At 48.7% G+C, this 57671-nt stretch carries 50 protein-coding genes (1 of these 50 cut by a window edge); 39 read left to right on the top strand and 11 right to left on the bottom strand.

All coding sequences use genetic code 11. The annotated features are described in order from the left end of the window. From H9X84_RS01110 to H9X84_RS01070, 9 genes are all read left to right on the top strand, one after another. Positions 1 to 192: the final stretch of a sugar-binding transcriptional regulator gene (locus H9X84_RS01110; RefSeq protein ID WP_205132475.1), read on the top strand. Its footprint begins 837 nt before the window's first position; only the last 192 of its 1029 coding nucleotides appear in the window; its start codon lies beyond the left edge, outside the window; it ends in the stop codon at positions 190 to 192. 67 nt (positions 193 to 259) lie between these two features. After that, positions 260 to 1453 carry a phosphoglycerate kinase gene (locus tag H9X84_RS01105; protein WP_205132474.1) on the top strand — a complete coding sequence of 398 codons (1194 nt, stop codon included), beginning with the start codon at positions 260 to 262 and terminating at the stop codon, positions 1451 to 1453. A gap of 24 nt (positions 1454 to 1477) precedes the next feature. Further along, entirely contained in the window at positions 1478 to 2434 is a 957-nt protein-coding gene (locus H9X84_RS01100) for a polysaccharide deacetylase family protein (RefSeq protein WP_205132473.1), read from the top strand. Positions 2435 to 2462: 28 nt separating this feature from the next. After that, positions 2463 to 3212, top strand: coding sequence for a triose-phosphate isomerase (gene tpiA, locus H9X84_RS01095; protein ID WP_205132472.1), 750 nt, complete (start codon positions 2463 to 2465; stop codon positions 3210 to 3212). Positions 3213 to 3228: 16 nt separating this feature from the next. Then, positions 3229 to 4776: a 2,3-bisphosphoglycerate-independent phosphoglycerate mutase gene (gene gpmI / locus H9X84_RS01090; protein ID WP_205132471.1), complete on the top strand. Its 1548-nt coding sequence runs from the start codon at positions 3229 to 3231 to the stop codon at positions 4774 to 4776. 71 nt (positions 4777 to 4847) lie between these two features. After that, positions 4848 to 6161, top strand: coding sequence for a phosphopyruvate hydratase (gene eno, locus H9X84_RS01085; protein WP_205132470.1), 1314 nt, complete (start codon positions 4848 to 4850; stop codon positions 6159 to 6161). 335 nt (positions 6162 to 6496) lie between these two features. Beyond that, positions 6497 to 7777, top strand: a complete 1281-nt coding sequence (spoIVB, locus tag H9X84_RS01080; RefSeq protein WP_205132469.1) for a SpoIVB peptidase — start codon at positions 6497 to 6499, stop codon at positions 7775 to 7777. 367 nt (positions 7778 to 8144) lie between these two features. After that, entirely contained in the window at positions 8145 to 8951 is an 807-nt protein-coding gene (locus H9X84_RS01075; RefSeq protein ID WP_205142726.1) for a sporulation initiation factor Spo0A C-terminal domain-containing protein, read from the top strand. A gap of 242 nt (positions 8952 to 9193) precedes the next feature. Further along, the gene (locus tag H9X84_RS01070; RefSeq protein ID WP_205132467.1) at positions 9194 to 9484 is read left to right on the top strand and encodes a DUF6514 family protein; all 291 of its coding nucleotides are present in this window, start codon (positions 9194 to 9196) and stop codon (positions 9482 to 9484) included. Between the two features lie 68 nt (positions 9485 to 9552). Here H9X84_RS01070 and H9X84_RS01065 read toward each other — a convergent pair whose 3' ends face one another. Then, positions 9553 to 9813 (bottom strand): hypothetical protein, encoded by a 261-nt coding sequence (locus H9X84_RS01065; RefSeq protein ID WP_205132466.1) that lies wholly within the window; start codon positions 9811 to 9813, stop codon positions 9553 to 9555. 194 nt (positions 9814 to 10007) lie between these two features. Between H9X84_RS01065 and H9X84_RS01060 the strand changes: the two genes are divergently transcribed. From H9X84_RS01060 to alr, 19 genes are all read left to right on the top strand, one after another. Then, the gene (locus H9X84_RS01060) at positions 10008 to 10229 is read left to right on the top strand and encodes a zinc ribbon domain-containing protein (protein WP_330612214.1); all 222 of its coding nucleotides are present in this window, start codon (positions 10008 to 10010) and stop codon (positions 10227 to 10229) included. A 253-nt stretch (positions 10230 to 10482) separates the two neighbouring features. Beyond that, positions 10483 to 12591 (top strand): glutamine synthetase III, encoded by a 2109-nt coding sequence (locus H9X84_RS01055; RefSeq protein ID WP_205132465.1) that lies wholly within the window; start codon positions 10483 to 10485, stop codon positions 12589 to 12591. A 477-nt stretch (positions 12592 to 13068) separates the two neighbouring features. Beyond that, a complete protein-coding gene (locus H9X84_RS01050; protein ID WP_205132464.1) occupies positions 13069 to 13749 on the top strand; it encodes an ATP-binding protein in 681 nt (226 codons plus the stop codon). Positions 13750 to 13778: 29 nt separating this feature from the next. Further along, positions 13779 to 13994 (top strand): 4Fe-4S dicluster domain-containing protein, encoded by a 216-nt coding sequence (locus tag H9X84_RS01045; RefSeq protein ID WP_205132463.1) that lies wholly within the window; start codon positions 13779 to 13781, stop codon positions 13992 to 13994. Between the two features lie 17 nt (positions 13995 to 14011). Further along, positions 14012 to 15070, top strand: coding sequence for a 3-methyl-2-oxobutanoate dehydrogenase subunit VorB (locus H9X84_RS01040; protein WP_205132462.1), 1059 nt, complete (start codon positions 14012 to 14014; stop codon positions 15068 to 15070). Further along, positions 15070 to 15822, top strand: a complete 753-nt coding sequence (locus H9X84_RS01035) for a thiamine pyrophosphate-dependent enzyme (protein ID WP_205132461.1) — start codon at positions 15070 to 15072, stop codon at positions 15820 to 15822. The genes H9X84_RS01040 and H9X84_RS01035 overlap by 1 nt, the downstream gene beginning before the upstream one ends. 1 nt (position 15823) lies before the next feature. Then, entirely contained in the window at positions 15824 to 16384 is a 561-nt protein-coding gene (locus H9X84_RS01030) for a 2-oxoacid:acceptor oxidoreductase family protein (protein WP_205132460.1), read from the top strand. Positions 16385 to 16588: 204 nt separating this feature from the next. Then, on the top strand, positions 16589 to 16987 hold the full coding sequence (locus tag H9X84_RS01025) for a cell division protein ZapA (protein WP_205132459.1): 399 nt from the start codon (positions 16589 to 16591) through the stop codon (positions 16985 to 16987). An 89-nt stretch (positions 16988 to 17076) separates the two neighbouring features. Continuing rightward, positions 17077 to 19500 carry a DUF3656 domain-containing U32 family peptidase gene (locus H9X84_RS01020; protein WP_205132458.1) on the top strand — a complete coding sequence of 808 codons (2424 nt, stop codon included), beginning with the start codon at positions 17077 to 17079 and terminating at the stop codon, positions 19498 to 19500. A gap of 4 nt (positions 19501 to 19504) precedes the next feature. Further along, positions 19505 to 20887, top strand: coding sequence for an FtsW/RodA/SpoVE family cell cycle protein (locus H9X84_RS01015; RefSeq protein WP_205132457.1), 1383 nt, complete (start codon positions 19505 to 19507; stop codon positions 20885 to 20887). Next, a complete protein-coding gene (locus H9X84_RS01010; protein ID WP_205132456.1) occupies positions 20880 to 22283 on the top strand; it encodes a peptidoglycan D,D-transpeptidase FtsI family protein in 1404 nt (467 codons plus the stop codon). The genes H9X84_RS01015 and H9X84_RS01010 overlap by 8 nt, the downstream gene beginning before the upstream one ends. 8 nt (positions 22284 to 22291) lie before the next feature. Beyond that, positions 22292 to 23395: a patatin-like phospholipase family protein gene (locus tag H9X84_RS01005; RefSeq protein ID WP_205132455.1), complete on the top strand. Its 1104-nt coding sequence runs from the start codon at positions 22292 to 22294 to the stop codon at positions 23393 to 23395. A gap of 636 nt (positions 23396 to 24031) precedes the next feature. Next, a complete protein-coding gene (locus H9X84_RS01000) occupies positions 24032 to 24811 on the top strand; it encodes an acyl-CoA dehydratase activase (protein WP_205132454.1) in 780 nt (259 codons plus the stop codon). A 15-nt stretch (positions 24812 to 24826) separates the two neighbouring features. After that, a complete protein-coding gene (locus H9X84_RS00995; RefSeq protein WP_205132453.1) occupies positions 24827 to 26092 on the top strand; it encodes a 2-hydroxyacyl-CoA dehydratase subunit D in 1266 nt (421 codons plus the stop codon). Positions 26093 to 26105: 13 nt separating this feature from the next. After that, the gene (locus H9X84_RS00990) at positions 26106 to 27230 is read left to right on the top strand and encodes a 2-hydroxyacyl-CoA dehydratase subunit D (protein WP_205132452.1); all 1125 of its coding nucleotides are present in this window, start codon (positions 26106 to 26108) and stop codon (positions 27228 to 27230) included. A 116-nt stretch (positions 27231 to 27346) separates the two neighbouring features. Continuing rightward, positions 27347 to 28927 (top strand): acyl CoA:acetate/3-ketoacid CoA transferase, encoded by a 1581-nt coding sequence (locus H9X84_RS00985; RefSeq protein WP_205132451.1) that lies wholly within the window; start codon positions 27347 to 27349, stop codon positions 28925 to 28927. A 689-nt stretch (positions 28928 to 29616) separates the two neighbouring features. Continuing rightward, a complete protein-coding gene (locus H9X84_RS00980) occupies positions 29617 to 31101 on the top strand; it encodes a carbon starvation protein A (protein WP_205132450.1) in 1485 nt (494 codons plus the stop codon). Between the two features lie 219 nt (positions 31102 to 31320). Continuing rightward, entirely contained in the window at positions 31321 to 33240 is a 1920-nt protein-coding gene (locus H9X84_RS00975) for an FAD-dependent oxidoreductase (RefSeq protein ID WP_205132449.1), read from the top strand. Positions 33241 to 33407: 167 nt separating this feature from the next. After that, on the top strand, positions 33408 to 34601 hold the full coding sequence (alr, locus tag H9X84_RS00970; RefSeq protein WP_205132448.1) for an alanine racemase: 1194 nt from the start codon (positions 33408 to 33410) through the stop codon (positions 34599 to 34601). 119 nt (positions 34602 to 34720) lie between these two features. Here the strand turns inward: alr and H9X84_RS00965 are convergent, their stop codons facing one another. Further along, the gene (locus H9X84_RS00965) at positions 34721 to 35635 is read right to left on the bottom strand and encodes a DMT family transporter (protein ID WP_205132447.1); all 915 of its coding nucleotides are present in this window, start codon (positions 35633 to 35635) and stop codon (positions 34721 to 34723) included. Between the two features lie 225 nt (positions 35636 to 35860). Here H9X84_RS00965 and H9X84_RS00960 point away from each other — a divergent pair, with 225 nt between their 5' ends. The 10 genes from H9X84_RS00960 (at position 35861) to H9X84_RS00915 (ending at position 45549) form a co-directional block, all read left to right on the top strand. Next, positions 35861 to 36745 (top strand): substrate-binding domain-containing protein, encoded by an 885-nt coding sequence (locus tag H9X84_RS00960; RefSeq protein WP_205132446.1) that lies wholly within the window; start codon positions 35861 to 35863, stop codon positions 36743 to 36745. A gap of 97 nt (positions 36746 to 36842) precedes the next feature. Next, positions 36843 to 37682 (top strand): phosphate ABC transporter permease subunit PstC, encoded by an 840-nt coding sequence (pstC, locus tag H9X84_RS00955; RefSeq protein ID WP_205132445.1) that lies wholly within the window; start codon positions 36843 to 36845, stop codon positions 37680 to 37682. Then, positions 37682 to 38551, top strand: coding sequence for a phosphate ABC transporter permease PstA (pstA, locus tag H9X84_RS00950; protein WP_205132444.1), 870 nt, complete (start codon positions 37682 to 37684; stop codon positions 38549 to 38551). Before pstC ends, pstA begins: the two co-directional genes overlap by 1 nt. Positions 38552 to 38553: 2 nt before the next feature. Then, the gene (gene pstB, locus H9X84_RS00945; protein WP_205132443.1) at positions 38554 to 39303 is read left to right on the top strand and encodes a phosphate ABC transporter ATP-binding protein PstB; all 750 of its coding nucleotides are present in this window, start codon (positions 38554 to 38556) and stop codon (positions 39301 to 39303) included. Between the two features lies 1 nt (position 39304). After that, positions 39305 to 39970, top strand: a complete 666-nt coding sequence (phoU, locus tag H9X84_RS00940; protein WP_205132442.1) for a phosphate signaling complex protein PhoU — start codon at positions 39305 to 39307, stop codon at positions 39968 to 39970. Further along, on the top strand, positions 39967 to 40626 hold the full coding sequence (locus tag H9X84_RS00935) for an HD domain-containing protein (RefSeq protein ID WP_205132441.1): 660 nt from the start codon (positions 39967 to 39969) through the stop codon (positions 40624 to 40626). Before phoU ends, H9X84_RS00935 begins: the two co-directional genes overlap by 4 nt. Before the next feature lie 14 nt (positions 40627 to 40640). After that, on the top strand, positions 40641 to 41324 hold the full coding sequence (locus tag H9X84_RS00930; protein WP_205132440.1) for a winged helix-turn-helix domain-containing protein: 684 nt from the start codon (positions 40641 to 40643) through the stop codon (positions 41322 to 41324). Continuing rightward, positions 41321 to 42982, top strand: coding sequence for a sensor histidine kinase (locus H9X84_RS00925; protein ID WP_205132439.1), 1662 nt, complete (start codon positions 41321 to 41323; stop codon positions 42980 to 42982). The genes H9X84_RS00930 and H9X84_RS00925 overlap by 4 nt, the downstream gene beginning before the upstream one ends. 715 nt (positions 42983 to 43697) lie before the next feature. Next, positions 43698 to 45146, top strand: a complete 1449-nt coding sequence (locus H9X84_RS00920) for an APC family permease (protein ID WP_205132438.1) — start codon at positions 43698 to 43700, stop codon at positions 45144 to 45146. A gap of 55 nt (positions 45147 to 45201) precedes the next feature. Beyond that, entirely contained in the window at positions 45202 to 45549 is a 348-nt protein-coding gene (locus H9X84_RS00915) for a hypothetical protein (RefSeq protein WP_205132437.1), read from the top strand. 96 nt (positions 45550 to 45645) lie between these two features. Here H9X84_RS00915 and H9X84_RS00910 read toward each other — a convergent pair whose 3' ends face one another. The 9 genes from H9X84_RS00910 to H9X84_RS00870 form a co-directional block, all read right to left on the bottom strand. Continuing rightward, entirely contained in the window at positions 45646 to 46506 is an 861-nt protein-coding gene (locus H9X84_RS00910) for a MerR family transcriptional regulator (protein WP_205132436.1), read from the bottom strand. Between the two features lie 98 nt (positions 46507 to 46604). Continuing rightward, positions 46605 to 47798 carry a CaiB/BaiF CoA transferase family protein gene (locus H9X84_RS00905; protein WP_205132435.1) on the bottom strand — a complete coding sequence of 398 codons (1194 nt, stop codon included), beginning with the start codon at positions 47796 to 47798 and terminating at the stop codon, positions 46605 to 46607. Between the two features lie 147 nt (positions 47799 to 47945). Continuing rightward, positions 47946 to 48395, bottom strand: a complete 450-nt coding sequence (locus H9X84_RS00900) for a hotdog fold domain-containing protein (RefSeq protein WP_205132434.1) — start codon at positions 48393 to 48395, stop codon at positions 47946 to 47948. 334 nt (positions 48396 to 48729) lie between these two features. Further along, positions 48730 to 49218 (bottom strand): acetolactate synthase small subunit, encoded by a 489-nt coding sequence (gene ilvN / locus H9X84_RS00895; RefSeq protein ID WP_205132433.1) that lies wholly within the window; start codon positions 49216 to 49218, stop codon positions 48730 to 48732. A gap of 14 nt (positions 49219 to 49232) precedes the next feature. Further along, positions 49233 to 50864, bottom strand: coding sequence for a biosynthetic-type acetolactate synthase large subunit (ilvB, locus tag H9X84_RS00890; RefSeq protein WP_205132432.1), 1632 nt, complete (start codon positions 50862 to 50864; stop codon positions 49233 to 49235). 91 nt (positions 50865 to 50955) lie between these two features. Further along, on the bottom strand, positions 50956 to 52026 hold the full coding sequence (gene leuB / locus H9X84_RS00885; protein WP_205132431.1) for a 3-isopropylmalate dehydrogenase: 1071 nt from the start codon (positions 52024 to 52026) through the stop codon (positions 50956 to 50958). A gap of 21 nt (positions 52027 to 52047) precedes the next feature. Further along, positions 52048 to 52527 carry a 3-isopropylmalate dehydratase small subunit gene (leuD, locus tag H9X84_RS00880; RefSeq protein ID WP_205132430.1) on the bottom strand — a complete coding sequence of 160 codons (480 nt, stop codon included), beginning with the start codon at positions 52525 to 52527 and terminating at the stop codon, positions 52048 to 52050. A 19-nt stretch (positions 52528 to 52546) separates the two neighbouring features. Next, positions 52547 to 53809 (bottom strand): 3-isopropylmalate dehydratase large subunit, encoded by a 1263-nt coding sequence (gene leuC, locus H9X84_RS00875; RefSeq protein ID WP_205132429.1) that lies wholly within the window; start codon positions 53807 to 53809, stop codon positions 52547 to 52549. Between the two features lie 103 nt (positions 53810 to 53912). Then, a complete protein-coding gene (locus H9X84_RS00870) occupies positions 53913 to 55649 on the bottom strand; it encodes a 2-isopropylmalate synthase (RefSeq protein WP_330612210.1) in 1737 nt (578 codons plus the stop codon). Between the two features lie 353 nt (positions 55650 to 56002). On the opposite strand from H9X84_RS00870, the gene ilvB (H9X84_RS00865) reads away from it, so the two are divergent. After that, entirely contained in the window at positions 56003 to 57664 is a 1662-nt protein-coding gene (gene ilvB / locus H9X84_RS00865; protein ID WP_205132428.1) for a biosynthetic-type acetolactate synthase large subunit, read from the top strand. Positions 57665 to 57671 lie beyond the last annotated feature (7 nt).

The following is a 57671-nucleotide window of genomic DNA, read 5'->3' as shown; positions in this document are numbered from 1 at the left end:
GATGTGGTCTATGAGACCAACTCCATTGGGATAGATTTTCAGGATGTACATCGCATGGAGGCGGTTCTGGTATCGGCAGGCGGCAGCAAAAAGGCCGAAAGCCTGCTGGCTTTGAGCAAATCCATGAGCAACGCCGTATTTGTTATGGACGAGGGCGCCGCCAGAGGTATGCTTCGTCTGGCGGGGAAATAATTTTTCCTGCGGCGGGGGATCATAATAAGAGATAAATGCGGCAAAGGCCGCGGAGAGGAGTATTTCCATGTTACAGAAAAAAACAGTGGACGATTTACAGGTAAAGGGCAAAAGAGTATTGGTAAGATGTGATTTTAACGTACCTTTGCAGGATGGCGTTATTACAGACGATAACAGAATCACAGCGGCGCTGCCTACCATCAAAAAACTTATGGGCGACGGGGCGAAAGTGATCCTTTGTTCCCATATGGGCAAGCCCAAGGGCGAACCGAAGCCGGAACTGTCTCTGGCACCTGTGGCAAAGAGACTGTCTGAGCTGTTGGGCAAGGAGGTCGTATTTGCCAAGGATGATACCGTAGTAGGCGAAAACGCGAAAGCCGCAGTGGCGAAGATGCAGGATGGCGATGTAGTTCTGCTGGAAAACACACGTTACCGCAAGGAAGAAACAAAGAATGAGGAAAACTTCAGCAAGGAACTGGCTTCTCTGGCGGATATTTATGTGGACGACGCTTTTGGCAGCAGCCATAGAGCGCACTGCTCTACCGTAGGCGTGACAGAATTTGTGGAGGAATCCGCTGTGGGTTACCTGATGGAAAAAGAAATCGCTTTTCTGGGGAATGCCGTAAACAATCCGGTACGTCCTTTCGTAGCGATCCTGGGCGGCTCCAAGGTTTCCGACAAGATCAATGTTATCAATAACCTGCTGGAAAAGGTAGATACCCTTATTATCGGCGGCGGTATGGCTTATACCTTCGCTGTGGCGCAGGGCGGCCAGGTAGGCGATTCTCTGCTGGAGGAAGACAAGGTCCCTTATGCTAAGGAAATGATTGAAAAGGCAAAAGCAAAAGGCGTAAACTTCCTGCTGCCTGTTGATACGGTCATTACAAAGGAATTTAAAAACGATACGGAATACAAGACCGTACCTACCGGTGAGATCCCTGAGGGCTGGATGGGTCTGGACATTGGCGAAAAGACCAGAGAGATTTTCGCGGATGCCATCAAAGGCGCCAAAACCGTCGTATGGAACGGACCTATGGGTGTATTTGAAATGGAAAACTTCGCCAAAGGCACAAAGGCAGTGGCGGAAGCCATGGCGGCTATCGACGCGACGACTATCATCGGCGGCGGGGATTCCGCAGCGGCTGTAAACCAGCTGGGATTTGGGGATAAAATGACACATATCTCCACCGGCGGCGGTGCTTCCCTGGAATTTTTGGAAGGCAAGGAACTGCCCGGTGTAGCAGCGGTAGACGATAAATAAAAGAAAAGACAAGAGAGAAGAAGAATGAAACGATGGTTGACATTTTGCTTGTCCATGCTGATGGTATTGTCGGCGGGACCAATGGTATTTGGCGCTGAGACGGCAGAGGATATTTCCGGGATCAATGCCGAGATCCCGGAGGAGGTAACAGCGGAAATGGAGGACAGCCTTTCTATGGAAGAGGAGATCCTTTCCGCGGAAGAAGAAGCATCTGCGGACGAGGGCCAGATACAGGAGATCCCGGCGACGGATTATATTCCGGTGCTGATGTACCACCACTTTGCCCAGCGGGATATGGGACGCGGGAACGGCGTGGTAGTGACACAGGCGGAGCTGGAGGAGCAGATTAAATATTTTAAAGAGCAGGGGTACCGCATTATTTCTTTGGAGGAGCTGGATCATCTTCTGACCCGAGCGGAAATGAACCCCAAGGAAGAAAGCGGTTTGGGACTGAGCGCAAAGTATCTTTGCATTACCATGGACGACGGATATTACAGCAATTATGATCTGGCATATCCGATTTTCCGGCAGGAGCGTGTGCCGGCGGCTATTTTTGCCATTACCGACAGCGTGACCAATCATGTGGGCCTGCGGAAATTTACGTGGAAAGAAGCGGGAGAAATGGTGAAAAACAGCCAGGTGCGGATCTATAACCATACCAGCAACCACATCGCGGCAGATGATACCGATGAGGATAGCTTTGTGGCGGCGGTGCTGGAGGGACAGGAGGCCTTGGAGAGCCATCTGGCCCAGCAGCGGGATACAGTGACGGCTTTGGCTTATCCCAATGGGGAGAATACACCTGAGATCCAGCAAAGACTGCTGGAGGCAGGTGTGAGACTGCAGTTTACGGTGACCCCCGGCGTTGTCAACAGAAATACCTCCAGAACGGCGATCCCCCGGATCATGGTGGTTTCCGGCATGACCGGAGCAGAGATCCTGGAGCGGGCGAGTCGGCTGGCGGCGGCGACAATGGAATAACAGCGGAAAGAGAAGGAAGGAAAACACCATGAGAAAGAAAATTATTGCGGGAAACTGGAAAATGAACAAAACACCTAAGGAAGCAAAAGAGCTTTGCGCCCTTTTGAAGGACAAGGTAAATACCACAGAGGCGGATGTCGTGTTCTGCGTGCCTTATGTGGATCTGTATCCTGTGCTGGAAGAGCTGGAAGGCACCAATATTGCCGTAGGCGCGGAAAATATGCACTTTGAGGAAAGCGGCGCTTACACCGGCGAAATTTCCGGGGCTATGCTGAAGGAAATGGGTGTGTCTTATGTTATCATTGGTCATTCAGAACGTCGGGAGTACTTCGCGGAAACAGACGAGACCGTCAATAAAAAAGTAAAGAAAGCGCTGGAATACGGCCTTCTGCCCATTATGTGCTGCGGCGAGACACTGGAACAGAGAGAAGCCGGCGTAACCATTGAATGGATTCGGATGCAGATCAAACGCGGCTTGGCAGGCATCGGTGCCGAAGATATGAAGAAAATTGTCATTGCTTATGAACCCATTTGGGCCATCGGCACCGGCAAGACCGCTACATCCGAGCAGGCACAGGAGGTTTGCGCATCCATCCGTCAGGTGCTGGCGGAGCTTTATGGCCCCGCTGTGGCGGAAGAAGTACGGATTCAGTACGGCGGCAGTGTCAATGGCAAGAACGCGGCGGAACTGTTCGCTATGGCGGATATTGACGGCGGTCTGGTCGGCGGCGCCAGCCTGAAGGAAGAGTTTGCCCAGATCGTAAATTATAAGAAATAAGCCGGAGGCGGAAACAATGGAGAAAAAGACAACGGTACTGATGATATTGGATGGATTCGGTATCAATGAAAGAAAAGAGGGAAATGCCATCAGCCAGGCCAATACTCCTGTGCTGGATCATATCCTGGCCACATATCCCCATGTGAAGGGCTATGCCAGTGGACGGGCCGTAGGTCTGCCCGATGGCCAGATGGGCAATTCCGAGGTAGGACATTTGAATATCGGTGCGGGCCGTATCGTATACCAGGAGCTGACCCGGATCACAAAGTCCATTGAGGACGGGGATTTCTTTGAGAACCCCGCTTTGCTGGACGCGGTGGCTCACTGCAAAAAGAACGGTTCTGCCCTGCATCTGTACGGCCTGCTGTCTGACGGCGGTGTACACAGCCACAATTCCCATCTGTACGCTTTATTGCAGCTGGCGAAACGGAATGAACTGGAAAAGGTTTATGTGCATCTGTTCCTGGACGGCAGAGATACGCCGCCTTCTTCCGGCGCGGCTTACGCGGCACAGCTGGAGGAAAAAATGCGGGAGATCGGCGTAGGCAAAGCGGCGACCGTTATGGGACGGTATTATGCCATGGACCGGGACAAACGGTGGGACCGTGTGGAAGAGGCATATAACGCTATGGTTCTGGGCAGAGGCGAGGACGGCACAGACGCTGTGGCCGCTATCCAGAAATCCTATGAAAACGGCAAAACAGACGAGTTTGTGGTGCCTACGGTGCTGCGGACAGAGGACGGTCAGCCGGTGGCGAAAATCGGCGACGGCGACGCGGTGATTTTCTATAATTTCCGGCCGGACCGGGCAAGAGAAATTGCCAGAGCCTTCTGCGACCCTGATTTTGACGGATTCCAGAGAGAAAAAGTCCCTCAGGATCTGAAATATATTTGTTTTACGGAGTATGACCCCACCATTCCTCATAAGGAGGTGGCTTTCCAGCCCCAGCACCTGAACAATACTCTGGGAGAATACATTTCTTCTCTGGGACTGAAACAGCTACGGACGGCGGAAACGGAGAAATACGCCCATGTTACCTTCTTCTTCAACGGCGGCGTGGAGGAACCCAATCCCAATGAGGATCGGTGGCTGGTGCCGTCTCCCAAAGTGGCTACTTATGACTTAAAGCCGGAAATGAGTGCGGTAGAGGTCACGGACGGACTGGTAAAAGCGCTACGTTCCGGGGAATATGACTTGATTATTGTCAATTACGCAAACTCCGATATGGTAGGTCATACGGGCGTAATGTCGGCGGCGGTGAAAGCAGTGGAGACTGTGGATGCCTGCATCGGCAGAGTCATGGAGGCGCTGCTGGAGGTAAAGGGTCAGATGTTCATCTGTGCCGACCATGGCAACAGCGACCAGATGGTGGATTATGAGACAGGAGAAGCCTTTACGGCACATACTACCAATCCCGTTCCCTTTATCCTGGTGAACTACACCGATGGCGTAGGCCTGCGTGACGGCGGCAAGCTGGCGGATATCGCGCCGACGCTGCTGGAGATGATGGGTCTGCCCAAACCGGCGGAAATGACGGGAGAAAGCCTGCTGACAGGCAAATAAAAACAGGGGACAATGCCCAAGAGAAGCATTTCAATAAAAAGGAAAAACGAATTTTTAAGGAGGAGTTTCCAATGAAAGGTTATTATGAAATCACAGATGTATACGCAAGAGAGATTCTGGACTCCAGAGGGAATCCGACTGTTGAAGTGGAAGTAGTGGTAGATGACAGCGTGGTAGGACGTGCGGCTGTTCCCAGCGGCGCTTCCACAGGCGCTTTTGAAGCGGTAGAACTGCGTGACGGCGGCGACAGATACAACGGCACCGGCGTACAGGATGCCGTAGACAATGTAAACAACATCATCGCGGATGAAATCATCGGTATGAACGCGCTGGATCAGGTAGCCATCGACAACCTGATGCTGGAACTGGACGGCACACCCAACAAAGCAAAACTGGGCGCAAACGCCATTCTGGGCGTTTCCATGGCAGTGGCAAAGGCAGCGGCAGAAGCGCTGGATATGCCTCTGTATCAGTATCTGGGCGGCTTCAACGCAAAGACCATGCCCGTTCCCATGATGAACATTATGAACGGCGGCAAGCACGCGGACAACACCGTTGACGTACAGGAATTCATGATTATGCCTGTTGGCGCATCTTCCTTCAAGGAAGCGCTGCGTATGTGCGCTGAGATTTACCATATGCTGAAAAAGGTTCTGAAAAATAAAGGCCTGTCCACAGCAGTTGGCGACGAAGGCGGTTTCGCGCCTGACCTGCCCACAGCAGACGCTGTTATTGATCTGATTAAGGAAGCTGTTGAAGCGGCTGGCTACAAATGGGGCGAGGATATCAAGATCGCTCTGGACCCTGCTTCCACAGAGCTGTATGACGAAAAAGACGGCAAGTACCACTTCCCTGGCGAAAGCAAAATGGCTGGCAAGGAAATCGTTCGTACCTCCGAGGAAATGGTGGATTTCTGGAAAGCACTGGTGGAAAAATACCCCATCATCTCCATCGAAGACGGTCTGGCAGAAGAAGACTGGGAAGGCTGGCAGCTGCTGACAAAAGAACTGGGTGATAAGGTACAGCTGGTCGGCGATGACCTGTTTGTAACAAACACAGAAAGACTGCAGAAAGGCATTGACCTGAAGGCCGGCAACGCCATCCTGATTAAAGTAAACCAGATCGGTACACTGACAGAGACCTTCAACGCCATCCAGCTGGCAAACAGAAACAAAATGACAGCTGTTGTTTCCCATAGAAGCGGCGAAACAGAGGACGCAACCATCGCGGATATCGTTGTTGCTGTAAACGCTGGCCAGATCAAGACCGGCGCGCCCGCAAGAACAGACCGTGTGGCAAAATACAACCAGCTGCTGCGCATCGAGGAAGAACTGGATGAAACAGCTCAGTATCTGGGTCTGGACGCTTTCTTTAATCTGAAATAAGAAAACAGGAACCGGAAAAATCAATGTTTTCTTAAGGAGAACTGATTTTAGCGGAACAAAGAACACAGGCATAGGGATTTCCCATACAGGGACCCTGTGCCTGTATTTTTTTATTTCAAAATAAAAAATTCGTTTCGGCTTGTGACGATAATTTCCACCAAAGAAGGCAAAGCGGCATTTCACCGTTTGCTTTTTTCTGCATATTTTGGGCAGAATAACTGAGAAAGCATTGGTCAAATTAAAAAAGGAGCAAAAGGAAATGAAAAAATGGTGTAATCTGGAAAGGAGGTCGGTCTCTTTTTGCTCCGAAAAAACCATTGGGAGTGGAAAAAAATATGCAGGAAATGGAACAGGAAGGGAGAAAGCGGTGGCTGTGGCTGCTGGTGCCCATCTTTCTGGTCTGCGGATTGATCTGGTACCTGCTGCAGACCATTTTGCCGGAGGAACTGACTCTGGTAGAAGGACAGCGAATGGAATTTTCCATGGGATTGCCCATTTCCGCCAGATCAGAGGAAAGTGTGGAGGTGCTGGGGGTGACTACTACGCCGCTGGCCGATCAGACCCATTTGCAGTTAGGAACCTCTATTGCGGCAGAGCCTTTGGCACAGGGAGAGACAACGGTGACATTTTATCTTTTGAACGCCATCCCTGTGAAAACGGTGCCGGCACAGGTGGTGCCCCGGACAGAACTGATTCCCTGCGGAAAAACCGTTGGGGTGCAGATGGATACGGACGGGCTGCTGGTGCTGGATACAGGATATGTGGAAAATCGTGATGGAGAGAAAAAGACACCGACCAAAAACATTCTGCGGCCGGGAGATCTGATTTTACAGGCAAACGGAGAGGATCTGCCCAATAAGGAAACATTTCTGCGGGTGGTAGAGGAAAACGGGGAAAATCCCATGACGCTGGTGATCCGCAGAGAGGGAAAGGAGCAGACAGTAGAAGCGACGCCGGTATACAGTCCTGTGGACGGAGGATATAAGCTGGGGGTCTGGATTCGGGACAGTATTCAGGGTATCGGTACCGTTACCTTTTATGATGAGGAAACGGACAGTTTCGGCGCTTTGGGCCACGGGATTTATGATGTGGATACCGGCGGGCTTATGGAGCTGAAACAGGGGAAGATTACGGAATCGACGCTGACAGAGATCGTAAAAGGCCAAAAGGGCGATCCCGGAGAATTGAGCGGGCGGCTGGAAACGGATCAGGTGCTGGGGGAGATCAGGAAGAATACGGAGATCGGCATTTACGGCACCACGGATCAAACGGCGGTCTTTACGGGAAAGAGCTGTCCTGTGGCTTCTCAGACGGAGATTCATACCGGGGACGCAGTGATACTTTCCAATATCGAGGGCGATGAGGTCCGGGCCTATGATATTGAAATCGAAAAGATCAGCCGGTTCGGCAGTGACGCTTCCAAAGGACTGGTGGTGCATATTACGGATGAGGAGCTGCTGGAAAAAACCGGCGGCATTGTGCAGGGCATGAGCGGTTCGCCCATATTGCAGGAAGGGAAGCTGGTGGGGGCAGTAACCCATGTTTTTGTGCAGGACCCCACCAGAGGATATGGAATCTTTATCGAAAACATGCTGGAAGAGGAACGAGCGGCATAGAAGGGCGAAACCGGCATTTTCAGGGGCGCCTTCATAAGAAAACGCATAGCGTGAAAAGGCCTGAAGTGTATCGGAGTTCATGGGTTCTCTATGGAATAGATTCTTTATGAAGACAGCCGACGCAGCTCCCCTTAAAAAATACAATGAAGGGGAGCTTGCTTTGCCGATTTTTTTTTTGTTTTGCCGGTACGAGATGCCTTTTTTGGGCCATCAAAGGATAATGTGGCCGTTCTTCCGCCGTAACAGGTTAGGAAATCGGCATCCAAGTCAAATCCTCTGGAAGGACGAAAACTGTCATATTATAATTGATTTTGCACAACGGAGAAGGGAAGCTCCGTATCAAAAATAAGAAATGGGGGTCCTAATGATGGAACAAAGAAAATTAAGTGTGGTAATTGGAGACAGGGATCTGTTTTATTCCCAACGGCTCAAATATTCTCTGGAGCGGCGGGGAAGTCTCAGCGTGGTGGGGATGACGGATAATGGTCCGGAACTGCTGGAGATCATCAACAGATATCGTCCCGATGTGGTGCTGATGGATGTACTGCTGGGGGAGAGGGACGGTTTCTGGGTGCTGGAGCGCATGAAGGGCAGCGGCAGTCTGTGTATTATGGTTTCTGCCATAGACAATGATGTTCTGGTGCGCCGGGCCATTACTCTGGGAGCAGCTTATTATATGGCCAAGCCCATACAGGGAGATCTTTTGCTGGAACGGATGGAACAGCTGCTGGATCTGCGCTTAGAACGGCAAGAACTGTTAAAGAGCAGAAAACCGGCGGAGGCGCCGGTTCCCACTGTGAAACGAGATCCATGGGAGGGGCTGGAAGCGGAGGTATCTATCTGCCTTAGCCGCATGGGGATCTCTGCGGGACTGAAAGGATATCATTTTGTCAGACGAGCGGTTATCATGGCTGTGGAGGACCCGGAGGTTCTGACAGGCATTACCAAGGGGCTTTACCCGGATATCGCCAAAATGTATAAAACGACGGCCAGCAAGGTGGAACGGGCCATTCGCCATGCCATTACGGCGGCATGGAAGGGAAATGGACAGCAGGTATATTTTGAGATTTCCGGTTGTCTTATGGTAGAAAAGCCTACCAATGGCCAGTTTATTGCCATGATGGCGGAATATTTCCGCATGAAAAACAGAACGGCCATTTCTAAAATTGGATAAATATACATAAAAATGAATACGAAAGCGTCTGCTGCGAAAAAATGACGTGAAGAAAGCGGCAGACGCTATTTTTTTCTAAAAACTGGAAGAAAAAGGGAAAAGTCTGCACTTATGGAAAAAAAATACAATAAAGAAATCGTAAAAATAAAGAAAAACCCGTGTTCTTAACGGGAATTTTATAGCTTTTTTTCGTGAATAAATTTATAATATTTAATAAAGATACAAAGGGGAGGCGGAGAAGGATGGAACAGACAATGATTGAGCAAAAACAGATCGCGGATGAGAGGAACCGTTTTTGGACGGTGCGGTATTGGCTTTTGGCCTGTCCTGCGGAAGAAGACGGCCTGGTTTTCGGTGCGGCCATTGACCGCTGCAATGAGGAGCGGCTCGTAGAACGGGAGGAGGTTCCCGGTCTTTCCCGGCAAAAGGAGGATGTGCTGCTGTTTTTGGAACGGCTGAGCCGAGGCGACGCGCTGCCGGTGGAATTGATGGCACTGGCGGACGATTATATCTCCGAAAGAGAAGTTGGATAAGAAAAAAGAAAGTACGAAATTTTCCGCGGCAGGGAGTTTCGTACTTTTTTTACGCCGGTTTATGAAATTCAGAATTTTTTCAGGAGCCATTTCTGATCGTGGCTGTGGTAGGTCAGTTCATAGATCCGCTCCGTCCCGCGGATTACGCTGGAGCAGCGGAAGGAAAGCGTGGGACTGCCGCCGAACATGGTTTTGTCGGTTTGCAGGATTCGGCCAATCCGGACCACAACAGATTCTCCGCCTTCTTCCATGCGAAAGCGCACCGGCGTCAGAACGCCTTCTTTGGATGTCCATGAGATCATATCAATCTGCTGGTTTAAAAGTTTCATGACGTTCCCTCCTAAGTTGATCTATCTCTATTATATACGAACTTATGTTCTTATTCAAGAGGTATTTTTTGTGGGGTGAAGGAGAAAGAGGTCTTATGATTTTCTTACAATGAGGCGAGAAATATTGTCATTTGCTGGATCTTTTTGTATGATGGAAAAAAGGAATGATGACAAAACACAAGGGGGGCTTTACCATGGAAGCAATGGAAAAAAGAATGTTTGTTTGTCCGAAATGCGGCCATTATGGCTTTGTGCAGGATCAGTTCCAGGCCACAGGCGGCACATTGACGAAGATGTTTGATATTCAGAATAAAAAATTTATCACCATCAGCTGTGAGCGATGCGGATTTACGGAAATCTATCGTGAGGAAACCACAATGGGCTCCAATATCCTGGATTTTCTGATCGGCGGCTGAACACATTTGTACATCCTGTAAGGAAAAACACAGAGAAAGGGTCTCCTTTGCAAAGGAGACTCTTCTTTTTTCGTGAAATCAGTAGGACAGGTCTGCAAAATCACGAAAAAGAGGGCGCAGATGGGGGAAAAGGTGATGGAATCGCTGTTTTTTCTTTCCGACTGTGGAAAATCGTTGCAAAAGAGAAATGGGATTTGTATAATAAACATATCTGTTTTTTATAAAACTCAGCGGCGTTAGAAAGGACTGGCCTATGTACGAAAAAGTATCTATCCCCGAGATTTTCGGGATGAATGTATTTAACGATCATATGATGCGGGAGCATTTGCCAAAACCCGTATATCAGGAACTGAAAAAAACAATCGAGCGTGGGGAAATGCTGAATTCCTCCATCGCGGATATTATTGCCAATGCCATGAAGGATTGGGCCATTGAGCGTGGGGCGACCCATTATACCCATTGGTTCCAGCCCATGACAGGGATTACCGCGGAAAAGCACGACGCTTTTCTGGCGCCTCCCACCAATGGCAGAGCGATTATGGAATTTTCCGGCAAGGAACTGATTAAAGGGGAATCTGACGCTTCTTCCTTCCCCTCCGGCGGTTTGCGGGCTACCTTCGAGGCAAGGGGCTATACTGCCTGGGACTGCACCTCTCCCGCGTTTCTGCGTGAGGATGCCGGCGGCGTAACATTATATATCCCGACGGCCTTCTGTTCCTATACAGGGGAATCTTTGGACAAAAAGACTCCGCTGCTGCGTTCCATGGAGGCAGTCAGCAAGCAGGCAATGCGAATTCTGCGCCTGTTTGGGAATACAACCGCTAAAAAGATTACCGTTTACGCGGGGGCGGAACAGGAATATTTCCTCATCGACAGAGAACTGTATAAACAGAGAAAAGATCTGATCTTTGCCGGCAGAACCCTCTTCGGCGCGGCTCCTCCCAAAGGGCAGGAGCTGGACGATCATTATTTCGGCAATATTAAGGAAAGAGTTGCCTGCTTCATGCATGAGCTGAATGTGGAACTGTGGAAGCTGGGGGTTTCCGCGAAAACACAGCATAATGAAGTAGCGCCTGCCCAGCACGAGCTGGCGCCTATTTTCAGCGACTGCAATACAGCTACCGACCATAATCAGCTGATTATGGAGGCCATGAAACGAATCGCATCCCATCATGGCATGGCTTGTCTGCTCCACGAAAAACCCTTTGCCGGCGTAAACGGCAGCGGCAAGCACAACAACTGGTCTCTGGGGACGGACGATGGGCAGAATCTGCTGGACCCCGGCAAGACACCCCATGAAAACGCACAGTTCCTGGTGTTCCTGACAGCCATCATCAAAGGTGTGGATAAATACGCGGATATTCTTCGTCTGGCGGCGGCCAGCCCTGGCAACGATCATCGTCTGGGCTCTTCCGAGGCGCCTCCGGCAGTCATCTCCATTTTCCTGGGAGATCAGCTGGTGGATATTTTCGACCAGATCGAGCATGGCGAAGCCACCAGCAGTATTCAGGGCGGAAAAATGCGTGTTGGTGTAAATACTCTGCCGTATCTGAAACGGGACGCTACCGATCGAAACAGAACATCACCGTTTGCCTTTACGGGGAATAAGTTCGAGTTCCGTATGCCGCCGTCTTCCGGCTCCATTTCCGGCCCGAACTTTGTATTGAACACCATTGTGGCGGATGTTCTGGAGGAGTTTGCCGACCATTTGGAAAAGGCGGAGGACTTCAATCAGGCTGTTCATGATCTGATTCGTGATACATATATTGCCCATAAGCGGATCATCTTTGACGGGAACGGCTATTCCAAGGAGTGGCGGATGGAAGCGGAGCGCAGAGGTCTGCCTAATATCACCAATACGGTAGACGCTATCCCTGCTCTTGTTACGGATAAAGCTATTCAGCTGTTTGAGAAGCATCATGTACTGAATCGTCTGGAACTTCATTCCAGAGCGGAAATCAATTATGAAGCTTATATCAAACAGATCAATATTGAGGCAAAAACTATGATTGATATTGCCTCCAAGCAGATCAGACCCGCGGTCATCAAATATGCCGGCAGTGTGGCACAGTCCATGGCGGCGATGAAGGCGGTCGGCGGAGATACTTCTGTGGAAGAAGAACTGCTGCGCCAGATCAATGAAAATATGAAGCTCTTCCACGAAGGACTGAAATATCTGGAAGAAGTGGAAGGTCAGGCCCAGCTGCTCCAGGGCAGCAGCCGTTCTCAGGCGGTATTCTGCCGGGATTATGTGCTGGCGGCGATGGAAAAACTGCGCGAGCCTGCGGATAAGCTGGAGATGCTGGTGGATGAGGAGGTATGGCCCTTCCCCACCTACGCAGAGCTTCTCTACAACATCTGATATCTTGTAAGACAACAAAAAAATCAAGAGAAAAAGCATCGGAATTTTCATGGAAAAACATGGGAAATCCGGTGCTTTTTTATTGATTTTTCGCAATTCCGCAGCGCAAAACAGAAGGAAAAATTTGTCATACAAAGCGTAAAAAAGTATAAATCATTCATGAATTTTATTTAAAAAATATAGAAAATTTACAAATAGATCGCGTGATTTTAAAGCTTATAGGAGAAAAAGCGCCAGAGAAATCTTGTTTTTTTTTCAATACTTAGGAAAAATTATGTTAAATTTCTTGCAAAGTGCGCAGAAAGGGGTTATAATGTATACAGAAAGCAAAAAGGATGAACAAAAGGAATTTGAAAAAATGTTTTTTTATAGCAAAAATTTATATAAAAATATGCAAATATATGTTCGTTTGTTCAAATAGCATAATTTATAAAATGATATATTATGTTGCTTTATCGAATTTGGAGGTGAAACGGAATGGTTTCAGATGATAAAAGAATTCGTATTATTACTGGTCACTACGGCAGCGGCAAAACCGAATTTGCGGTCAATTACGTGACGGAGCTGAGAAAGCAGACGGATCGTAAAGTGGCGCTGGCCGATTTGGATATCGTAAATGTTTATTTCCGTTCCCGTGAAAAGAAGAAGGAGCTGGAGGAGCAGGGGATCTATGTGATCGCATCCTCTCTGGAAGGCGCCGGGCTGGATGTGCCTGCTGTATCGGCGGCGCTGACAACACCTGTACGGGACAAAGGCTGTGAATATGTCATTGACCTTGGCGGCAATGATGTGGGAACCATGGTGCTGGGACGCATCACTCCCATACTGGATCGCTCGGAAGTAGATTTCTTTATGGTAGTCAATACATATCGCCCTAATACCTCTACGCCGGAAGGCGTCATCGAACAGATGGAAAGTCTGGAGTATGCGTCGGGGCTGAAGGTGACAGGATTTATCAACAACACGAACCTGATTCGGGAGACAACGGCAGGGTGCCTGACCGACGGAGATGCTGTTTTGAGAGAGGTAACAAAACGCACAGGGGTTCCTGTGAAGTACGTTTCTTATGTCGAAGAGCTTTTGACTGAGGAGGTACCCGGGGGACTGGCCGGAGAATTGTTCCCGATGAAGTTCTATATGAGAAAGACCTGGATGTAAATTCAAATATTTATGGAGGTGTATTTTGAATGGCTAAAGGTAGAGTAACAATCAACGAAGTAATCTGCAAGGGTTGCGAACTGTGTGTTTCCGTTTGTCCCAAACACGTTCTGAAACTGTCTGAAACAAAGATCAACCCTTCAGGCTACAATCCCGCAGAACCCGTGAACGATGACTGCATCGCTTGTCTGAGCTGTGCAAAAATGTGTCCGGATTGCGCAATCACTGTTGAAAAGCTCGATTAAGGGAGGAGGAAACATCAATGGCAAAGGTTTTAATGAAAGGCAACGAGGCAGTTGGCAAAGCGGCGATTGAGGCGGGTTGCAGATATTTCTTTGGTTACCCCATCACTCCTCAGAGCGAAGTGCCCGAATATTTATCCGATGAACTGCCGAAAGTAGGCGGTACATTCGTACAGGCAGAATCCGAAGTAGCGGCCATCAATATGGTTTACGGCGCGGCAGCAGCAGGTGCTCGTGTTCTGACCAGCTCTTCCTCTCCTGGTATTGCACTGAAACAGGAAGGTATCGGCTATATCTCCAACGCAGGTCTGCCCGCAGTCATCATCAATATGATGCGTGGGGGCCCGGGTCTGGGTACCATTCAGCCCGGTCAGGCGGACTACAACATGGCAGTAAAAGGCGGTTCCAATGGTGACTACCACAACGTAGTTCTGGCGCCCGCATCTGTACAGGAAGCTGTTGACATGGTAATGGAAGCTTTCGATATCGCTGACATTTATGGCCTGCCCGTTATCGTTCTGGCAGACGGTCTGATTGGTCAGATGATGGAACCCGTTGAATTCAACTATGTTCCCAGACCTGGTATCCCTGAAAAGACATGGGCTTTGACAGGCAAAGGCAAAGGCGAAAGACATAACATCAAAAACCTGGTAATCGATCCCGACGACTGCGAAGCTTGGAACCATGAGCATTTTGAAGTATATGAAAAAGTAGAAGCAAACGAACAGGCTTGGGAAGAATACCTGCTGGATGACGCAGAATTCGCGTTTGTATCCTATGGTACTGCTTCCAGAGTTGTAAGAACAGCAATCGGCTACCTGAGAGCAGAAGGCTTCAAGGTTGGTATGCTCAGACCTAAGACTCTGTGGCCTTTCCCTCAGAAAGCATTCGATAAATGGAACGACAAGATCAAAAAATATCTGGATGTAGAAATGTCCATGGGCCAGATGGTACAGGATGTTGCTTACGCTTGTAACGATAAGAGCAAAGTAGTATTCCACGGCAGAACAGGCGGTAACGTACCTACTGTTGATGAAGTGGTTGCATTCGGTAGAGAAGTCATGGGAGGTGACAAATAATGGCAGTTGTATTCGAAAAAACAAAAGCATTAACTGATGTCAAATTGCATTATTGTCCTGGTTGTGCGCATGGTATCGTACATAGACTGGTAGCAGAAGTTCTGGAAGAACTGGGTGAAGTGGAAAACGCCATCGCATGCGTACCCGTAGGCTGTTCCGTATTCGCAAACAACTACTTTAACTTTGATGCCATTCAGTGCGCACATGGCCGTGCTCCCGCAACAGCAACCGGTATCAAGAGAGTACATCCCGATAATATCGTTTTGACATATCAGGGCGATGGTGACCTGGCATCCATCGGTACTTGTGAGATCATCCACGCAGCGGCAAGAGGCGAAAAGATCACAACAATCTTTATCAACAATGGTATTTATGGTATGACAGGCGGTCAGATGGCTCCTACCACACTGCCCGGCATGAAAGCAACAACAGCGAAAAAAGGCCGTGATCCCAAGATCAATGGTAACCCTCTTCGTGTTTCCGAAATGCTGGCAACATTGACAGGTCCCGCTTATATTGAAAGAGTAAGCGTTTCCACACCTGCACAGGTTACAGCAGCAAAGAAAGCCATCAAAAAAGCATTTGAGATCCAGAGACAGGGCCTGGGCTTCACACTGGTTGAAGTCGTATCCAGCTGCCCTACAAACTGGGGTCTGACTCCTGTAAAATCCATGGAATTCGTAAGAGAAAAAATGATTCCTTACTATCCTCTTGGCGTTTACAAAGACATTACAGCAGAGGAGGGCAAATAATATGAGTACATTTTCTTCTATCATTGCAGGTTTTGGCGGTCAGGGTTCGTTGCTGATGGGTAAGATTATGGCTTACTCCGGTATGCTGGAAGGAAAAGAAGTATCCTGGTGTCCTTCTTATGGCCCCGAAATGCGTGGCGGTACTGCCAACGTAAACGTAATCATTTCCGACGAGGGCATCGGTTCTCCCGTAATCACAAAAGACGCGGACTGTATCGTAGCTTTGAATCAGCCTTCCTTGGATAAGTTTGCGCCTGTAGTAAGAGTAGGCGGTTCTTTGGTTATCAATGCTGACCTTTGCAGCATGGATCATGTTGAAGCAAAAGAAGGCGTAAAAGTATTTGAAATTCCCGCAAACAGAATTGCAACAGATGCATTTGGCGGTTCCAAACTGGCAAACCTGGTTATGCTGGGTGCGGTTGTATTCGCAACAGGCGCAATCAAACAGGACGGTATGGATGATACTTTTGCACACGTTTTTGAAGGCGGCAAAGCAAAATTCATCCCCGACAACAAGAAAGCATTTGAACTGGGCTTTAACTATGCAAAAGAACATTGCTAAAATGCAATACAGCACCCTGTTTTAGATTCTTCTGAATACGGTGTTTTAGCGGATAGATCATTGGAAACAATGATTTATCCGCTTTTCTTTTGAAATGGGGGAATGGGATAGAAAATATTTTCATTCCCTGTGGTTTATGGTATAATATCGGCAAAACGAAGTTTTGCGGCCCGGGTTATGGGGCGGAAGGAGAACGTGGTATTTGTGAAAAACAAGGTGCGAATTACGATAGATGGAAAGTCCTTTACTCTGATGGGGAACGAATCAGAGGAACATATGCAGAGTGTGGCGGCTTACATCGACCAGAAAATGCGGGAGATCCGTCAGACGTCTCAGTCGGTGTCGCTGGACTCCAGTCTGGCTTATGTGCTGACTTCTATCAATGTAGCGGACGACTACTTTAAAGAAGTGGAGCGGAGTCTGTCACTGGAGGCGGAACTGGATGAATTGAAGCTGCAGTGCATGACAATGAAAAATACCATATCGGAATTGGAAGAAAAACTGGAGCATGCCCGCGAAGCGCACGAGGCAGACCAGACAGCCGTGGAAAAAGAACCGCAGGAGAGCGGAAACGGCGGAAGATATAAAAATCGTAAACGATAAGAACAAGGAAAGCAGCAGAGGCGATCCGCCCAGGAGGAAAGAAACTGCTGTTTTCCTTTTTCATGGATAGAACAGGAAGGAGAGGGAACATGCCTTTTGGAAGAAAACCGGAGCTGCTGGCTCCCGCCGGATCTATGGAGAGCCTGCGGGCCGCGGTGAATAATGGCTGTGATGCCGTATATCTTGGAGGGAAAGAATTCAGCGCCAGACAATACGCCGGAAATTTTTCCCTGGAAGAACTGGAAGAGGCTTGTGACTACTGCCATTTGCGCGGTGTAAGGGTGTATGTAACGGTGAATACAGTATATAAGGACGGAGAGCTGGCTGGTTTTCTTTCCTTTATCGGGCGGCTGTACCATATGGGCGTAGACGCGCTGATTATACAGGATATTGGCGCTGTGAAGCTGGTGAAAGAGCATTATCCCGCTATGGAGCTGCATGCCAGCACCCAGATGACGGCCAATTCGCTGGCGGATGTGAATTACTGGTACGGACAGGGCTTCCAGAAGGTAGTCCTCAGCCGGGAACTGACGCTGCCGGAGATCCGCCATATTACAGAGCATACGGAGGCGGAGGTAGAAACCTTTATTCATGGGGCGCTTTGTGTCTGCTATTCCGGACAGTGTATCATGAGCAGCATGCTGGGAGGCCGGAGCGGCAACCGGGGCAGATGCGCCCAGACCTGCCGCCTGCCCTATACACTGTACTGCGGCTATGACAAGGTAGCGGAGGGATATCTGCTTTCGCCCAAGGATGTGGCTACGGTGACCATTCTGCCGGAACTGATGGAGGCGGGGATCGCCTCTTTGAAGATTGAGGGCCGGATGAAAAATCCCGAATATGTGGCAGGAGTCACAAGAATCTACCGGAAATATATCGACCTGTATTTTGAGGACCCGGAGCATTATGAGGTTTCCGCAGAGGATATGAAGGAGCTGACCCAGCTGTTTAACCGCGGCGGTTTTACGGAAGGGTATTATACGGCCCGGGGCGGTCTGGATATGATGAGTGTGGAACGTCCCAAAACATGGGGGTTGAAGGTAGGCATGGTAGACGCTTATCTGCCTAAATACAGGAAAGTGACAATTCGTACCAGAGAGCCTTTGATTCCAGGGGACGGCATTGAGATCTGGACCCAAAAAGGGCCTCATGTGGGCTGCAATATCACAAAGTCCTCCAAAGCGGGAGAATTTATCACGCTGACACTGGAAGGGGATATTGAAAAGAATGATGTGGTTTATCGTACCTATGGCAAGGCGTTAAACGATGAGTTGAGAAAAACCTGGGAAAAGGACAGCAGAAAGCTGCCGGTTTGGGGCATATGGAAGGCCAGAGTGGGAGAGCCTATGGCCCTGCAGCTGTGGGATAACCGGGGCAGCAGCGTTTATGTGACGGGAGATGTGGTGGAACGTGCTTCCAACCGTCCTCTGACAGAAGAAGCGCTGCGGCAGCAAGCCGAAAAAATGGGCGCGACACCCTTTGTTTTCGCGGAGTTGGCCATTGAAATGGATGAAGATATTTATATTGGCATCAGTTCTATCAACCGTCTGCGTAGAGAAGGCGCACAGGCGCTGGAGCAGGCGATCCTGAAAAAATCCAAGCGCAAAGAAGAAGCGCAGGAGGCGCTGCCGGAAAGAAAAACGGAGCGGAACCTTCTGAAGAAGCGGGTGACGGTACTGGTGCAGACGCTGGAGCAGTTTGAGGCGGCAGTTCGTCAGAATGGCGTAGCCAGGATTTATCTGGAATCGACAAAGGATTTTGCCGGGCAGTTGGAAAGCTGTGTGGAAAAATGCCGCCAGAAGGGGATCGAGTGCTTTGTTGCGCTGCCCCGTGTGGACCGGGAACGTCCGGAGGACGAAAAACGGCTGGCCCAGTATTTGCATAGTGAATTGGACGGTTTTCTGGTGCGTTCCGCCGGGCAGTTGGGGGCAGTGGCCCAAAGCGGGAAAAAGATTGTGGCGGATCATAATTTGAATGTGATGAACCGCTCTTCTGTGGAATTCTGGAAGGCGCAGGGAGCGGACGAGGTCTGCCTTTCTGTGGAAAACAACTTACAGGAGATCCGCGCTATGGCGGACCGGGACTGTGAAATGATTGTTTACGGCTATCTGCCGCTGATGACGACCCAGCAGTGTCCTGTGGGGAACTTTGCCGGAGGGAAAAAGAGCGGAGAGTATTGCAGTAAACGGTATCATGAGGATTTATATTTCCTTCGGGACAGAAAGGGAGAAAAATTCCCGCTGATGACAGACTGTGAACGGTGTGTCTGCGGCATCCTGAACGGGAAGCCTCTGTTTACCCTGAAATTTTATGATGAAGTGCTGGAAAACGCTGTGGGCAGTGTGCGGCTGCAGTTTACAAAGGAAGGCCCCGGGCGTACAGAGCGGATTCTTCGGGCATATTGCGAAATGACAAAGGACCCTCAGCGCTGTGGCGCCGAAACGAAGCAGCTGCTGCAGCAAATGAGTGAAAAAGGAAGTACCAAAGGGCATTTCTTCCGTGGAGTGGAGTGAGACGATGTTTGACTTAGTGGTAATGCTGAGCAGGTATTTATTTGTGATCTATATTGGGCTGTTCCTGTGGGAAGCCATTGTATATATCGCTTATGAACAGGGCGGCTATCTGGGCAGTCCTTATCGTGCGGTATCCATACAACGGCGGCTGGTGGTGCTGATGCACCTGACGGCGTTTCTGATTCTTTCCTATGATACACAGACCCATTTGTTCCATTGGCAGGCGCTGGTCTTTGGCGCTGTATCGCTGGCCTTTATTCTGGTGGCCATTCAGCTTCTGGACCGGTTCTATTATGAGGGCTGTCCTCTGATCTGGACGGGGATGCTGTTTTTGATGGATGTGAGTCTGATTATTCTTCATCGGGTAGACGCGACTTTTGCCTATAAGCAGCTGCTCTGGATGGCCATAGGACTGGCGGGGATGCTTCTTCTGCCGTCGGTGCTGCGGCTGATTCCCCGGTTTGAGGTTTTTGAATGGGCTTATATTATCGTATGTTATGGCCTGCTGCTGCTGACACAGATCGTGGGCGTGGAGCATGGCGGTTCCCAGAACTGGCTGCAGATCGGCAGTATTAGTTTCCAGCCTTCCGAGATTGCGAAATTCCTGTTTGTATTTTATCTGGCCAGTGTGTTCCGCAAACGTGTGGAACTGCGGGAATTCCTGATTACGGCGGTTCTGAGCGCGGGGGTAGTGGCGCTTCTGGTGCTGCAGAAGGATCTGGGCAGTGCCCTGATCTTCTTTATGACCTATATGGCGATGCTGTATATTGCCACGTCCAACGAAATTCTGGTTTTGCTGGGCATGGGCTCCGCCAGTCTGGCTTCCGTGATTGCCTATAAGCTCTTTTCTCATGTGCGTGTCCGTGTGGCGGCATGGCGGGATCCCTGGGCGGATATCGACAGCGGCGGATATCAGATCGTAACGTCTCTGTTTGCCATTACTACCTACGGCCTGTTTGGCAGCGGTTTGACAAAGGGTATGCCGGTCAGCATTCCTGTGGTGGAAAGTGACTGTATTTTTGCCGCCATCTGTGAGGAAATGGGCGTGCTGTTCGGCGCGGGCATCATTTGTATTTTTATTATGATATTATATCGGGGAATCCGGATTACGCTGGACTGCACCAGACGATATTACAGCCTTTTGGCGGTAGGCGTTATTGTGATGCTGTCTTTCCAGGCTTTTCTGATTATTGGCGGTGTTATCAAGCTGATCCCTTTGACCGGGGTGACGCTGCCGCTGGTCAGCTACGGCGGCAGTTCCGTACTGGTGAGCCTGATGATGATGGGGATTCTTCAGTGGGTCTGCGTATACTGCGAACAGCATAACCAGGCGGCGGAGGAGCAGCGGATGCAGTATCTGGAAGGAGGCTACTACGGCGATGAATAATATGAAGAAAAGCGCGCGGAGAGTCTTCTGGCTCCTGGCATTATGTTTTTTTCTCCTGCTGGGATATCTGGGCAAGCTGGCCCTGGTAGACCGGGAGGAAATCTCCGCCAATTCCTATAATATCCGGATGCGCACCGATGTGGACGGTATCCAGAGAGGGGATATTCTGGATAAAAACGGGGAAGTGCTTGCCACCAGTGTCCAGCAGGAGGATGGTTCCTATCTGCGGGAATACAACAGAGCCAGGATGGCGGCGCACATTACGGGATACAGCAGTGTAGGGAAAACCGGCGTGGAAGCGGCGGCCAATTTTGAGCTGATGACACCTTACCGGGAACTGCTTCAGCGGATACAGGGACTGCTTTCCGGCACAGATCCCAGAGGGAATGACGTGGTGCTGGCAGTGGATATGGATATCCAGAGCATCGCCGGAGATCTGCTGGGCAGTGCCAAAGGGGCCGTTGTGGTGATGGAGCCCTCTACGGGCCGTGTTCTGGCTATGCAGGCGTATCCCGATTTTGACCCTAATACGGTTTCTGCGGATTGGGAGTATCTGGTTTCCGATGAGGACAGTCCTCTGGTGAACCGGGCAACCCAGGGGCTTTACCCGCCGGGATCTACCTTTAAAACCATCACAGCCCTGGCGGCTATGGAATATTTCCCAGACTGGCAGAACTTTACTTATACCTGTACAGGGGAAGAGGAATTCCAGGATAAGGTTATCCACTGCTATAACAATAGAGCCCATGGCACAGTGGATATGGCGGGGGCGATGGCGGCCTCCTGCAACTGCTATTTTGCCGCGCTGGCGGAAGAGATCGGCGCTGATAATCTCAGCAAGGAAATGGAGGCCTGCGGTATTACGGCAGATTATGGATTTGATCTGGCGTACAGCAACAGCATCATGCATCTGAATGCGGATTCCACCGAAAGCGAGTTGGTGGAAACAGCTATTGGCCAGGGGAAAACCAGTGTATCCCCGCTGTATATGGCGATGCTGATTTCTGCTATTGCCAATGACGGAATTATGATGGAACCGTATATTATTGATCATATGCAGTATTATAATGGAGAAACAGGAAAAACGACGGTGCCCAACAAGCTCATGTCGATCTGTACGCCGGAGGAAGCGGCGGCGCTGAAGGAAATGCTGATCGGTGTCGTAGAAAGCGGCACAGGGACGGCAGCCCAGATCAGCGGCGTGACCGTTGCGGGCAAAACCGGTACGGCCGAAAACGCTACGGGCAAGGATCATTCCTGGTTTGTGGGCTATGCGCCGGCGGAAGATCCGCAGGTAAGTATTGCCGTGATTATTGAAAATTCCGAGGCTTATGGCAGTGCTACGCCTATCGCCGGAAAAGTATTGAAGGCGGCCCTGGAAAAAATGGCGGAATAGGAGAAGATATGGAGCCAAAACTGGATCTGACAAAAGAATACGCAGTGGCGCTGGAAGGCGGCGGTGCCAAAGGGGCCTACCAGATTGGTGTCTGGAGGGCCTTAAAGGAGGCAAGTGTAAAGATCTGCGCCGTTTCCGGCACATCGGTAGGCGCCCTGAATGGTGCGTTGATGGTGATGGATGATCTGGCATTGGCGGAGGAGCTTTGGCGTAATATCCGATTTTCTCAGATCATGGACGTGGACGATGAGCAGATGCGGGCATACTACCACAAGGAACTGCATGGAGAAGAACTGCGGGAATTTCTGTGGAACATGGCGGAGGTGATTCGGCAGGGCGGATTTCGTACAGAGCCTTTGCGGCGTTTGCTGGAGGAGACGGTGGATGAGGAAAAGATCCGAAACTCCCATAAAAATTTTTATCTGGTGACGTATTCTGTCAGCGACCGGGAGGAACTGGATCTGGATGTCAAGGACATAGAGGAGGGCAGGCTGGCGGAAATGCTGCTGGCCAGTGCCTACTTCCCCGCTTTTAAGCCGGAACGGCTGGATGGGAAATATTATACGGACGGCGGCATACAGAATCTGGTGCCCATTGACAGTCTGCTGAAACGGGGCTACCGGGACCTGTTGGTACTGAGAATTTTTGGCGTAGGCATAGAAAAACGGGTAAAGATCCCGGAGGATGCCTGCGTGACGGTCATCGCTCCCAGAGAAAAGCTGGGCGGAGTATTGCAGTTTGACAGCGAACAGGTCAGAAGGGATATGCTTCTGGGATATTACGACGGCCTGCGGACCATTTACGGTCTTTGCGGTCAAACCTACTATATTGACCGGCAGTGGAGTGAGGCAAGAGCCTATGGAATGCTCAAAACCATTTTGCAGAAGGAAGCGGAAAAAGACGGAGAAACTCTGACACTGCGGGAGCTGAATGAGGAGCACCTACCCAGGCTGGCCAAGAAGATGAGGGTCAAAGGGGACTACTATGAACTGGCCCTGGCGCTGTTGGAACGCCGGGCGGAGGAACTGGGGATCTCCTGCTTTCAGGTTTTGACAGAGGAAAAACTCTTCTCGCTGATTCTGGAAAAACAGAAAAAAACGGAAAAACTATAAAACGAAGCCATTTTGCGGCAGAAGCCGCAGGGCTTCGTTTTTTTATAGACAAAAGAGCCGGACTTATGTGGATCTTTAACAAATTTTTGCCGATAATTTAACAAAATCTACTAAAACAGAAGGATTTCCTATCCAAATAATTCGCATACGAAGCAGTTTTAGGCCATTTGTCAGCTAGGAATTACAGGACGGAAGTGTGCAGGAATGACGGCTGGAAAACTTTAAAAAGCCTGCAACTATGGAGAATTTCACAAAAAAGGAAAAGAAAACGGTAAAAAAAGGAAGGAAAATGTCAATGACGGGGCGGGATTGTATACAAAATTCCTTGTTTTGCAGGGACAGCGTTTTTTTTCTCTTAAAAATGGAAAATTAGAATAAATTTTTAACAATATGGTTGCAATCAAAATACAAAGATGCTATAATCAAAACAAATGGCGGGTGTGGAAATTGCATGCTGACCATTGTAAAACGTGAAAGACTGATGTGTTTACGTTGGTTTTCGCGTGATCCGGAAGGGATTCCTTCCAGCGGGAAATACATGATTACGGGGCGTATTTTTCCGCTTAGATCTAACGATTTCATGTTTCATTTGTTTTTATCGCATGGTCAAATATAGATATTTAAGGAGGTCAAAGGATGTACACATTGGGTATTGACGTTGGTTCCGCTTCTTCCAAGGTTGTGATCCTGAAAGACGGGAAGGACGTTGTGGCTGCGGAAGTTGTTCAGGTAGGAACAGGTTCCAGCGGTCCCCAGAGAGCTTTGGAACAGGCTTTCAAAGTGAGTGGCCTGACAAGAGAGGATATGTCTTTTGTTGTGGCAACAGGTTATGGCAGATTCGCTTTTGAGGGCGCTGATAAACAGATCAGCGAGATCAGCTGCCATGCCAAAGGGATTTACCATTTGGTACCGACTGCACGCACCATCATTGATATCGGCGGTCAGGACGCGAAAGCGATCCGTCTGGACGATAAGGGTGGCATCAAGCAGTTTTTTATGAATGATAAATGTGCAGCGGGTACAGGACGTTTCCTGGAAGTAATGGCAAGAGTACTGGAAACGACATTGGACGAAATGGCAGACCTGGATGCGCAGGCAACAGATACGGCGCCCATCAGCAGCACCTGCACCGTATTTGCGGAGTCTGAAGTTATTTCCCAGCTTTCCAGCGGCGAAAGCAGAAACAACATCATCAAAGGCGTGCATTTGTCCGTAGCCAGCAGAGCCTGCGGTCTTGCTTACAGAGGCGGTTTGGAAAAGGACGTTGTCATGACTGGCGGCGTTGCCAAAAACGCGGGTGTGGTAAGAGCAGTTGCCGGCGTATTGAAAACAGACGTAATTGTGGCACCAAATCCACAAACAACAGGCGCGCTCGGTGCAGCACTGTTTGCATACGAAGCCGCTCAAAAAAAATAAGAAAGAGGGATTAGAATGAGTTTAACACAAGGCATGAAAGCAAAACAATTGTTAGGCTACTATCAGAACAAAGCCGATCAGGACGCTAGAGAAGCAAAAGAAAGAGGCGACCTGGTATGCTGGTCCGCTTCTGTAGCTCCTCCGGAATTCTGCGTAACCATGGGCATCGCTATGGTTTATCCCGAAACACATGCAGCTGGTATCGGTGCTAGAAAAGGCGCTATGGATATGCTGGATGTAGCAGAAAGAAAAGGCTACAACATCGACTGCTGTTCTTATGGTAGAGTAAACATGGGTTACATGGAATGCTTGAAAGAAGCTGCTACAACAGGCGTGAAACCCGAAGTTCTGGTTAACTCTCCCGCAGCTGACGTTCCTCTGCCCGACCTGGTAATCACATGTAACAATATTTGTAACACACTGCTGAAATGGTACGAAAACCTGGCAGCTGAACTGGATATTCCCTGCATCGTTATCGACGTACCTTTCAACCACACAATGCCTATTCCTGAATATGCAAAAGCATATATCGCTGATGAATTCAGAAATGCTATTTCTCAGCTGGAAGTAATCTGCGGCAGACCTTTCGACTGGAAGAAATTCCAGGAAGTTAAGAACCAGACACAGCGTTCCGTATATCAGTGGAACAGAATCGCTGACTTCACAAAGTATAAACCCTCTCCTCTGAATGGTTTCGACCTGTTCAACTACATGGCTTTGATCGTTGCTTGCCGTTCCTTGGACTACGCTGAAATCACATTCAAAGCATTCGCTGATGAACTGGAAGAAAACCTGAAAGCAGGTATCTACGCATTCAAAGGCGCTGAAAAGACACGTGTTCAGTGGGAAGGTATCGCTGTATGGCCTCACCTGGGTCACACATTCAAGACTCTGAAGAACATGGGTACTATCATGACAGGTTCCGCATACCCTGCAATCTGGGATCTGACCTATGATGCAAACGATGAATCCCTGCACTCCATGGCAGAAGCTTATACAAGAACATACATCAATACCTGCCTGAGCAACAAAGCTGCAGTACTGATGGGTATTATGGAACATGGTAAAGTTGATGGTGTTATCTATCACCTGAACAGAAGCTGTAAGCTGATGAGCTTCCTGAACGTAGAAACAGCCGAAGTAATCAAAGAAAAGAACGGCCTGCCTTACGTAAGTTTTGACGGCGACCAGACAGACCCTCGTGTTTACTCTCCTGCACAGTATGAGACTCGTGTTCAGGCTCTGGTTGAAATGATGGAAGCTAATATGGCAGCAGAATAAGGAGGAGAAAACGATGAGTAAAGTTGAAGCTATCTTATCCCAATTAAAAGACATTGCAGCAAATCCCAAAAAAGCAATGGACGATTATAAAGCAGAAACAGGGAAAGGCGCTGTAGGTATCATGCCTATCTACGCACCCGAAGAAATGGTTCACGCTACAGGTTACCTGCCTATGGGTATCTGGGGCGCACAGGGCAAGACAATTTCCAAAGCTCGTACATACCTGCCTCCTTTCGCTTGTTCCATTATGCAGCAGGTTATGGAGCTGCAGTGCGAAGGCGCTTATGACGACCTGGCCGCTGTACTGTTCTCCGTACCTTGTGACACACTGAAATGCCTGAGCCAGAAATGGAAAGGCACATCTCCTGTTATCGTATTCACACATCCTCAGAACAGAGGCCTGGAAGCAGCAAACACATTCCTGGTAAAAGAATACGAACTGGTAAAAGCTCAGCTGGAACACTACCTGGGCGTTAAGATCACAAACGCTGATCTGGAAAGATCCATCGCAATTTACAACGAAAACAGACAGGTTATGCGTGAATTCGTGAAAGTAGCAGCTGACTACCCTCAGGTAATCGATGCTGTTAGCCGTCACGCTGTATTCAAAGCAAGACAGTTCATGCTGAAAGAAAAACACACAGAACTGGTAAAAGAACTGATCGCTGAAGTAAAAGCTATGCCCGTTCAGCCTTGGGCAGGCAAGAAAGTTATCGTTGCCGGCATCCTGCTGGAGCCCAACGAACTGCTTGACATCTTCAACGAATTTGGTCTGGCTATCGTAGACGATGACCTGGCTCAGGAATCCAGACAGATCCGTGTAGACGTTCTGGATGGCGAAGAAGGCCCTCTGTACAGAATGGCAAAAGCATGGCAGCAGATGTATGGCTGCTCCGTAGCTACAGATACAAAGAAAGGCCGCGGCAAAATGCTGATGAACAAAATGGTTCAGACAGGCGCAGACGCAGTGATCATCGCTCAGATGAAGTTCTGTGATCCCGAAGAATGGGATTACCCTGTACTGTACAGAGAATTCGAAGAAAGAGGCGTTAAGAACCTGATGATCGAAGTTGACCAGGAAGTAACCTCCTTCGAACAGGTTAAGACAAGACTGCAGTCCTTCGTAGAAATGATGTAATCAAAACTCTTTCGAAATGAAGCAGATGTAGTACCATAAAATGTTGGGACACTGGGGCAGGAGACTACCCCAGTGTCTTAGAATTATGTAACACAAGATTTAGGAGGATTTTAACGATGAGACAAGTTAAAATTATTACTGCTGAAGAAGCAGCGAAACTGGTAAAAAATGGCGATACCATTACAACCAGCGGTTTCGTAGCAAGTGCGATTCCCGAAGCTCTGAACAAAGCGGTTGAAAAAAGATTCCTGGAAACAGGCGAACCTAACAACCTGACATATGTATACTGCGGTTCTCAGGGTAACAAAGATGGCCGCGGCGCAGAACACTATGCACATGAAGGCATGCTGAAAAGATATATCGCAGGCCACTGGGCAACAGTTCCCGCTCTGGCAAAAATGGCTCTGGAAAATAAAATGGAAGCTTACAACGTATCTCAGGGCGCTCTGTGCCACCTGTTCAGAGATATCGCTGCACATAAACCCGGTACATTTACAAAAGTTGGTCTGGGTACTTTCATCGACCCCAGAAACGGCGGCGGTAAAGTAAACGATATCACAAAAGAAGATATCATCGAACTGGTAAACATCAAAGGCCAGGACTATCTGTTCTACCCTGCATTCCCTATCAATGTAGCTATGATCAGAGGTACTTACGCTGATGAAAGCGGTAACATTTCCTTTGAAAAGGAAGTATCCCCTCTGGAAGGCACTTCCGTATGCCAGGCTGTTAAAAACAGCGGCGGTATCGTTATCGTTCAGGTAGAAAGAGTTGTAAAAGCTGGTACTCTGGATCCTAGACTGGTTAAGGTTCCCGGCATCTATGTTGACTATGTAGTAGTAGCTGACTCCGCAGATCATCAGCAGACACTGGATTGCGAATACGATCCTACTCTGTCCGGTGAACAGCGCAGACCTGAAGTTGCTCCCGAACCCCTGCCTCTGTCCGCTAAGAAAGTAATCGGTCGTCGTGGCGCAATGGAACTGGAAAAAGACGTTGCAGTTAACCTGGGCGTTGGTGTTCCTGAATATGTTGCATCTGTTGCAAACGAAGAAGGTATCGGCGACTTCATGACACTGACAGTAGAAGGCGGCGCTGTTGGCGGCGTTCCCGCTGGCGGCATTCGTTTTGGTTCCGCATATAACGCAGACGCTCTGATCGACCAGGGTTATCAGTTCGACTTCTACGATGGCGGCGGTCTGGATCTGTGCTACCTGGGTCTGGCAGAATGCGACGGCCATGGTAACATCAACGTTTCCAGATTTGGTCCCAGAATCGCTGGCTGCGGCGGCTTCATCAACATCACTCAGAACACACCTAAGGTATTCTTCTGCGGTACATTTACAGCAGGCGGCCTGAAAGTAGCTGTTCAGGACGGCAAAGTTGTAATTCTGCAGGAAGGCAAACAGAAAAAATTCCTGAAAGAAGTAGAACAGGTTACATTCAACGGTGACATCGCTCTGAAGAACAAACAGCAGGTAATGTACCTGACAGAAAGATGTGTATTCCATCTGCAGGAAGATGGTATGCATCTGACAGAGATTGCTCCTGGTATTGATCTGCAGACACAGATTCTGGATATGATGGACTTTGAGCCTATCATTGACAGAGACGAAAACGGCCAGATTAAACTGATGGATGCAAAACTGTTCACAGACGGTCTGATGGGCCTGAAAGAAATGAAGGAAGGCTGCTAATTTCATTCTTTTTGCATAATGGAACGAAAGGAACTCTCGAAAGGGAGTTCCTTTTTTTGTACTGAAAAATAGAGGATGAATGTTTGCCGCTGTAAATGGAATCGTTATACTGTGAATAAGGGAGATTCTGAATCTGGAATATGGCTGAGGGAGGAACAAAATGTGAATTTTCAAGTTTTGATAGTGAGTATATTTTCCAGGGAAAAGTTGCGGCCGATTACAAGTATACAGTATGTATAAAACTATCATATATTTTGAATAAAATGTATAAATAAAATTTTACAATGCTTTATTGTATGACAAGTTAGATTTTAGAAAGTTGCCACAAAAATAAAAAAGTGTTTTCGGAAAACAGTTGAACATAGGTGCAATAAAGTGGGAAATCCATGTAAATAATTGATATATATTATGGGAATTATAGAAATTTAGAATAATATAAATAATTTATTTTGTTGATATTCGTGATTGATTTTTAGAAATTATGCTTAAAGATAGTTTAAATAAGATTTATTTGGCCAAAAAATAGGAAAAATCATGATTCTGAACGAATCATTCAAAAAAATGAAATATAGTATTGAATTTTGAACAATATGTTTTTATAATGTGTCAGTAAAGTAGACATCGAATCAAAAATTAACCGCGGTAGAACATTCGAGTTTGCAAAACAAGTCCGGGAGGAGGTTTAAAGTATGACAACATTTATAAGTGGACTTGTTATTTTATTGATCGGTGGTTTCATCTACGGTAAATTTATAGAACATATTTTTCGCCCTGATGATCGCCAGACTCCGGCTGTGAGAAAACAGGACGGTGTTGACTTTGTTCCCATGAACAAATACAAGAACGCATTGATTAACCTGCTGAATATTGCCGGAACCGGTCCTATTTTTGGTCCAATCCAGGGGATTCTGTTTGGTCCCATCGCTTTTATTACCATTCCCATTGGCTGTGTCATCAGCGGCGCAGTGCATGACTATTTAAGCGGTATGATGTCCCTGCGTCAGGATGGCGCGCAGATGCCCGGCATTGTGAAAAAGTTTCTGGGCAATAAAACCTATCAGGTATATAATATTTTCCTGTGTATCCTGATGCTCCTGGTTGGCGCTGTATTTACCTATACCCCTGGGGATCTGTTCGCAGTACAGATTGCGGGCATTCAGGGGGTAAATATCTGGACATGGATCATTTACGCTGTGATTCTGGCCTATTATCTGATTGCCACTCTGTTTCCCATTGACAAAATCATCGGCAGAATCTATCCGATTTTCGGCGCGATCCTGCTGCTGTCCGCTATCGGTGTATTCGGTGGTATTTTCCTGAAGGGTTACGAGCTGAATAATCTGGATTTCACCCATGGTTTCAAAGGACTGTTTCAGCTGTATCCCATGTGGGATGCGGCGGGCAATACTGGCGCTGGCACAGCCTTTATCCCCGTATTCTTTGTAACGGTAGCGTGTGGTATCACATCCGGTTTCCACTCTACACAGTGTACGTTGATCGGACGCAGTGTTACCTCTGAAAGAGAAGGGAAATTTACCTTCTACTGGACCATGATCCTGGAAGGTCTGATAGCCATGATCTGGGCCGCTGCGGCCATGGGCATCTATAACGCTGGCTCTCTCAGCGGCGCGACGGGTGTTGTTGGCGAGGTAGCGCTGAATATGCTGGGTCCTGTTGGCGGTATCATCGCAATCTTGGGCGTAATTATTCTGCCCATTACTTCCGGTGATACAGCATTGAGATCCTGCCGCTTGATGATCGCGGATTATCTGCATATCAGCCAAAAGGAAAAAAGAAATCGTATCGCGGTGACACTGGGCATCTTTCTCCCTGTAATTGCAATTCTGGTATTTGCGAAATTAAATACCCAGGGCTTTAATATTTTGTGGAGATACTTCGCATGGGCAAACCAGACTATCGCTGTGTTCGCTTTTGCCGCCATCAGTGTTTATCTGATCGCCAAAAAAGGCGCGCCAAAGTTTGCGTTCCTAGTATCTTTGGTACCGGGTACATTCTATTTCTTTATTATCGCGTCCTTCCTTTTGAATCAGTCCATCGGTTTTGGACTGCCTCTGCACCTTTCTTATGGAATCGCAGGTGTGCTTGCGGCGCTTTATATTGTAGGAGTCGTGCATACAGGCAGAAAATACGCGTCCCACACAACGGAAGAATGATTTTGAACAAAGTGTTTTCGCACGATTTATGAAAAAAACGCTGGAATCCCAAAAAAATGTAATGGATTCCGGCGTTTTTTTACGGTGTTCGTCAGGTCTTTTTGAGGAATTTATGTTTTGCGCTTTCTTATATGGAAAAGCCTATTTTTTATGGAAAAACAAATGGTTTTATGCTATGCTGAAACAGAAGCGTAGTAGGAACAAAAAGGAGGAAAAACCATGCAGTTTTCACCATATCATATAGGAACAATGTCACTGAAAAACCGCTGGATTATGCTGGCGGCACATACCGGATTCGCGGAAGGAACGGCGCTGGGAGAGCGGGACTATGCCTTTTATGAGGAACGGGCCAAAGGCGGTGCCGCCGCTGTGACGATGGTACTGGCAGTCAATGAAGACGGTGCTCTGAAAGGAATGTATCAGGGTGGCACACTGGAAGAAGACAGCCTCAGAATTCTGGCGGACAAAGTGCATCAGTATGATTGCAGGCTGATTGTTCAGCTGTTCCACTGTGGGCGGAATGAAAGCGGGAAGCATCATGAGGGGAAAGCGCTTCTGGCGCCCTCGGCGGTGGCATCCCCTATTTTCCGAACGGAACCCAGGGAAATGACAGAAGCGGAATTAGAGGAAACAAAAGAGGCTTTTGCCAAAACAGCGGCTCTTTGCCGGAAATGTGGGGCAGACGCTGTGGAGATCAGTGTGTCCGCGGGATATTTGCTGTCTGAATTTCTTTCTCCCCTGACAAATCTGCGGAAAGATTGCTATGGATATGAGAAGGATCAGGGAATGACCTATCCGCTGGAGGTGCTGGCGGCGGTTCGTCAGGCCGTGGACGATCTTCCGATGCTGGTCAAGGTATCGGGGGCACAGATGCTGGATGGCGGTTATGATTTGACGAATACGGTGGTATTCTGCCGGAAGGCCAGGGAATGGGCGGATGCCTTTACTGTTACCGGCGGATGGCACGAGTCTCCTGTGGAGCAGATCTCTTATTTTGTAGAGAAAGGCGCCTATGGGCCTTTTGCGGCGGCGGTGCGGAAGTATACAGAACTGCCCGTGATCGCCTGCAACAGAATTCAGGATGAGGAAACAGCGGAAAGACTGCTGGAGGAAGGTGTCTGTGATTTGGTAGGATCTGCCCGTGCATTTTTGGCAGACCCTCATTTCGTGGAAAAATTAGAGAAAAAAGAAATATATAATCCCTGTCAGGGCTGCAATCATTGTATTGCCGATGTGCTGAAGGGAAAAGAACTAAAATGTGCTTTCTGCCCGGAAACAGGACGGGAATACATGGAAAATCAGCGGCGAAAAATCGCTACCAGAAAGGAAGTGCTGGTCATCGGCGGCGGCCCTGCCGGGATGTATGCGGCGAAAAAAGCGGCAGAACGAGGATTCAAGACGACATTGGTTTGTCAGGAGGCCGCATTGGGTGGTCAGCTGAAGCTGGCGAAGCTGCCTCCCCACAAGGAGGATCTGGGAAGATTCGTTTCCTGGCTGGAGCAGGAATTAGAGCGTCTGGAGGTAAATGTGCTGCTGGGGCAAAAGGCAGATGTTTCTTTTGTAATGGAGAAGAAGCCTTATTTGACTGTGATCGCTACCGGAAGCAAACCGCTTTTCCCTCAGCTGGAAGGCCTGGAAAGAGAGGATGCTTCTCTGGCCCAGGAAGTTTTGGCAATGACAGAGGAGGAGATGTCGGTCTTTGGACAGGGACAGACAATTCTCATCGGCGGCGGATCTCTGGGAATGGAAACGGCGGCTTATCTGATGGCAAAAGTACCGGAGGCAAAGATCAAGATTCTGGAGCAGGGCAGTAAAATGGGCAAAGACCTGGGGGCATTGGCCAGACCGTTGCTGCGGGAACTGAAACAGGCCGGTGTACAGCTGATGGCGGATTCTAAGGCGGTTTCCGTATCAGAGAAAAAAGTCTTTATTTCTCTGGCTGGACAGACCTTTTTCGTGCAGGCGGATCATATCATCACGGCCGTAGGTTCCGAAGCGGCGCCGGAGCCGGAAATCGCCATGGCGCTGATGGATGAGCGGCTGTCCTATGCTGTGGTAGGAGACGCGGACCATCCGGCGGATGTGGGCGAGGGCCTGGAAAGTGTATTCTCACTGTTTTCCAGATTTTATCTGGCATAGAAGATTGTTTGACAAGAGTTGTTTATTCTGATGAATATTAGTGAAGGCAAGAGAATATTTTTCACAGTATGTTGTAAAAAATGGTGTATTGTGCTACAATTAGTACAACGTTTTGGCAAATCTGACGTTATCACTGAACATTCAAGGAATGAAAGGAAGCGGATGAAATGGACTTTATTAGAAGAACCTGGGCAGAAATTGATTTGGATGCGCTGGATTACAACATTAAGAGCATCAAGGCAAAAATGAAAGACGGACAGAAAGTCATGGGGATCGTAAAGGCGGACTGTTATGGTCATGGAGACGGCTTTATTTCCCGCAAACTGCAGGCAGCTGGTTTTGACTGGTTTGGTGTTTCCAATATTGAGGAAGGTATGAGCCTGCGCAACGAAGGCATTGAAAAACCGATTCTGGTTTTGGGCTATACACCTGTGGACTGCGCATCTATTATGGCAGACAAAAAGATCACACAGGCGCTGATTGGTATGGAATACTGCCGCGCACTGCAGGATGCAGCTGCGAAGGCTGGCGTAGTGGTAGACGGCCACATCAAACTGGATACCGGTATGACCCGTGTTGGTTTCCAGACCGATGACGAAAACTTCGAGGAATCCCTGAAGGAGATCCGGGAAGTCAGCAAAATGCCCAATATCCATATTACAGGTATTTTCACTCATCACGCAGTAGCGGACGCTTACCAGGGTGATAACCCTCAGTTTACAGATATGCAGTTTGCCCGCTTTACAAAAATGATCGAGGCTCTGCAGGCAGCCGGTGTAGATGTAGGTCTGCGTCACTGCGCAAACAGTGCGACCATTATTTCCTATCCTGAAAAACATCTGGATATGTGCCGTTCCGGTATCATTACATATGGTATGCTGCCCTCCGGCGAATGCGAAGGCCGCATTGATCTGAAACCTTTGATGACACTGAAAACCTCCATTGGTCTGGTAAAACATGTAAAGGCTGGTTCTCAGCTGTCCTACGGCAGAACCTATACTGCAGAAACAGACCGTGTTATCGCGACAGTACCCATCGGCTATGCGGACGGTTACAACAGAAACCTGTCCAATAAGGCAAGAATGCTGGTAAACGGCAAATTCGCGCCCGTTGTTGGCCGTGTCTGCATGGACCAGTGCATGATCGACGTAACAGATATCCCTGACGTAAAAATGGGAGATGAAGTTGTTGTATTCGGTAAACAGGGCGATCAGTGCCTGCCCATTGAAGAACTGGCAGATATGCTGGGCACCATCAACTACGAATTAACCTGCGTAGTAACAAAGAGAGTACCCCGTGTATATCTGGAAGGCGGCAAGATTGTTGGTATCGTAGACCACGTTCTGCATCAGTACAAATAAAAAGTTCAAAAGTAAACGCATATGAATCAAAAAACGGAGCAAGTCCCTGCAAGAGACCTGCTCCGTTTTTATTTGTGCATTTTTTACATAGTCTTTTTTCCTTTTGAGAGGAATATACCTCAAGAAGAGGGCTCTGCGGCGGGTCGGGTTTTTAACGACAGGACAAAGACCGTTGCCACAATAAACAGGAAGCCCAGATAATCGATCCATTCCAGATGGGTATGCAGCCAGAGCACAGAAGCCAATGTGGAGGAAAGGGGTTCTACACTGGCCAGCAGGCTGGCTTTGGTGGGCCCGATATATTTTACGCCGTACAAAAAGGTAATATAAGGCAGCATAGCGCCGAAAAATACCACAAAGAGCAGACAGCCGATGGAAACCGGACTGACAATCCCCTGGATGTGCCAGAAGGGGGTCACCAGATTGGTACAGATGCCGCCCAGCAGCATCCCCCAGGCAATCAGCAGGATGGTGTTGTATCTTCTTAACAGACGCTGGGGGTAAGCGGTATAAAAGGCCAGTGCTACGGCGGAAAGAAGTCCCCAGAACAGCGCCGCGCCGGAAATATTCAGAGAATGGATATTCCCATGGGTTGCCAGCAGAAAGGTACCAATCAGCGCAAAGGCCACAGCCACCGCTTCCGCCAGAGAAGGCCGTTTTTTGCTGCGAATGGTGCTATATACCACCAGCATGACCGGGGCCAGATATTGCAGTACCGTAGCGGTGGCGGCATTGGAGTAGCCAATGGCGACAAAATAGCCGTATTGCACAAACAGCATACCCAAAAGCGCAAAAATCAGAAGCTCTTTGGCATCCTTTTTTCGTTTCCATATGTAAAATACTTTTTTCCCAGCCTTAAAAAACAAATAGCTTAAAAGAAATATGCCTGCCAGAAGCATACGCACAGAGGCCAGCCATTTGGAGGAAAACCCCATTTCCTGAAAAAGGAACTGACCCACAGTGCCGGTTACGCCCCAGAGGGAGGCGCTGAAAATACAGAGCAGAGAGCCCGTCAAAGCCCGGTTACGAATCATTGGATACGCCGTCCTTTCTTTATAATGATATAAGCAGAGGTATGCTATCACAAAAAAATCCAAAAGTCAATGAATTAGGAGAGTTTATATCAAATTTCCTGTAAAATTATATTCTGGGAGAGTTTTTGTTTTACATAGATTTAACAAAGGCAAGATTTTAGATTTAACAATAAAAGATTATATTGTAGAAGAACGAAAACAAGAAGAAAAAAGGAGAGAGAAAATATGAAAAAGTTTTTTGCATTGGCATTGACGATGGCAGTTGCTGTATCCGCGCTGACAGGCTGCGGCGGCAGTGGTGAGGAAACAACAGGAGGCGATACAGCAGCCAGCGGTTCCATTTCCGTAGTATCCAGAGAAGACGGCTCCGGCACCAGAGGCGCGTTCATTGAACTGTTCGGGATCGAAGCGGAGAATGAAGCCGGCGAAAAGGTGGATTACACAACACAGACCGCCGAGATCACAAACAGTACCGCTGTTATGATGACAACTGTTGCCGGAAATAAAAACGCCATTGGTTATATTTCCCTGGGCTCTCTGGATGACAGTGTTAAGGCACTGAAGATCGATGGAGCCGATGCTACCGTAGAGAATATCAAGAGCGGAACATATAAAGTATCCCGTCCCTTCAATATCGCCACAAAAGCGGATCTTTCCGATGTAGCCAGCGACTTTATCACATTTATCCTCAGCGATGAGGGCCAGGCAGTGGTAGAAGAAAACGGCTATATCAGCGAAGGCAGCGCAGGTACATATACCGCTTCCGGTATGAGCGGCAAGATCGTTATTGCCGGTTCCTCTTCCGTTACACCAGTGATGGAAAAACTGAAAGAGGCTTATATCGCTTTGAATCCCGATGTGACCATCGAAGTACAGCAGAATGATTCCACCACAGGCATGACTTCCGTAGCGGAAGGCGGCTGCGATATCGGTATGGCATCCAGAGAAGTAAAGGATAGTGAACTGGAAAAAGGCCTTCAGCCTACCACCATCGCGCTGGATGGCATCGCGGTAATCGTAAATCAGGAAAACAGCATCAGCGATATGACCAGCGAAACAGTAAAATCCATCTTTACCGGAGAAATTACAGACTGGTCTGAGATTGCCTGAGCAAAACGAAAGAGAAAGTAAAAAAAGAGAAGGAACATTTTATGCCGGAAGAGTACTTCTTTCGGCATAAATTTTGAGAAAGGAGCGAAGATAGCCAATGAAAGAAGGCGTAATGAAAATCGTTTTCTTGTTAGCGGCGTGTTTCTCCATACTGGCTGTGGCGCTGATCTGCATTTTCCTGTTTGCCAACGGTGTGCCGGCCATTTGGAAGATTGGCGTCCTGGATTTTCTGCTGGGGCAGAAATGGATGCCGGCCAATCAGTTGTTTGGTATTTTCCCCATGATCGTCGGCAGTGTTTATGTGACGGCGGGGGCGATCATCGTCGGTGTGCCCATGGGGATATTATGCGCGGTATTTCTGGCAAGATTCTGTCCGGAAAGATTGTATAAGATCGTAAAGCCTGCTGTATCTTTGCTGGCGGGCATCCCTTCCATTGTATACGGATTCTTTGGTCTGGTGGTCATCGTACCCATTATGCAGGATCTGACAGGAGGAAACGGCAAAGGTGTTTTAACAGCTTCTATTCTGTTGGGCATCATGATTCTGCCGACGGTCATTGGCGTATCGGAATCCGCTATCCGGGCGGTGCCCAATTCTTACTACGAAGGCGCTCTGGCGCTGGGCGCTACCCATGAAAGAAGTGTCTTTTTTACCCTACTGCCGGCGGCAAAACAGGGGATTTTAGCCGGTGTAATCCTGGGGGTAGGCCGGGCTATCGGCGAGACCATGGCAGTTATTATGATCGCCGGGAATCAGCCGGTGGTGCCGGACAGCATTTTTGGCGGTGTGCGGACGCTGACGGCCAATATCGTCATGGAAATGGGGTATGCGGCAGATCTGCATAGAGAAGCGCTTCTGGGTACCGGTGTAGTATTGTTTGTATTTATCTTAATCATCAATTTGTCCTTTTCCGCTTTGAAAAGGAGGAGATCCTAATGCGTGTACAAAATAAAGAAAAAATATCCCAGCGTCTGCGCAGCTACAAAAAACAGCCTTTATCCGCGCTGTTGTTTTTGCTGGTTATGTTTTCGGCTGTGGTTACCCTTTCTGTGCTGATTGCGCTGATTGCCTATATCCTCTTTAAGGGGATTCCTAATTTAAGTCCGGAACTGTTCGCCTGGGAATATACCACGGAAAATGTTTCCATGATGCCAGCCATCATCAATACCCTCATTATTACGGCGCTTTCCCTGCTGTTTGCGCTGCCGATCGGCATCGCGTCGGCCATTTATCTGGTAGAGTACGCGAAACGGGGCAACAAGCTGGTATCTCTTGTGCGGGTTACAACAGAGACGTTGTCCGGGATTCCTTCCATCGTATATGGTCTGTTCGGGTATCTGTTTTTCAACATTTTTCTGGAATGGAGCTATACGATTTTGGGCGGTGCCCTGACGCTGGCTATTATGATACTGCCGCTGATTATGCGTACCACAGAAGAGGCGCTGATCGCGGTGCCGGATCTGTACCGGGAAGGCAGCTTTGGTCTTGGCGCGGGAAAACTGAGAACGGTGTTTCGCATTGTACTGCCCTCGGCAGTGCCCGGTATTCTGGCTGGTGTGATTCTGGCCATTGGCAGGATCGTCGGCGAAACGGCGGCGTTATTATATCCCGCCGGAACGGCGGCGCAGGTGGCCGACGGGCTCATGTCCTCGGGCCGTACGCTGGCGGTGCATATGTACGCTTTGCTGAATGAAGGGTTATATATGGAACAGGCATACGCTACGGCAGTGGTACTGTTGGTAATGGTAATCGGCATCAACGCTTTATCCGGGTTGATTGCGAAGAAGGTAGGAGTGAAGGAATAAGCATGGAAAAATTCGAGATTTCCAATTTGGATCTGTATTACGGCGACTTTAAAGCGCTGAAGGATATCAATTTAAAAATACCGGCAGGGGAGATTACGGCATTTATCGGGCCTTCCGGCTGCGGAAAGTCTACCCTGCTCAAATCCCTGAACCGGATGAACGATCTGGTGGAAGGATGCCGTATTGACGGGAATGTGCTGTTGGACGGCGAGGATATTTATGGGAATATGGACATCAATCTGCTGCGCAAGCGGGTGGGCATGGTGTTCCAGAAACCTAATCCCTTTCCCATGAGCATTTATGACAACGTGGCCTATGGCCCCCGTACCCATGGCATCCGTTCCAAAGTAAAGCTGGATGAGATTGTGGAAAAAGCACTGCGGGATGCGGCCATCTGGGACGAGGTAAAAGATCGCCTGAAAAAGAACGCCCTTGGCATGAGCGGCGGCCAGCAGCAGCGTCTTTGCATCGCCAGAGCGCTGGCGGTACAGCCGGAGGTACTGCTGATGGATGAACCCACTTCTGCCCTGGACCCCATTTCCACATCCAGAATCGAGGAACTTGCGGTAGAATTGAAAAAAGACTATACTATCATTATGGTGACGCATAATATGCAGCAGGCAGCCCGTATTTCCGACAGAACGGCCTTCTTCCTTCTGGGGGAAGTGGTAGAGTTTGGAGAGACGGAACAGATCTTCTCCATGCCAAAAGATAGTCGTACAGAGGATTATATTACAGGGAGGTTTGGCTGATATGCGTACAAGATTTGATGAGCAGCTGGATCAGCTGCATATAGAACTGATAAAAATGGGGGCGCTTTGTGAGGAAGCTATTACAGCGGCACTGAAATCCCTTTTCGATAGGGATAAAAGTTTGATTCCCGTGGTGCTGGAAAAGGACGGAGAGATCGACCGGAAAGAACGGGAGATCGAATCTTTGTGTATGCGGCTGCTGCTGCAGCAGCAGCCTGTGGCCAGAGACCTGCGGACCATATCTTCCGCTCTGAAGATGATTTCCGATATGGAACGAATCGGCGATCAGGCGGCGGATATTGTGGAGATCACAGAAAATATGCATGATAAAAAATTTGAGATCGCCAGCAGTATCCATATCCGCTCCATGTCTCAGGAAGCGGTGAAAATGGTGACCAACAGCGTAGATTCTTTTGTAAAACGTGATCTGGAACTGGCACAGGAAGTAATTCGCTATGATGATATTGTGGACGATCTGTTCTCCAAGATCCGGGGAGAATTGATTGAGCTGATGCGTCAGGGCGGTACAGATGGTGAGGTTTATATTGACCTCATGATGATTGCCAAATATCTGGAACGTATCGCCGATCATGCCACGAATATCGCGGAATGGGTAGAATATTCCATCACAGGCGTCCATGGAAAAATGGACGGAGGAGAAGCATGATTACATTTGAGCAGATACAGAAAAATGAAGATATCCGCACCTATATCAAAAGAGCGGATGAATCCTTGAGCGCGTTGGGTTATACGGAACATTCCTTTGCCCATGTAACGAGGGTGGCGGAAACGGCAAAGTATATTCTGGAAACACTGGGGTATTCGGAACATGAGGTGGAACTGGCACGCATCGCCGGATTTATGCATGATATCGGGAACGTGGTAAACCGTGTGGATCACTCCCAGAGCGGAGCCGTCATGGCTTTTCGTATTCTGGATAAGCTGGGGATGCCGGCGGAGGATATTGCCACAGTGGTGGCGGCCATCGGCAATCATGACGAGGGCCATGGCGTTCCGGTCAATGCCATCGCGGCAGCGCTGATTCTGGCGGATAAGTCTGATGTACGCCGGACACGGGTACGCAATCGGGACGAAAAGACCTTCGATATCCACGACAGAGTGAACTATTCCGTAGAAAAATCTGTGCTGAAGATCAATGAGGCCCATACGCTGATTAAGCTGAAGCTGTCGGTCGATACCCATTACAGTTCCGTAATGGATTATTTCGAGATTTTTCTGGAACGGATGATGCTTTGCCGAAAGGCGGCCCAGACACTGGGTCTGCGGTTCCAGCTGATGATTAACGAGCAGTCCTTGATGTAAGAGGTGAGAGAAGATTGATCTATCTGGTAGAAGATGATAAAAGCATACGGGAGCTGGTGGCCTATACCTTAAACAGCGCAGGGCTGGAAGCGGAGGGCTTTGAGAGGCCTTCGGAATTTTGGGCGGCCTGTGAGAAAAACCTGCCGGATCTGGTGCTGCTGGATATTATGCTGCCGGAAGAGGACGGCATACAGATCCTGCAAAAGCTGCGGCAGAAGGAGGCCACAAAGCGGATGCCGGTGATCATGCTCACCGCAAAAGGCAGCGAGTATGATAAGGTATTTGGTCTGGAAAACGGCGCCGATGATTATGTGGCAAAGCCCTTCGGCATGATGGAGCTTCTGGCCAGAGTCAAGGCACTGCTGCGCAGGACGGAGGATCTGCGGCCGAAAGCTGAAGAAAAGGTCTATCGTCTGGAGGAGCTGGAGGTGCATGTAGACCAGTACCGGGTGCTGTCACAGGGAGAAGAAGTGGCTTTGACGCGCAAGGAATTCGAGATGTTATGTTACTTATTGGAAAACAGGGGCAGAGTCCTGACCAGGGACCAGCTTCTGAATAAGATCTGGGGTTACGCCTTTGATGGGGAAAACCGTACGGTCGATGTGCACATCCGAACCCTGCGCCAGAAACTGGGCCAGTGCGGAAAATACATCGAAACCATCCGGGGCATAGGGTATAAGATAGGAGGAAACGGATGACAAAGAGGATTTTCCGTGCCATATTCTATGTGACACTGGTCATACTGATTGCAGCAATGGTGATTATTTTGGCCTTTATCCGAGATTTCAACAAAAATAATTACCGTGAGCAAATGAGAAATGAAGCGATATATATTGCCGATGGTTTATCCTACGGAGGCATTTCATATCTGGAAAGCCTGCCGAAGGACAGCAATCGGATCACATGGATCGATCAGGACGGCGTTGTGCTGTATGATTCACAGGCCGACGCGTCGACCATGGAGAACCATAAGGAAAGAGAAGAAGTGCAGGAGGCTTTGGCAAGCGGACGGGGAGAAAGTTCCCGTTATTCCAAGACGCTGGCAGAGAAAACAGAAAATTTCGCCCTGCGGCTGGAGGATGGCACGGTGCTTCGGATTTCCGCAACGACATTGACAACGCTGAGCATTTTCCTTTCCATGACGCAGCCAATGGCGCTGGTACTGGTACTGGCGTTGGTGCTGGCGCTGTTTCTGGCGTCCAAAACGTCCAAATATATTACAAAGCCTTTGGAGGAGGTAGATCTGGAACATCCGGAGCAGGCGCTGGTTTATGATGAGCTGTCTCCCTTCCTGCGGCGGATCGCGGCCCAGAACCGGCAGATCCAAAAGCAGATGCGCCAGATGCAGCACAGACAAAGAGAGTTCCGTACCATTACGGAGAATATGCAGGAGGGCATTCTGGTGCTGGATACGAAGGGCGAAGTCCTTTCCTACAATACCGGAGCGATACGGTTATTGGGCATCGACCATATTTCGGAAAAGGAAACTATTTACGCCCTGAATCGCAGTGAGGGATTCCGTACCTGCGTGGAAGCGGCGCTTCATGGCAGCCACAGGGAGACGACGCTGGAGCAGGGCGGCAGAAGCTGTCAGCTTTTGGCCAATCCTGTCATGGAAGAAGAGTTTGTGGCAGGGGCGGTGCTGGTGCTGTTTGATAATACGGAGAAGGCGGAGCGGGAAAAACTGCGCCGGGAATTTACGGCAAATGTTTCCCATGAGCTGAAAACGCCCCTGACTTCTATTTCCGGCTTTGCGGAGATTATCAAAAACGGCATGGTACGTCAGGAAGATATCCCGCGGTTTGCGGAAAATATTTATCAGGAGGCCCAGCGGCTGATCTCCATGGTACAGGATATTATACAGCTTTCCCGCCTGGATGAAGGCGAGAGCGGTATGGAGAAAATACCAGTGGATCTGGCGGCGGTTGCCCAGAGCGCTGTTTCCCGTCTGCGTCCGCTGGCGGAGCAAAAGGAAATCGACCTGCAAATAGATGTGGAACCGGCACAGATCATGGGAGTGCCGCATGTGCTGGAAGAGATTCTGTATAATCTGTGTGACAACGCCATTCTTTATAATAAAGAACAGGGCAGTGTCTGCCTGCGGATAAGAGATGAGGGCGCACAGGCCTCGGTAACGGTGAGCGATACGGGAATCGGCATCCCTCAGGAGGAACAGGAGCGGGTATTTGAGCGATTCTATCGTGTCAGCCGCAGTCGTTCCAAAGAGGTGGAAGGCACTGGTTTGGGGCTTTCTATTGTAAAACATGGGGCAATGCTTCATGATGCGTCGGTATCCCTGAAAAGTGAACCGGGCGAAGGCACTGAAATTCATTTGGTGTTCCCGAAAAAAGCGTAGGGCATTGGAGCAAAGGCTCTAAAAAAAGCCTGTTTGGCAGGTGAAATAAGATAAAAAAGTGTGGATTTTTCCTTGTTATGGAAAACCACACTTTCTTTTTTTTGTCTGGGGAGAAGAAAAACCTCCATTTTTTTCTGAAATAAGTCGGCAAAAAAAGAAATATCCGAGATTTTTTGCGATGAAAAATCGGAAACTCTTCTTTGGATTTTCGCAGAAGGCTAAGTCTCGACCTTTATTTTTTTGGGAGAGTTTTGCGAAAAGGAGAAAAAGTAAAATGTACTAAAACAGATACATAAAAATTGTAAGGATAAACCATAAAAATAGGACATAAATTTTTTTTGTCGGGATTTCTGCAATAAATTGGAATCTTATGGAAAAAATGCAGAATCAGAAACGTGGCAGAAAGGGGAAACTTTTTTAATTGGACTCTCCAAAAAATGGATGAAAACGGGTGATTTCGTATTGACTATCCATTTAAGGTATCCGTTATATTTGGAACTAACAATAGAATATCGTCAAAAAATTTCGGAAATCCCTTATGGGGAAAGGACGGAAAACAGGTATGACCGCGGATACCAGGGTGATATTTTACGGTTTTCAGTAGGTTTTTTTGTGCGGTGGCCGACACGGGCAGCCGGTACGAAAACAAATCTGGTTCTTAGGAACACGGCAATTATTTTCTCCATTATATCACGATACAAAGGAGGTTTTGTCTATGTCTGGAAAACAACAACAAGAAGGTGCGTTTAAGAAGGATCTGCGTAAGATCGACATTTGGGCGTTAGCCCTTGGCGCGATTATTGGTTGGGGCTGCTTCGTAATGCCCGGTACCAACTTCCTGCCCAAAGCCGGCCCCATTGGCTCTATTGTGGGTTTGATGCTGGGTGCCTGCATTATCTGTATTATCAGTATCAGCTACGGCTACATGATCCGGAAATTCCCTCTTTCCGGCGGTGAGTTCGTATATGCCGACTCGGCTTTCGGCAAAAAACACGCGTTTGTCTGCGGATGGATGATCGTTTTGGCTTACTGGTCTCTGATCCCTCTGAATTCTACGGCGTTGGCCATGGTTTCCCGCTACATCATCCCCGGCTCTCCTTTCCAGGTAGGGTATCTGTATACCATTGCCGGATGGGATGTATATCTGGGTGAGATCGCTCTGGCTTATGCCTTTATCATTGGGCTGGGGATTGTCAACATCAAAGGCGTTAAAAGCGCCGGCTGGTTCCAGACGCTGGTAGCGGTTGCTCTGTTTGGTTCCGTTATGTTCGTATTGATCGGCGTATTGCTGACAAAACCTGACTTCTCCAATCTGCAGCCTCATTTCCTTTCCACAGAAGAAGGCGGCAGCAAGTTCGCACAGATTATGGCTATCGTTGCGTTTACGCCGTACTGCTTCGTAGGGTTCGACTGTATTCCGCAGGCGGCGGAAGAATACAGCTTCTCCCACAAAGCGGCCTTGGGGCTGATGATTACGGCGATTTTGATCGGCGGTATCATTTACTCCGCAGTTGTATTCGTTACATCCGTTGTTGAACCTTGGCAGACCATGCTGGCTTCCAACCCCGACTGGGCAACCGGCGAAATGATTCTGGAATCCATTGGTTATATAGGCGTATTCTTTATTGGTCTGGCGATGCTGTGTGCCGTTGTAGCTAGTATCAACGGTTTTTATCTGGCATCCAGCCGTCTGCTGTACTCCATGTCCTATGCGGATGCGCTGCCCGAGAAATTCGCGCACCTGTCTCCTCAGGGCACACCGAAAACAGGTATTATCTTCATGATGGTTCTGGCGCTGATCGCTCCTTGGTTCGGCCGTCAGGTATTGACATGGATCGTAGATATGACTTGTGTAGGCGCTGGTATGGGCTTTACCTATACATGCGCTGCCGCAGCGGTCGTTGCGAAGAGAGATGGCGAAACAAAACAGATGTGGATCAGTATTCTGGGTGTTGCGGTTGCTTCTGTCTTCCTGATTATTACCTTTGTACCCGGCATGCCTGGATTCCTGTCTGTACCTTCCTTCATCATTCTGGGTGTTTGGGTTGTGATCGGCATTATCTTCTACTTCTCCATTAAACAGCGTTATATCAACGGGAAATGGAAGGGAGTATCTGTAGAACAGATTTTGTATTCCAAGATGAAAGAAGAGGGCAAAATCTGATTTCTGACAACAAGGTTGTTTCGCGGTAGAATCGGATTTTGCAGAAAGAAATACTGTGATAGAGTATGGCGTTGAAAAAGACGTCATACTCTTTTTTATGTGTGTGGAAAATACCCATTTAAATAAGTGGTGTTATCTCAGGGAAAGGAGGAGGGCTGATGGGAAAAACGAATCGGAAAGGGCGGAGGAAACCATGGAGAAGGCAATATTCAGGCTTGTGGAAAGACGAAATGAACCGATACAGGGAAAATCCCAAGGTGCAGCGGAACTGTTTGAGGGCCAGCAGAATACAGGAGGAGAGCGGCGTTGGATTTCGCAGAGCTGGGAAAAGACCGCGAAGGCTGGGGAAAAGAAGGACCCTGGTTTTGCGGTATGGAAAAAGAATCGGGATAGGATTCCATGAAAAATCCCCTATCTGTTTGCTGTCTGCCTAAAGCAGAACGGAAGATAGGGGATCTTTGAAAAATTATCCGTTTGCCGATCTGTTTTTTTTACGAACCTACGCTTTTTTTACGGGGATGATGATTTTTGTGATATGGTTTTCCTCATTACCTATATCGACAGGGGAAATGACGTATTCTTCGGAAATAGGACCGGAGATCTCGTAACCGTGCTGATTCAGCCATTTAATGGCCTTGGCATGCACCTGGATGATCTCATCGTTTTTTCCCACATGGATGGCGGTAACAGCGGTAAAACCACCGAATTTTTTAAATTCAGTGCTGGGTCTGGATTCGCTGACCTGAATGCTGGCCTCCAAATCACAGTCTTTGTTGAAAAACTGTTCCAGAGGAGCGTTATGATAAGTTAAGATAACGGGACCGGTGATATTCAGATTATGCTTGCTTGCCATTTCAAACAGCTCGAACCAGCGGTCTACCGATACATCTGCGTTGTGATAATCGGATTTGATTCTGCGTGTGAAGATTACGTCTGTGACAGGAATATTTTCGATGCGTATGCCGTCGTCTACACCTTTTGTGTCGGCGGCCTGAAGGATCATATCGCCTTCGTGGAGCCGGTTCAAAAGACGTTCGCCGACGGCATACTGCTCTTGAAGTTCATGAATCGTTTGTGAAATTTCGTTCATCCGCGTAACGATGCACTGTTCCATGACAGTAGTATCGCTATTATAAATAATGGACTGTATCTCTTTTAAAGAAACACCCAGCAGCCGCAGTTTCCAGATAATAAACAGTGCCAGCAGCTGATTATGTTCATAATAGCGATAATTACTGCCTTCTTTTCGGTACTGGGGAACCAGCAGACCGATTTTATCATAATAACGTAGGGTTTTTACCGGCACATTACAAAGTGAGGATACTTTGCCTATGGAATAATAATTTGAGCGCTCAGACATGGCTGTTACTCCTTTCTTCGTAGTGTATCCAGTGAAGTACTAATGTTTTATTCTACCAAATAGATAGAGGGGAATACAATATTTTTTACTGTGAAGTATCAAATCGTATGGTTCTTGCGAAGTTCCTCCAGCTTTTCGGGAGAATAGCCCAAAAGCTGGCTGTATACGGCATCATTGTCCTCGCCTAACAGGGGCGCGCCTTTTTGTACTTCGTCCGGTTCTCCATGAATCTTGATGGGGGTACCGGGAATACGGATTTCGGTATCCATACCTTTCTGGTATACGTTCCAGAGCATGTTTCGGGATTGGAGCTGAGGATGTTCCGCCGCTTCCGGAATGGTCAGAATTACACCGAAGGGGATGGCCAGACCGGTGATGATTTCTTCCAGTTCCCGGATGGTCTTTGTCATGGTCCACTCTTCGATAAGGGGTTTCAGGCCGTTCAGATAGTTGTCACAGCGTGCCAGATTTGTTTTGAACAAAGGATTTTCGATGAGATCTTCTCTGCCCATGGCACCGCAAAGCCCTGCAAACATTTTGTCGGTGCCGCAGCCCATAACAAATTCGCCGTCTTTTGCCCGGAAGGAGTCAAAGGGGGCGATACTGGGGTCCTGATTGCCTGTGCGATGAGGTGTTTTGCCGGCGATGGTATATTCTACAACAAAGTTTTCCATTACAGAGAACAGGGTATCTACCATGGCAACGTCAATCCGACGGCCTACACCGGTTTTTTCCCGTTCATAGAGTGCCATGAGGATACCCATGCAAAGCTGTGCGCCGGAATAGTTGTCGGCAATGGAAGGACCGATTTTGCACGGAGGACCATCGGCAAAGCCGGTGACACTCATCATGCCGCTCATTGCCTGGGCAACGATGTCGTAGCAGGGGCGGGAAGCCAGAGGGCCTTCCAGACCAAAGCCGCTGATAGAGCCGTAAATGATACGGGGATTGATTTCCTTTAAGACTTCGTAGGAGAAGCCCAGTTTTTCCAATACGCCGACTTTGTAGTTTTCGCAGACAACATCGGCTGTTTTTACCAGTTCCCGGAAAACTTCTTTGCCTTCGTCGGAAGCCAGATTCAATGTAATGCCTTTTTTGTTGCGATTGATGTAAGCATAGTAGCCGCTGAAATCATTTTTCATAGGGCCCCAGCCTCGGGTCTGATCGCCTGTACCGGGACGTTCGATTTTGATGACTTCCGCGCCGTGGTCAGCCAGATTCATGGTGCAGTAGGGGCCGCTGTACGCCTGTGTCAAGTCCAGCACACGGATACCTTCTAATGGTCTGTTCATAGTGCAACACCTCTTTCTGATAGATATTCTGTAGATACGCCATTGGCTGCAAAAAGGCATGTATACAAAAATCCCAAGACGAAGGCGATTCGTGATGGGATTTTTGTCATACCGTTATGGCCGCTTATATTTGGGGGGACTTAGGAATTATTCGGGATGTTTCGCATCCTTAAAGGAAGATTCCTGAGGACCTCTCTGATCTTTCTTTGCAATGTACAGGCTGCCGGTTGCTCTGCCGCACAGTACAGGAGGTTCGCATGCTGTTGCAGCTGTGTGTGCGATGCCTGTCATATCTGCGTCTGTCTGGTTCAGCATTGTTGCAACTTTCCAAGCTTCAAATTTGCAGGTGTAGGACTGGTTGCCAACTTTTTCGATCCAGCCGTGGTATTCCATGAAATCGCCTACATAAACAGGAGCTGTGAATTCGATGTCTTTGTAGCCAAGGAACAGGCTGATGTCACCGTCAACATAAACCATCAGTTCTGTACCAACGTCGCCCCACTGGTTTACGATTCTGGCGCCGTTTACCAGATCGCCAACATAGTGACCGTCTTTTGCGCTCATCATCAGATGATGTACTACCTTTTTACCTACCATAATCAATTCCTCCTTTTTATTTTTAATGGCTTGTTTTTTTCTATGTCCTAACTTTAGTACATACTCTAAATGGAAAGTCAACAGGGCATAAAAATTTTTTTTCGAGGGTTTTTTCGGAAAAATGGGGAAACTCTCCTCTAACTGGAGGCTTTGAAAATGGCAAAAACAGATGTTTTTCAAAGAACGACAGGGGAAAACAAGAGGAAAATCCCTGATTTTCGGGGAGAGTTTTTTTGAAAAAAATAAGGAGGAATTTTAGAAGAAAGAGGAAAAGGAGGGATAAAATGGAACAAAAAAACCATCCGCGAGGGATGGTTTTTTATCGGAAAAATTTTTAATTCATAGAGGCGGAGCCTTTCTGTACAGCAATCAGGCCGGTACGGGCTACCTCTACGATGCCAAAGGGCTGGAGCATTTCCAGGAACAGATTGATCTGCTGGGGTACATCTGCCATTTCTACTGTCAGAGTTGCGGCGGAGATGTCGTCAATCTTGGCGTGCATAATATCGCAGAGATCCTTAATATTGCGGCGGGTGGAAGGGGTTGCGGAAACCTTGACCAGAATCAGTTCCTTGCCGATCATTTCCACATTATCCAGCCGTTTCAGCTTCAAAACGCAGATCAGCTTGTTCAGCTGCTTTTCCAGCTGGTCTACAGCGTTGTGGCCAATATCAATAATCATGGTGATACGGGACACGCTTTCATCTTCTGTGACGCTGACCGCCAGACTTTCTATGTTAAAGCCTCTCCGGGAAAAGAGACCTGTGATCTTATTCAATACACCCGGCTGATTTTCTACCAATACGGATATTACCTGTTTCATCTTGTGGGCCTCCTTTACATATTTACTTTTGAATTTTCTGCTTCAGATACGATGCATTCCAGCAGATAAGGACCGTCGTAGGCCAGCATTTCCGCAACAGCGGCGGCCATATCCTCATCCTGACTGATGCGGCGGCTTTTTACGCCGAAGGCGTCTGCCAGTTTGCCAAAGTCGGGGGTATCCGGCAGAGCTACGCCGAATTTATGGCGGTTGGCGATGCGCTGCAATTCACATACCATGCCCAATGTCCGGTTGTTCAGCAGGACGATCTTTACATCGCAGCCCTGTTCTACCAGTGTAGACAGTTCATTGTTGGTCATCTGGAAAGCGCCGTCGCCGCAGACAACAACGGTCTGTCTTTCAGGCTGCGCGATCTTAACGCCAATGGCAGCGGGCAGAGCGTAGCCCATGGTGCCCAGGCCGCCGGTGGTCAGGAAGCGTCCTTCCTGCATAGGCAGGTATTTGGCCGCCCAAATCTGGTTCTGGCCAACGTCGGCAACTACGCAGGCATCCGCGGAGACCTGTCTGCCGATTTCCGCCATCAGACGCTTGGGCTGAATGGTGCTGGGGCGAGGGTCCGGCATAGTATGTTTTTCCGCGTCGGCTTCTTTTTGCAGGTATTCCGACCACTGAGTGCAGTTAGAGCTGGGGTGTTCTGCCAGAAGGCTTTCCAGCACTACGCGCAGATCACCTACCAGAGGCACGGTAGGGCTGACGTTTTTGCCGATTTCCGCCGGGTCAATGTCGATATGGATGGTTTTGGAATGACTGCTGATTTTTTCCGGAGCGGTAATGGCACGGTCACCTACACGGGCGCCGACCAGGATCAGCAGGTCTGTCTGAGACAGTGCCATATTGGCTGTTTTATGGCCAAAGGAACCGATCATGCCGATATTGAGAGGGTGGGCTGTAGGCAGTACGCCCAGACCCATCATGGTGGTAACCATAGGGATTCTTGTTTCTTCGCAGAATCTGCGGACCTGCTCCTGGGCCTTTGCGCAGAAAGCGCCGCCGCCGACACAGATCAGAGGACGTTCCGCTGTGCCGATGGTCTCTACTACTTTTTTCAGCTGTTTCAGATTGCCGTTGACCGTAGGCTTGTAGCCGCGGATATTGACTTCTGTGGGATAAGAAAAATCGATTTCGGCCTCCTGCATGTCAATGGGAACGTCGATCAGCACGGGGCCGGGACGTCCTGTGGTGGCAATATGGAAGGCTTCCTTGAAGACGCGAGGGATATCCTCCGCTTTTTTAATCAGATAAGTATGCTTAATAAAAGGGGAAACGGCGCCGGTAATATCTACCTCCTGGAAAATATCTCTGCCCAGCAGATAACTCTGTACCTGGCCGGTAATAGCGATCAGAGGGATACTGTCCATATAGGCAGTGGCGATGCCGGTAATCAGATTGGTGGCTCCCGGGCCGGAGGTTACAACGCAGACACCAGCCTTGCCGGTGATGCGGGCATAGCCTGATGCCATGTGTGCGGCGTTCTGTTCCTGCCGCACCAGAATGTGCCGAATGGATTCGCTGTGATACAATGCTTCATAAAAAGGGCAGATGGTAGCGCCCGGATAGCCGAAAATGTGGCTAACATCCTCTTCTTCCAAACAACGTACCATACTTTGCGCACCAGTCATATTCATAATAATCGCCTCCATTTTTTCTTTCGTATGTAAATAAGACAGCGGAACTGATCCAGCCCGCTGTCTTTTGCTCTTGTGTACTTTATACCGATTAAATTTCCGCGCAGACCAGACTGCCGGCTTCTTTTGTACCTACCAGAGTCATTCCCTCCGTATAGATATCGGGGGTGCGGTAGCCTTTTGCCAAAACAGCCTTCACGGCGTTTTCAATGGCATCGGCTTCCTTGGAAAGACCAAAGGTATACCGCAGCATCATTGCGGCAGACAGGATGGTAGCCATGGGATTGGCTTTGTCCTGACCGGCAATATCGGGAGCGGAGCCGTGTACCGGCTCATACATGCCGAAATTGCCTGCCGCCAGGCTGGCGGAGGGCAGCATACCAATGGAGCCAGTAATCATGCTGGCTTCGTCGGAAAGAATGTCACCAAAGATATTCCCTGTAACGATGACATCAAACTGCTTGGGATTGCGTACCAGCTGCATAGCAGCATTATCGATATAAAGATGTTCCAGAGTGACCTCGGGATAATTTTTTGCGGTTTCTGTTACCACGCGTCTCCACAGGCGGGAGCTTTCCAATACATTGGCTTTATCTACGCTGGTAACCTTTTTATTGCGTTTCATAGCCATATCAAAGGCTGTGACGGCGATGCGTCTGACTTCTTCCTCGGCATACTGTTCCACGTCATAAGCGGCGGGGCCCATGGAAGTTTCTTTTGTGCCTCTTTCGCCGAAGTAGATGCCGCCGGTGAGCTCTCTGACGACAACGAGATCCAGACCGCCTTCCACGATCTCCGCTTTCAGAGGACAAGCCTCTGCCAAAGCGTCAAAGAGAAGAGCGGGGCGGATATTGGCAAATAGACCCAGTTCTTTGCGCAGGCCCAGCAAAGCCCGTTCCGGACGTTTGTCGCCGGGCAGAGTGTCCCATTTCCAGCCGCCTACGGCGCCTAAAAGGACGGCATCCGCTTTTTTGCAGGCATCAATGGTTTCCTGGGGCAGACACTCACCTTTTTGGTCGATGGCGCAGCCGCCGGCCAATAGCGGGGTATAGCAGAATTCATGACCGAATTTTTTTGCAACAGTGTCCAGTACATGGACGGCTTCATTGACCACTTCAGGGCCGATGCCGTCGCCATGAATCAAAGCGATATTATATTTCATAAGGCAAAATCCTTTCTTTTGTTAGCGGATAGAATTGAGCAGGCCGCCTTTTGCGATAATTTCCTTGATAAAATCAGGGAAGGGCAAGGCCTGATAAGTTTCGTTTCTGGTGACGTTTGTAATAACGCCCGTATCAAAGTCGATGGCTACCTCATCGCCGTCCTGAATCTTATCGCTGGCTTCCTCACATTCCAGAATAGCCAGACCGATATTGATGGCGTTGCGGTAGAAAATGCGGGCAAAGGTTTTGGCGATGACGCAGGAAATGCCCGATTCCTTGATGGCGATGGGGGCGTGTTCTCTGGAGGAGCCGCAGCCGAAATTCCAGCCGCCTACCATAATGTCGCCGTCTTTTACTTTTTTTACAAATTCCGTGTCGATATCTTCCATACAATGGCTGGCCAGTTCTTTATGGTCTGCTGTATTCAGATGTCTTGCGGGGATGATTACGTCTGTATCAATATTATCTCCGTACTTGTGTACGCGTCCGTTTGCTTTCATGGTAAAACCTCCTTATTGATTACTGTACTTCGTCGGGACCGCTGATTTTGCCGGTGATGGCGGATGCAGCCGCTACGGCAGGGCTGGCCAGATAAACTTCTGATTTTACATGGCCCATACGTCCTACAAAGTTACGGTTGGTGGTGGCTACGCAGCGTTCGCCTTCCGCCAGGATACCCATATGGCCGCCCAGGCAGGGACCGCAGGTAGGGGTGGAAACAACGCAGCCAGCGTCAATAAAGGTTTCCAGATAGCCTTCTTTGATACATTCTTTATAGATTTTCTGTGTGGCGGGGATCACAATGGCACGAACGTTTTTATGGATTTTCTTGCCTTTGAGGATCTCTGCCGCTGTTTTCATATCGGACAGACGGCCGTTGGTGCAGGAGCCGATGACAACCTGATCGATGGGGATATCGCCCACTTCATCAATGGTCTTTGTGTTTTCCGGCAGATGCGGGAATGCAACGGTCGGTTTGATGGAGGACAGGTCGATGTCATATGTTTTTACATATACGGCGTCTTCGTCGGGAGCGTATACGGTGAAAGGACGGTCCACACGATCTTTTACATATTCCTGTGTGATTTCGTCTACCATGAAAATACCGTTTTTGCCGCCGGCCTCGATGGCCATATTGGAAATGCACAGGCGGTCGTCCATGGACAGGCTCTTCAGGCCTTCGCCCATGAATTCCATAGAACGGTACAGCGCGCCGTCTACGCCGATCATGCCGATGATATGCAGGATTACGTCCTTGCCGCTGACATTTTTCTGCAATTTTCCTGTCAGATTGAATTTAATGGCTTCGGGGACTTTGAACCATGCCTGACCGGTTGCCATGCCGGCTGCCATATCTGTGGAGCCTACGCCGGTGGAGAATGCACCCAAAGCGCCGTAGGTGCAGGTATGGGAGTCGGCGCCGATAATACATTCACCGGGAGCTACCAGACCTTTTTCCGGCAGCAGCGCGTGCTCGATGCCCATGTTGCCTACATCATAGAAATTGTCGATGTCAAATTTTCTGGCAAAGCTGCGGCACTGACTGCACTGTGTGGCAGCTTTGATGTCTTTATTCGGTGTAAAATGGTCCATGACCATGGAAATTTTGCTTTTATTGAACACACCCTGGAAGCCGGCTTTTTCAAATTCGTTAATGGCAACAGGGGAGGTAATATCATTTCCCAGCACCATATCCAGATTGGCGCGGATCAGCTGTCCCGCTTCTACATGATCCAATCCGGCGTGTGCCGCTAATATTTTCTGTGTCATTGTCATTCCCATAGAAATTCTCTCCTTTACTTTTCTTTTGTGCAAAAAATTGTGCAAAAAAGGACAGCTGCCGTGACAAACTGTCGGGGCGGCACCTGTCCTTTATCGGCTGATCTTAATCTGTGATAAAGTGGCTGTATTTGTTCTGGCGGTTGATGGCGCTGACCAGCGCGTTGATGGAAGCCAGAATGATGTCCTGATGCATACCTACGCCCCAGAATACCTTGCCTTTGCTGTCAGCGATGGCAACATAGGCAGCGGCGCGGGAATTGGATTCTTCTTCCAGCGCGTGCTCTGTGTAAGTAACGAAGGTATAGTCAAAGGTATACAGTTCGGACTGACGCAGCGCGTTGCTTACGGCATCCAGACGGCCGTTGCCGCTGGCTGTAAAGTCATATTCCGTGCCGGCGATATTTACATGGATATCTACGGTATAGCCGTCGTCTCCTTTATAAGTGGAGTTCTTGCGGAATGTAGCGTCAGTGATGTCAATGGGATCAAATACATTGATATATTCCTTTTTAAATGTTTCGTATACTTCCGCGGGTTTCAGCTCTTTATGGCTGTGATCGGAAACTCCCTTAATCATATAGCCGATCTCTTCTCTCATCTTCATAGGGATGTGGAAGCCGTAGTTGTGTTCCAGGATATAAGCGATACCGCCCTTACCAGACTGGCTGTTGATACGGATAACGTCCGCGTCATATTCTCTGCCGACATCATGAGGGTCAATGGGCAGGTAGGGTACCATCCACTGTTTCATATGACGGTCTTCACGATACTTCATGCCTTTTGCGATAGCATCCTGATGAGAACCGGAGAATGCGGCGAATACAAGCTGCCCGCCGTAGGGCTGACGAGGATGCACTTTCATATCTGTATATTTTTCATAGGTTTTTACGATTTCAGGCATATTGGAAAAATCCAGCTGGGGATCTACACCATGAGAGAACAAATTCATTGCCAGTGTAATAATATCTACATTGCCTGTTCTTTCGCCATTGCCGAACAATGTGCCTTCAATTCTGTCGCCGCCGGCCAGCAGGCCCAGTTCTGCGTCCGCAACAGCGGTGCCTCTGTCATTATGAGGGTGCAGAGACAGCACTACGCAGTCGCGATGGTGCAGGTGACGGGACATATAGGAAATCTGAGCCGCGTAAACGTGAGGCATAGACATAGCCACCGTAGCGGGCAGATTGATGATAACTTTTTTCTCAGGAGTAGGTTTCCAAACGTCGATAACGGCGTTGCAGATTTCTTCCGCAAAGTCGATCTCTGTACCGGTAAAGCTTTCGGGAGAATACTCAAAACGGAAATCGGTTTCCGGCATTTTTTCTGCGTATTCATTCATCAGCTTCGCACCGCTGACAGCGATTTCAATAATTTCTTCCCGGCTGGCGCGGAAAACCTGTTCTCTCTGTGCCAGAGAGGTGGAATTGTACAGATGCACGATGGCACGTTTTGCTCCTTTCAGAGACTCAAATGTTTTTGCGATGATATGTTCTCTGGACTGTGTCAGTACCTGAACGGTAACATCGTCAGGAATCATATCCTGCTCGATCAGAGTCCGCAGGAATTCATATTCTGTTTCAGAAGCGGCAGGGAAGCCGACTTCGATTTCTTTAAAGCCAAGTTTTACCAGGAACTGGAAAAATTCAATTTTTTCCTGTAGACTCATGGGAACGATTAGGGCCTGATTACCGTCGCGAAGATCAACGCTGCACCACTGGGGAGCAACTTCCAGATGATCCTTTGTTACCCAATCCATAGAGGGCTCCGGCGGCATAAAATAACCTACTTTGTACTTCTCACAATTTTTCATCATAATAATCAAACCTTCTTTCTTCCGCATAACGGATTCTTTTGTTAATATTGGACGTTCCCATGTCCTGTATTTTGTATGTTTTGCTGATCCCTTGGAAGATCCTTCCTATTAAGGTTCCGAATGGATTCAATTAGGAAAGAAAATCGAATGGATTCTGCAAAAATTGATTGTGATGCTAGAGATTGTACTAAAATTAGAACAATATGTCAAGTGTATTTTCACAAATATAGTGTAAAAATTTTCTTATGCACATCTGACAAAAAAACCTATTGACATTTAGCGAAAGTGTAATATAATGGGTGTATTAAAAAAAGTACACATCAACAAACAAAAAAGCATGCAAGCTACGAAAGAAAAAATTGGGAAGAGAGGGATATGTTATGCAGCTGACAGGATCACAGATCATCATGGAAATTCTGCTGGAAATGGGCGTAGACACTGTATTCGGCTATCCGGGCGGTGCGGCTCTGAACATTTACGACACATTATATTCCTATCAAGACCGAATTAGACACGTGCTGACTGCTCACGAACAGGGCGCGGCACACGCAGCAGACGGCTATGCAAGAGCAACTGGCAGGACCGGCGTGGTATTTGCTACCAGCGGCCCGGGAGCAACTAATTTGGTTACAGGGATCGCCACAGCGTTTATGGACAGCATTCCCATGGTAGCCATTACATCTAATGTAGCAAACAGCCTGATTGGCAGAGATGCTTTTCAGGAAGTATATATTACCGGCATTACGATGCCCATTACAAAACATAATTTCTTTGTAAATAAGGTAGAAGATCTGGCACACGCCGTCAGAGAAGCCTTCCGTATTGCCGAAACCGGCAGAAAAGGCCCCGTTCTGGTGGATGTGACAAAGGATGTATCCGCGGCTCTTTGTGAATTTGAACCTATGGCAGAGAGAAAGAAAGTGGAAATGCCCAAGGCAGAGAAGGAGGAAGTAGAAAAAATCGCTTCCTATATCAATCAGGCGAAACGTCCTGTCATCTACTGCGGCGGCGGCGTACCTGCATCCGACGCGGTAGAGGAACTGAAAGCGCTGTTCCGGAAGGCGGATATCCCGGTGACCTATACCATGATGGCCGTAGGCATCGTAGGGTATAACGATACACATTCTCTGGGTATGATCGGGATGCACGGCAGCGTAGCGGCCAATAAAGCGGTAGACAACGCCGACCTGGTATTGGCGCTGGGTACCAGATTTTCCGATAGAGTGGCGCTGAACATGGAAAAATTCGCCAAAGAAGCGCTGAAGGTTCAGGTGGACATCGACGAAAGCGAAATCAATAAAAATGTCATCGTGGATATGAGCGTATTATCCGATGTGAAATATTTTCTTCAGGAGGTACTGCCTCTGGTAGAAGAGAAGAAACGTCCCGATTGGCTGGAACAGGTGGGAGAATGGAGAAAAGCCTCTATCGCGGCACAGTGTCCTGCGGCGAAGCTCCATCCCAGAGAAATCATCGGCGCGGTATGCGACATGACGGATAAAGAAACAATTTACGTGACAGATGTAGGCCAGCACCAGATGTGGGCGGCTCAGTTTATCAAACATCAGAATACAAAGGCATTCCTTACCAGCGGCGGTCTGGGCACCATGGGCTTTGGCTATGGCGCGGCCATCGGCGCACAGGTGGGATGTCCCGATAAACGGATCGTACATTTTACCGGCGACGCATCCTTCCATATGAATCTGAACGAAGCATGCACCGCTGTTTCCGAAAATTTACCTATTATTACTGTTATCATGAACAACCATGTGCTTGGCATGGTTTATCAGTGGCAAAGCGCGTTCTATGAAAGACGGTATTCCGCGACTACACCCCAGAGAAAGACAGATTTCCTGAAGGTGGGCGAAGGCTTTGGTGTAAAGACCTTCCGTGCGGAAACACCGGAGGAATTCCGGGAAGCCTTTGCTGAGGCGCTGAAGGTGAACGGCCCCGTCTGGATCGAGTGTATCATCGACCAGGAAGAAAAAGTCCTGCCTATGATCCCCAACGGCGGCACAGTGGCAGACATCATTTTGAATTGATGAACGG

The sequence above is a fragment of the Anaerotignum lactatifermentans genome (assembly GCF_016902535.1).
GTDB lineage: Bacteria > Bacillota > Clostridia > Lachnospirales > Anaerotignaceae > Anaerotignum > Anaerotignum lactatifermentans_A.
The sequence above is the reverse complement of the archived record's forward strand: the minus strand, read 5'-3'. Positions and strand labels throughout refer to the sequence as shown.

What these genes read in the sequence shown, in the direction of transcription:
- H9X84_RS00965 (WP_205132447.1), bottom strand. Translation starts at nt 35,635, where the DNA reads ATGATTCGTAACCGGGCTTTGACGGGCTCTCTGCTCTGTATTTTCAGC.
- H9X84_RS01050 (WP_205132464.1), top strand. Translation starts at nt 13,069, where the DNA reads ATGGTTTCAGATGATAAAAGAATTCGTATTATTACTGGTCACTACGGC.
- tpiA (WP_205132472.1), top strand. Translation starts at nt 2,463, where the DNA reads ATGAGAAAGAAAATTATTGCGGGAAACTGGAAAATGAACAAAACACCT.
- H9X84_RS01020 (WP_205132458.1), top strand. Translation starts at nt 17,077, where the DNA reads ATGCCTTTTGGAAGAAAACCGGAGCTGCTGGCTCCCGCCGGATCTATG.
- H9X84_RS00975 (WP_205132449.1), top strand. Translation starts at nt 31,321, where the DNA reads ATGCAGTTTTCACCATATCATATAGGAACAATGTCACTGAAAAACCGC.
- leuB (WP_205132431.1), bottom strand. Translation starts at nt 52,026, where the DNA reads ATGAAATATAATATCGCTTTGATTCATGGCGACGGCATCGGCCCTGAA.
- H9X84_RS00980 (WP_205132450.1), top strand. Translation starts at nt 29,617, where the DNA reads ATGACAACATTTATAAGTGGACTTGTTATTTTATTGATCGGTGGTTTC.
- pstC (WP_205132445.1), top strand. Translation starts at nt 36,843, where the DNA reads ATGAAAGAAGGCGTAATGAAAATCGTTTTCTTGTTAGCGGCGTGTTTC.
- phoU (WP_205132442.1), top strand. Translation starts at nt 39,305, where the DNA reads ATGCGTACAAGATTTGATGAGCAGCTGGATCAGCTGCATATAGAACTG.
- H9X84_RS00910 (WP_205132436.1), bottom strand. Translation starts at nt 46,506, where the DNA reads ATGTCTGAGCGCTCAAATTATTATTCCATAGGCAAAGTATCCTCACTT.
- pstB (WP_205132443.1), top strand. Translation starts at nt 38,554, where the DNA reads ATGGAAAAATTCGAGATTTCCAATTTGGATCTGTATTACGGCGACTTT.
- H9X84_RS01065 (WP_205132466.1), bottom strand. Translation starts at nt 9,813, where the DNA reads ATGAAACTTTTAAACCAGCAGATTGATATGATCTCATGGACATCCAAA.
- H9X84_RS01105 (WP_205132474.1), top strand. Translation starts at nt 260, where the DNA reads ATGTTACAGAAAAAAACAGTGGACGATTTACAGGTAAAGGGCAAAAGA.
- H9X84_RS01075 (WP_205142726.1), top strand. Translation starts at nt 8,145, where the DNA reads ATGGAACAAAGAAAATTAAGTGTGGTAATTGGAGACAGGGATCTGTTT.
- H9X84_RS01030 (WP_205132460.1), top strand. Translation starts at nt 15,824, where the DNA reads ATGAGTACATTTTCTTCTATCATTGCAGGTTTTGGCGGTCAGGGTTCG.
- H9X84_RS00985 (WP_205132451.1), top strand. Translation starts at nt 27,347, where the DNA reads ATGAGACAAGTTAAAATTATTACTGCTGAAGAAGCAGCGAAACTGGTA.
- ilvB (WP_205132428.1), top strand. Translation starts at nt 56,003, where the DNA reads ATGCAGCTGACAGGATCACAGATCATCATGGAAATTCTGCTGGAAATG.
- H9X84_RS01015 (WP_205132457.1), top strand. Translation starts at nt 19,505, where the DNA reads ATGTTTGACTTAGTGGTAATGCTGAGCAGGTATTTATTTGTGATCTAT.
- H9X84_RS00870 (WP_330612210.1), bottom strand. Translation starts at nt 55,649, where the DNA reads ATGCGGAAGAAAGAAGGTTTGATTATTATGATGAAAAATTGTGAGAAG.
- H9X84_RS01000 (WP_205132454.1), top strand. Translation starts at nt 24,032, where the DNA reads ATGTACACATTGGGTATTGACGTTGGTTCCGCTTCTTCCAAGGTTGTG.
- H9X84_RS01035 (WP_205132461.1), top strand. Translation starts at nt 15,070, where the DNA reads ATGGCAGTTGTATTCGAAAAAACAAAAGCATTAACTGATGTCAAATTG.
- pstA (WP_205132444.1), top strand. Translation starts at nt 37,682, where the DNA reads ATGCGTGTACAAAATAAAGAAAAAATATCCCAGCGTCTGCGCAGCTAC.
- H9X84_RS01005 (WP_205132455.1), top strand. Translation starts at nt 22,292, where the DNA reads ATGGAGCCAAAACTGGATCTGACAAAAGAATACGCAGTGGCGCTGGAA.
- H9X84_RS01055 (WP_205132465.1), top strand. Translation starts at nt 10,483, where the DNA reads ATGTACGAAAAAGTATCTATCCCCGAGATTTTCGGGATGAATGTATTT.
- H9X84_RS00920 (WP_205132438.1), top strand. Translation starts at nt 43,698, where the DNA reads ATGTCTGGAAAACAACAACAAGAAGGTGCGTTTAAGAAGGATCTGCGT.
- H9X84_RS01010 (WP_205132456.1), top strand. Translation starts at nt 20,880, where the DNA reads ATGAATAATATGAAGAAAAGCGCGCGGAGAGTCTTCTGGCTCCTGGCA.
- leuD (WP_205132430.1), bottom strand. Translation starts at nt 52,527, where the DNA reads ATGAAAGCAAACGGACGCGTACACAAGTACGGAGATAATATTGATACA.
- H9X84_RS01045 (WP_205132463.1), top strand. Translation starts at nt 13,779, where the DNA reads ATGGCTAAAGGTAGAGTAACAATCAACGAAGTAATCTGCAAGGGTTGC.
- gpmI (WP_205132471.1), top strand. Translation starts at nt 3,229, where the DNA reads ATGGAGAAAAAGACAACGGTACTGATGATATTGGATGGATTCGGTATC.
- H9X84_RS01040 (WP_205132462.1), top strand. Translation starts at nt 14,012, where the DNA reads ATGGCAAAGGTTTTAATGAAAGGCAACGAGGCAGTTGGCAAAGCGGCG.
- spoIVB (WP_205132469.1), top strand. Translation starts at nt 6,497, where the DNA reads ATGCAGGAAATGGAACAGGAAGGGAGAAAGCGGTGGCTGTGGCTGCTG.
- H9X84_RS00925 (WP_205132439.1), top strand. Translation starts at nt 41,321, where the DNA reads ATGACAAAGAGGATTTTCCGTGCCATATTCTATGTGACACTGGTCATA.
- H9X84_RS01060 (WP_330612214.1), top strand. Translation starts at nt 10,008, where the DNA reads ATGGAAGCAATGGAAAAAAGAATGTTTGTTTGTCCGAAATGCGGCCAT.
- H9X84_RS00990 (WP_205132452.1), top strand. Translation starts at nt 26,106, where the DNA reads ATGAGTAAAGTTGAAGCTATCTTATCCCAATTAAAAGACATTGCAGCA.
- H9X84_RS00935 (WP_205132441.1), top strand. Translation starts at nt 39,967, where the DNA reads ATGATTACATTTGAGCAGATACAGAAAAATGAAGATATCCGCACCTAT.
- H9X84_RS00995 (WP_205132453.1), top strand. Translation starts at nt 24,827, where the DNA reads ATGAGTTTAACACAAGGCATGAAAGCAAAACAATTGTTAGGCTACTAT.
- H9X84_RS01100 (WP_205132473.1), top strand. Translation starts at nt 1,478, where the DNA reads ATGAAACGATGGTTGACATTTTGCTTGTCCATGCTGATGGTATTGTCG.
- leuC (WP_205132429.1), bottom strand. Translation starts at nt 53,809, where the DNA reads ATGGGAATGACAATGACACAGAAAATATTAGCGGCACACGCCGGATTG.
- ilvB (WP_205132432.1), bottom strand. Translation starts at nt 50,864, where the DNA reads ATGAATATGACTGGTGCGCAAAGTATGGTACGTTGTTTGGAAGAAGAG.
- H9X84_RS00900 (WP_205132434.1), bottom strand. Translation starts at nt 48,395, where the DNA reads ATGGTAGGTAAAAAGGTAGTACATCATCTGATGATGAGCGCAAAAGAC.
- ilvN (WP_205132433.1), bottom strand. Translation starts at nt 49,218, where the DNA reads ATGAAACAGGTAATATCCGTATTGGTAGAAAATCAGCCGGGTGTATTG.
- H9X84_RS01070 (WP_205132467.1), top strand. Translation starts at nt 9,194, where the DNA reads ATGGAACAGACAATGATTGAGCAAAAACAGATCGCGGATGAGAGGAAC.
- eno (WP_205132470.1), top strand. Translation starts at nt 4,848, where the DNA reads ATGAAAGGTTATTATGAAATCACAGATGTATACGCAAGAGAGATTCTG.
- alr (WP_205132448.1), top strand. Translation starts at nt 33,408, where the DNA reads ATGGACTTTATTAGAAGAACCTGGGCAGAAATTGATTTGGATGCGCTG.
- H9X84_RS00905 (WP_205132435.1), bottom strand. Translation starts at nt 47,798, where the DNA reads ATGAACAGACCATTAGAAGGTATCCGTGTGCTGGACTTGACACAGGCG.
- H9X84_RS00960 (WP_205132446.1), top strand. Translation starts at nt 35,861, where the DNA reads ATGAAAAAGTTTTTTGCATTGGCATTGACGATGGCAGTTGCTGTATCC.